This window comes from Streptomyces sp. NPDC059166, from assembly GCF_042755185.1.
Taxonomy (GTDB): domain Bacteria; phylum Actinomycetota; class Actinomycetes; order Streptomycetales; family Streptomycetaceae; genus Streptomyces.
Genome location: NZ_JBHZCI010000009.1, coordinates 114,542 through 172,212 on the forward strand (window position 1 = coordinate 114,542; position 57,671 = coordinate 172,212).

46 protein-coding genes and 1 riboswitch (1 of these 47 cut by a window edge) are annotated in these 57,671 nt (G+C 71.8%); of the genes, 31 read left to right on the forward strand and 15 right to left on the reverse strand.

Annotated elements, in window-relative coordinates:
* Positions 1 to 226 precede the first annotated feature (226 nt).
* Entirely contained in the window at positions 227 to 2,890 is a 2,664-nt protein-coding gene (gene glgP, locus ACFXOA_RS09490) for an alpha-glucan family phosphorylase (RefSeq protein WP_385024350.1), read from the forward strand.
* A gap of 190 nt (positions 2,891 to 3,080) precedes the next feature.
* The gene (locus ACFXOA_RS09495; RefSeq protein ID WP_385024477.1) at positions 3,081 to 4,877 is read left to right on the forward strand and encodes a SpoIIE family protein phosphatase; all 1,797 of its coding nucleotides are present in this window, start codon (positions 3,081 to 3,083) and stop codon (positions 4,875 to 4,877) included.
* Between the two features lie 123 nt (positions 4,878 to 5,000).
* Here ACFXOA_RS09495 and ACFXOA_RS09500 read toward each other — a convergent pair whose 3' ends face one another.
* The 3 genes from ACFXOA_RS09500 to ACFXOA_RS09510 form a co-directional block, all read right to left on the reverse strand.
* Positions 5,001 to 7,046: a M4 family metallopeptidase gene (locus ACFXOA_RS09500; RefSeq protein WP_385024352.1), complete on the reverse strand. Its 2,046-nt coding sequence runs from the start codon at positions 7,044 to 7,046 to the stop codon at positions 5,001 to 5,003.
* Between the two features lie 516 nt (positions 7,047 to 7,562).
* Positions 7,563 to 9,434, reverse strand: a complete 1,872-nt coding sequence (locus tag ACFXOA_RS09505; RefSeq protein ID WP_385024354.1) for an ABC transporter ATP-binding protein — start codon at positions 9,432 to 9,434, stop codon at positions 7,563 to 7,565.
* Entirely contained in the window at positions 9,431 to 11,233 is a 1,803-nt protein-coding gene (locus ACFXOA_RS09510; protein WP_385024356.1) for an ABC transporter ATP-binding protein, read from the reverse strand. Before ACFXOA_RS09510 ends, ACFXOA_RS09505 begins: the two co-directional genes overlap by 4 nt.
* Positions 11,234 to 11,386: 153 nt before the next feature.
* Here ACFXOA_RS09510 and ACFXOA_RS09515 point away from each other — a divergent pair, with 153 nt between their 5' ends.
* The 4 genes from ACFXOA_RS09515 to ACFXOA_RS09530 are packed head-to-tail and all read left to right on the forward strand — an operon-like array spanning position 11,387 to position 15,065.
* The gene (locus ACFXOA_RS09515; RefSeq protein ID WP_385024358.1) at positions 11,387 to 12,298 is read left to right on the forward strand and encodes an ABC transporter ATP-binding protein; all 912 of its coding nucleotides are present in this window, start codon (positions 11,387 to 11,389) and stop codon (positions 12,296 to 12,298) included.
* A gap of 1 nt (position 12,299) precedes the next feature.
* A complete protein-coding gene (locus ACFXOA_RS09520; RefSeq protein ID WP_385024360.1) occupies positions 12,300 to 13,082 on the forward strand; it encodes an ABC transporter permease in 783 nt (260 codons plus the stop codon).
* A 55-nt stretch (positions 13,083 to 13,137) separates the two neighbouring features.
* Positions 13,138 to 14,388 carry a sensor histidine kinase gene (locus ACFXOA_RS09525; RefSeq protein ID WP_385024362.1) on the forward strand — a complete coding sequence of 417 codons (1,251 nt, stop codon included), beginning with the start codon at positions 13,138 to 13,140 and terminating at the stop codon, positions 14,386 to 14,388.
* A 23-nt stretch (positions 14,389 to 14,411) separates the two neighbouring features.
* Positions 14,412 to 15,065 (forward strand): response regulator, encoded by a 654-nt coding sequence (locus ACFXOA_RS09530; protein ID WP_385024364.1) that lies wholly within the window; start codon positions 14,412 to 14,414, stop codon positions 15,063 to 15,065.
* Between the two features lie 10 nt (positions 15,066 to 15,075).
* Here the strand turns inward: ACFXOA_RS09530 and glgX are convergent, their stop codons facing one another.
* On the reverse strand, positions 15,076 to 17,310 hold the full coding sequence (glgX, locus tag ACFXOA_RS09535) for a glycogen debranching protein GlgX (RefSeq protein ID WP_385024366.1): 2,235 nt from the start codon (positions 17,308 to 17,310) through the stop codon (positions 15,076 to 15,078).
* A 155-nt stretch (positions 17,311 to 17,465) separates the two neighbouring features.
* Here glgX and ACFXOA_RS09540 point away from each other — a divergent pair, with 155 nt between their 5' ends.
* The 5 genes from ACFXOA_RS09540 (at position 17,466) to ACFXOA_RS09560 (ending at position 22,449) form a co-directional block, all read left to right on the forward strand.
* Positions 17,466 to 18,686: an Ig-like domain-containing protein gene (locus tag ACFXOA_RS09540; RefSeq protein WP_385024368.1), complete on the forward strand. Its 1,221-nt coding sequence runs from the start codon at positions 17,466 to 17,468 to the stop codon at positions 18,684 to 18,686.
* Positions 18,687 to 18,890: 204 nt separating this feature from the next.
* Positions 18,891 to 20,141: an Ig-like domain-containing protein gene (locus tag ACFXOA_RS09545; protein WP_385024370.1), complete on the forward strand. Its 1,251-nt coding sequence runs from the start codon at positions 18,891 to 18,893 to the stop codon at positions 20,139 to 20,141.
* Between the two features lie 81 nt (positions 20,142 to 20,222).
* Complete coding sequence (locus ACFXOA_RS09550) at positions 20,223 to 20,990, forward strand: enoyl-CoA hydratase/isomerase family protein (protein WP_385024372.1); 768 nt, start codon at positions 20,223 to 20,225, stop codon at positions 20,988 to 20,990.
* Positions 20,991 to 21,241: 251 nt separating this feature from the next.
* Positions 21,242 to 21,757: an ATP-binding protein gene (locus tag ACFXOA_RS09555; protein WP_385024374.1), complete on the forward strand. Its 516-nt coding sequence runs from the start codon at positions 21,242 to 21,244 to the stop codon at positions 21,755 to 21,757.
* Positions 21,758 to 22,233: 476 nt separating this feature from the next.
* Positions 22,234 to 22,449 (forward strand): EF-hand domain-containing protein, encoded by a 216-nt coding sequence (locus tag ACFXOA_RS09560; RefSeq protein ID WP_362542048.1) that lies wholly within the window; start codon positions 22,234 to 22,236, stop codon positions 22,447 to 22,449.
* Between the two features lie 48 nt (positions 22,450 to 22,497).
* Here the strand turns inward: ACFXOA_RS09560 and ACFXOA_RS09565 are convergent, their stop codons facing one another.
* From ACFXOA_RS09565 to ACFXOA_RS09575, 3 genes are all read right to left on the reverse strand, one after another.
* Positions 22,498 to 24,819 carry an N-acetylmuramoyl-L-alanine amidase gene (locus tag ACFXOA_RS09565; RefSeq protein WP_385024377.1) on the reverse strand — a complete coding sequence of 774 codons (2,322 nt, stop codon included), beginning with the start codon at positions 24,817 to 24,819 and terminating at the stop codon, positions 22,498 to 22,500.
* 204 nt (positions 24,820 to 25,023) lie between these two features.
* Positions 25,024 to 26,073: a serine hydrolase domain-containing protein gene (locus ACFXOA_RS09570; protein ID WP_385024379.1), complete on the reverse strand. Its 1,050-nt coding sequence runs from the start codon at positions 26,071 to 26,073 to the stop codon at positions 25,024 to 25,026.
* Positions 26,070 to 26,939, reverse strand: a complete 870-nt coding sequence (locus tag ACFXOA_RS09575) for an IclR family transcriptional regulator (RefSeq protein ID WP_385024381.1) — start codon at positions 26,937 to 26,939, stop codon at positions 26,070 to 26,072. The genes ACFXOA_RS09570 and ACFXOA_RS09575 overlap by 4 nt, the downstream gene beginning before the upstream one ends.
* 54 nt (positions 26,940 to 26,993) lie before the next feature.
* On the opposite strand from ACFXOA_RS09575, the gene ACFXOA_RS09580 reads away from it, so the two are divergent.
* The 5 genes from ACFXOA_RS09580 to ACFXOA_RS09600 are packed head-to-tail and all read left to right on the forward strand — an operon-like array spanning position 26,994 to position 32,155.
* Positions 26,994 to 28,568, forward strand: a complete 1,575-nt coding sequence (locus ACFXOA_RS09580) for an ABC transporter substrate-binding protein (protein ID WP_385024383.1) — start codon at positions 26,994 to 26,996, stop codon at positions 28,566 to 28,568.
* Entirely contained in the window at positions 28,565 to 29,560 is a 996-nt protein-coding gene (locus tag ACFXOA_RS09585; RefSeq protein WP_385024385.1) for an ABC transporter permease, read from the forward strand. Before ACFXOA_RS09580 ends, ACFXOA_RS09585 begins: the two co-directional genes overlap by 4 nt.
* Entirely contained in the window at positions 29,557 to 30,471 is a 915-nt protein-coding gene (locus ACFXOA_RS09590) for an ABC transporter permease (RefSeq protein WP_385024387.1), read from the forward strand. Before ACFXOA_RS09585 ends, ACFXOA_RS09590 begins: the two co-directional genes overlap by 4 nt.
* Entirely contained in the window at positions 30,468 to 31,286 is an 819-nt protein-coding gene (locus ACFXOA_RS09595; protein WP_385024389.1) for an ATP-binding cassette domain-containing protein, read from the forward strand. Before ACFXOA_RS09590 ends, ACFXOA_RS09595 begins: the two co-directional genes overlap by 4 nt.
* Complete coding sequence (locus ACFXOA_RS09600; protein WP_385024391.1) at positions 31,283 to 32,155, forward strand: ATP-binding cassette domain-containing protein; 873 nt, start codon at positions 31,283 to 31,285, stop codon at positions 32,153 to 32,155. The genes ACFXOA_RS09595 and ACFXOA_RS09600 overlap by 4 nt, the downstream gene beginning before the upstream one ends.
* A gap of 8 nt (positions 32,156 to 32,163) precedes the next feature.
* Here the strand turns inward: ACFXOA_RS09600 and ACFXOA_RS09605 are convergent, their stop codons facing one another.
* On the reverse strand, positions 32,164 to 33,120 hold the full coding sequence (locus tag ACFXOA_RS09605) for an ROK family protein (RefSeq protein WP_385024393.1): 957 nt from the start codon (positions 33,118 to 33,120) through the stop codon (positions 32,164 to 32,166).
* 41 nt (positions 33,121 to 33,161) lie between these two features.
* On the opposite strand from ACFXOA_RS09605, the gene ACFXOA_RS09610 reads away from it, so the two are divergent.
* From ACFXOA_RS09610 to ACFXOA_RS09625, 4 genes are all read left to right on the forward strand, one after another.
* Positions 33,162 to 33,941: a creatininase family protein gene (locus ACFXOA_RS09610; RefSeq protein ID WP_385024395.1), complete on the forward strand. Its 780-nt coding sequence runs from the start codon at positions 33,162 to 33,164 to the stop codon at positions 33,939 to 33,941.
* A gap of 50 nt (positions 33,942 to 33,991) precedes the next feature.
* Positions 33,992 to 35,119, forward strand: a complete 1,128-nt coding sequence (locus ACFXOA_RS09615; protein ID WP_385024397.1) for a mandelate racemase/muconate lactonizing enzyme family protein — start codon at positions 33,992 to 33,994, stop codon at positions 35,117 to 35,119.
* Entirely contained in the window at positions 35,116 to 35,535 is a 420-nt protein-coding gene (locus ACFXOA_RS09620) for a RidA family protein (protein ID WP_385024399.1), read from the forward strand. Before ACFXOA_RS09615 ends, ACFXOA_RS09620 begins: the two co-directional genes overlap by 4 nt.
* A 121-nt stretch (positions 35,536 to 35,656) precedes the next feature.
* Positions 35,657 to 35,794 (forward strand): hypothetical protein, encoded by a 138-nt coding sequence (locus tag ACFXOA_RS09625; RefSeq protein ID WP_385024401.1) that lies wholly within the window; start codon positions 35,657 to 35,659, stop codon positions 35,792 to 35,794.
* Positions 35,795 to 36,013: 219 nt separating this feature from the next.
* Here the strand turns inward: ACFXOA_RS09625 and ACFXOA_RS09630 are convergent, their stop codons facing one another.
* On the reverse strand, positions 36,014 to 38,152 hold the full coding sequence (locus ACFXOA_RS09630) for an acyltransferase family protein (protein ID WP_385024403.1): 2,139 nt from the start codon (positions 38,150 to 38,152) through the stop codon (positions 36,014 to 36,016).
* A 442-nt stretch (positions 38,153 to 38,594) separates the two neighbouring features.
* Here ACFXOA_RS09630 and ACFXOA_RS09635 point away from each other — a divergent pair, with 442 nt between their 5' ends.
* Positions 38,595 to 39,011 (forward strand): hypothetical protein, encoded by a 417-nt coding sequence (locus tag ACFXOA_RS09635; RefSeq protein WP_385024405.1) that lies wholly within the window; start codon positions 38,595 to 38,597, stop codon positions 39,009 to 39,011.
* 162 nt (positions 39,012 to 39,173) lie between these two features.
* Here the strand turns inward: ACFXOA_RS09635 and ACFXOA_RS09640 are convergent, their stop codons facing one another.
* The 5 genes from ACFXOA_RS09640 to gcvT all read right to left on the reverse strand — a co-directional run bounded on the left by ACFXOA_RS09640 (position 39,174) and on the right by gcvT (position 45,672).
* Positions 39,174 to 40,697 carry a catalase gene (locus ACFXOA_RS09640; protein WP_385024407.1) on the reverse strand — a complete coding sequence of 508 codons (1,524 nt, stop codon included), beginning with the start codon at positions 40,695 to 40,697 and terminating at the stop codon, positions 39,174 to 39,176.
* 532 nt (positions 40,698 to 41,229) lie between these two features.
* Complete coding sequence (locus ACFXOA_RS09645) at positions 41,230 to 42,615, reverse strand: L-serine ammonia-lyase (RefSeq protein ID WP_385024409.1); 1,386 nt, start codon at positions 42,613 to 42,615, stop codon at positions 41,230 to 41,232.
* A 171-nt stretch (positions 42,616 to 42,786) separates the two neighbouring features.
* Positions 42,787 to 44,046, reverse strand: coding sequence for a serine hydroxymethyltransferase (gene glyA / locus ACFXOA_RS09650; protein WP_385024411.1), 1,260 nt, complete (start codon positions 44,044 to 44,046; stop codon positions 42,787 to 42,789).
* Between the two features lie 18 nt (positions 44,047 to 44,064).
* The gene (gcvH, locus tag ACFXOA_RS09655; protein ID WP_362541992.1) at positions 44,065 to 44,442 is read right to left on the reverse strand and encodes a glycine cleavage system protein GcvH; all 378 of its coding nucleotides are present in this window, start codon (positions 44,440 to 44,442) and stop codon (positions 44,065 to 44,067) included.
* A 102-nt stretch (positions 44,443 to 44,544) separates the two neighbouring features.
* On the reverse strand, positions 44,545 to 45,672 hold the full coding sequence (gene gcvT, locus ACFXOA_RS09660) for a glycine cleavage system aminomethyltransferase GcvT (protein ID WP_385024413.1): 1,128 nt from the start codon (positions 45,670 to 45,672) through the stop codon (positions 44,545 to 44,547).
* 165 nt (positions 45,673 to 45,837) lie between these two features.
* Positions 45,838 to 45,935: riboswitch (glycine riboswitch) on the reverse strand.
* Positions 45,936 to 46,120: 185 nt separating this feature from the next.
* On the opposite strand from gcvT, the gene ACFXOA_RS09665 reads away from it, so the two are divergent.
* The 10 genes from ACFXOA_RS09665 (at position 46,121) to ACFXOA_RS09710 (ending at position 57,123) form a co-directional block, all read left to right on the forward strand.
* On the forward strand, positions 46,121 to 46,807 hold the full coding sequence (locus tag ACFXOA_RS09665; protein WP_385024415.1) for an AAA family ATPase: 687 nt from the start codon (positions 46,121 to 46,123) through the stop codon (positions 46,805 to 46,807).
* Between the two features lie 268 nt (positions 46,808 to 47,075).
* The gene (locus ACFXOA_RS09670; protein WP_385024417.1) at positions 47,076 to 47,852 is read left to right on the forward strand and encodes an enhanced serine sensitivity protein SseB; all 777 of its coding nucleotides are present in this window, start codon (positions 47,076 to 47,078) and stop codon (positions 47,850 to 47,852) included.
* A 169-nt stretch (positions 47,853 to 48,021) separates the two neighbouring features.
* Positions 48,022 to 48,840: an enhanced serine sensitivity protein SseB C-terminal domain-containing protein gene (locus ACFXOA_RS09675; protein WP_385024419.1), complete on the forward strand. Its 819-nt coding sequence runs from the start codon at positions 48,022 to 48,024 to the stop codon at positions 48,838 to 48,840.
* Positions 48,841 to 49,198: 358 nt separating this feature from the next.
* A complete protein-coding gene (locus ACFXOA_RS09680) occupies positions 49,199 to 50,191 on the forward strand; it encodes an ABC transporter permease (RefSeq protein WP_385024421.1) in 993 nt (330 codons plus the stop codon).
* 44 nt (positions 50,192 to 50,235) lie between these two features.
* Positions 50,236 to 51,996, forward strand: a complete 1,761-nt coding sequence (locus ACFXOA_RS09685) for an ABC transporter substrate-binding protein (protein ID WP_385024423.1) — start codon at positions 50,236 to 50,238, stop codon at positions 51,994 to 51,996.
* A gap of 90 nt (positions 51,997 to 52,086) precedes the next feature.
* On the forward strand, positions 52,087 to 53,076 hold the full coding sequence (locus tag ACFXOA_RS09690) for an ABC transporter permease (protein WP_385024425.1): 990 nt from the start codon (positions 52,087 to 52,089) through the stop codon (positions 53,074 to 53,076).
* The gene (locus ACFXOA_RS09695; RefSeq protein WP_385024427.1) at positions 53,073 to 54,161 is read left to right on the forward strand and encodes an ABC transporter ATP-binding protein; all 1,089 of its coding nucleotides are present in this window, start codon (positions 53,073 to 53,075) and stop codon (positions 54,159 to 54,161) included. The genes ACFXOA_RS09690 and ACFXOA_RS09695 overlap by 4 nt, the downstream gene beginning before the upstream one ends.
* Before the next feature lie 23 nt (positions 54,162 to 54,184).
* Positions 54,185 to 55,516, forward strand: a complete 1,332-nt coding sequence (locus ACFXOA_RS09700) for an ABC transporter ATP-binding protein (RefSeq protein WP_385024429.1) — start codon at positions 54,185 to 54,187, stop codon at positions 55,514 to 55,516.
* Between the two features lie 18 nt (positions 55,517 to 55,534).
* Positions 55,535 to 56,206, forward strand: coding sequence for a trimeric intracellular cation channel family protein (locus tag ACFXOA_RS09705; protein ID WP_385024431.1), 672 nt, complete (start codon positions 55,535 to 55,537; stop codon positions 56,204 to 56,206).
* Between the two features lie 50 nt (positions 56,207 to 56,256).
* Positions 56,257 to 57,123 carry a thioesterase family protein gene (locus ACFXOA_RS09710; protein ID WP_385024433.1) on the forward strand — a complete coding sequence of 289 codons (867 nt, stop codon included), beginning with the start codon at positions 56,257 to 56,259 and terminating at the stop codon, positions 57,121 to 57,123.
* 38 nt (positions 57,124 to 57,161) lie between these two features.
* Here ACFXOA_RS09710 and ACFXOA_RS09715 read toward each other — a convergent pair whose 3' ends face one another.
* Positions 57,162 to 57,671: the 3' portion of an alpha/beta fold hydrolase gene (locus ACFXOA_RS09715; RefSeq protein ID WP_385024435.1), read on the reverse strand. The gene runs 321 nt beyond the window's last position; 510 of the gene's 831 nt are visible here — the last part of the coding sequence; its start codon lies beyond the right edge, outside the window — the gene reads right to left on this strand; the stop codon is at positions 57,162 to 57,164.

Consider the following 57,671-nt stretch of genomic DNA (forward strand, 5'->3'; position numbering starts at 1 on the left):
CGTGTCGTCTCTGTTAACAGGGTGATCCAGGGGCCGTGGGGGAAGGGCGCGAACCGGTGCCGGACAGGGGGAGGAGGCGGGCGGACCGGGGCATCGGGCGGTGACTGAGCCGGGCGTGCGCCGTGGCTGCGCCACGCCGGGTCCCGCTACCGTCGAGGGTGACGGAGAGGGCGCCCACCGTCGTGCGTCCCCTCGGATCCGTACGTCCCCTGTAAAGGTGGGATACGTGAAGGCCATTCGTCGGTTCACCGTGCGTCCCGTCCTCCCCGAACCCCTGCGACCGCTCAGCGACCTCGCCCGCAACCTGCGCTGGTCCTGGCACACCGAGACCCAGCAGCTCTTCCAGGCAGTCGACCCGGAGGGCTGGCGGCCCGCGGACGCAGACCCCGTGCGGCTGCTCGGCGCCGTCCCCGCTGCACGCCTCACCGAGCTGGCCGGCGACCAGCACTTCCTGAACCGCCTCGACGAGGTGTCGGCGGACCTCCGGGAGTACCTCACCGGGCCGAGGTGGTACCAGGACCAGCTCGCCCAGGGCGCGGAGCTACCCGCCGCCATCGCCTACTTCTCGCCCGAATTCGGTGTCACGGCCGCCCTGCCCCAGTACTCGGGCGGGCTCGGCATCCTGGCCGGAGACCATCTGAAGGCCGCCAGCGACCTCGGCGTACCGCTCGTCGGGGTCGGTCTGCTCTACCGCCACGGCTACTTCCGCCAGAGCCTGTCCCGTGACGGCTGGCAGCAGGAGCACTACCCGGTCCTCGACCCCAACGAGCTGCCGCTCACCCTCCTGCGGGAGGCCGACGGCACCCCAAGCCGGGTGGTGCTCGCCCTGCCCGGCGGCCGTTCGCTGTACGCCTCGGTCTGGCAGGCCCAGGTCGGCCGCGTCCCGCTGCTCCTCCTCGACTCCGACGTCGAGGAGAACGCGCCCGGAGAGCGCGACGTCACCGACCGGCTGTACGGCGGCGGCAGCGACCACCGGCTGCTCCAGGAGATGCTGCTCGGCATCGGCGGGGTGCGCGCCGTGCGCACGTACTGCCGGCTCACCGGGCACGCCGCCCCCGAGGTGTTCCACACCAACGAGGGCCACGCCGGCTTCCTCGGCCTGGAGCGGATCAGGGAACTCGCCGACACCGGCATGGACTTCGACGCGGCGCTGGAGACCGCGAGGGCCGGGGCGGTGTTCACCACGCACACCCCGGTGCCCGCCGGGATAGACCGTTTCGACCGCCAGCTGGTGGCCCGTCACTTCGGTGACGACGGTGAACTGCCCGGTGTCCCGGTGGAGAAGATCCTGCCTCTCGGCACGGAGACCTACGAGGGCGGTGAGCCCGGACTCTTCAACATGGCGGTGATGGGCCTGCGGCTCGCCCAGCGCGCCAACGGCGTCTCCACCCTGCACGGCGCCGTCAGCCGGGAGATGTTCTCCGGCCTGTGGCCGGGATTCGACCCCTCCGAGGTGCCGATCACCTCCGTCACCAACGGGGTGCACGCCCCGACCTGGGTGGCGCCCGAGGTCTTCCGTCTGGGCGCCGACACCTTCGGTGCCGAACGCGCGGAGAACGCCCTCGCCGGAGCAGGGGCGGACGGCACCGGCACGGCCGCGTCCCCGGGGCGCTGGGACGCCGTGGGCGCGGTCTCCGACCGGGACATCTGGGAACTCCGCCGTGACCTGCGCGGACAGCTCGTCACCGAGGTACGCAAGCGGCTCTACGCCTCGTGGAGGCGCCGTGGCGCCGGCACCGCCGAACTGGGCTGGATCGACGACGTCCTCGACCCGGACGTCCTGACCATCGGCTTCGCCCGCCGGGTGCCCTCGTACAAGCGGCTGACCCTGATGCTGCACGACCGCGACCGGCTGCGGGAACTGCTCCTCCACCCGACCCGGCCCATCCAGATCGTCGTCGCCGGCAAGGCCCACCCCGCCGACGACGGCGGCAAGCGGCTCGTCCAGGAGCTGGTGCGGTTCGCCGACGACCCGAGGGTGCGCCACCGCATCGTCTTCCTCCCCGACTACGGCATGGGCATGGCGCAGAAGCTCTACCCGGGCTGCGACGTCTGGCTCAACAACCCGCTCCGGCCCCTGGAGGCCTGCGGCACCAGCGGGATGAAGGCGGCGCTCAACGGCTGCCTCAACCTCTCGGTGCGCGACGGCTGGTGGGACGAGTGGTTCGAGCCCGACTTCGGCTGGGCGATCCCCACCGCCGACGGCTCCGCCACCGACGAGGCCCGGCGGGACGAACTGGAGGCCAACGCCCTCTACTCGCTGATCGAGGACCGCGTCGCCCCCCGTTTCTACGACCGAGGCGCCGAGGACCTGCCCGAGCGCTGGATCGAGATGGTCCGCCGCACCCTGGTGACCCTCGGCCCCAAGGTGCTCGCCGGACGCATGGTGCGCGAGTACGTCGAACGCCTCTACGCGCCGGCCGCGCTGTCGCGCAGGGCCTTGCAGCCCGCGGCCGCCCGCGACCTCGCCTCCTGGAAGGCCAGGGTCCGGGCCGCCTGGCCGCAGGTGGCGGTCGACCATGTGGAGGCCACCGCCGACACCGTCGTCGGCGGCTCCGCCGAGCTCGGCTCCACCCTGGCGCTCCGCGTCCGCATCGCCCTCGGCGGTCTGGACCCGGACGACGTGGAGGTGCAGGTCGTCGCCGGGCGGGTCGACTCCGGGGACGCGATCGCCGAGGCGCAGACCTTCCCGCTGAAGCCGGCCGGAGGCCACGACCTGGAGGACCGCTGGCTGTACGAGGGCCCGCTCGCCCTCGACCGCACGGGCCCCTACGGCTACACGGTCCGCGTCCTGCCCTCGCATCCGCTGCTCGCCTCGGGCGCGGAGCTCGGTCTGGTCGCCGTCCCGGGCGACACCACGGGTGACGGCGGCGGGGTCCTGCTCCGCTGACCCGATGGCGAACCCCGAGCCGGGCCCGGTGCGTACGCACCGGGCCCGGTGTACGTCCACCCGTCGCGGAGCGAACCGGCAGAGGTCTTTCCGGCCCGGTCTCGCTACCATGACAGCCCTGCCGGTGCGGCCTTCGGGCCACCGACGTCACAGCGAGGCGTCCCCCGGGGCGCGAGTGGAGGTCAGCACGGTGAACGGCGGCGGTGGCCGAGCGAGACGCCTGACCCGTCGGCTCGCCGCGAAGAGCGGGACCTCGCGGCAGCCGCCCGTCCGCCGGGCCGAACCGGGCGCCCCGCCACCGGGGGACCGTTTCACCACCGCCGCCCGGATGCGCTGGCTCAACGCCGCCGGCACCCGCATCGGCACGACCCTCGACCTGGAGCGCACGGCCGAGGAACTGGCCGCCTACAGCGTGCCGGTACTGGCCGACGCCGCCGCCGTCGATCTGCTGGAGTCCGTGCTGCGCGGCGAGGAGGGCGAGCGGGTCACCGGAGCCGCGGTGCCCGTCACCCGTGCCATGGCCGTCCGCTCCATCGCGGTGCTGGAGGAGCTGGAACCCTCACCGGTGGGCCAGGTGGTGGACCGGCGCGAGCGCCGCGAGACCCTTCTGACCACCGAGTGCCTGCGCAACGGCCGGCCCGTCCTCGTCAGCCGCATGACGCCGCAGGACTACAGGCGCGTCGCGCCCACGGACAGCGCGGAGGCCGCCATGCGGCGGCAGGGCGTCCACAGCTACCTCGCGGTGCCCCTCATAGCCCGGGGCGTACTGCTGGGCTCCGCCGACTTCGTACGCGCCGGGGACCGCAGGCCCTTCAACCGGGCCGACCTGGAGCTCGCGGTGCAACTCGCCTCCATGGCGGCGGTGTTCATGGACAACGCCCGGCTCTACGGACGAGAGCGCGAGCATGTCGTCTCGCTCCAGCGCTCACTGCTCCCGCGGGTCACGCCACGCACCCCCGGCCTGACCGTGCACGCCCACTACGCCCCCGCCGTCGACGCGCACGGAGTGGGCGGTGACTGGTACGACGTGGTGGCGCTGCCCAGCGGGCGCACGGCGCTCGTCGTCGGCGACGTCACCGGGCACGGCCTGCCCGCCGCGGCCACGATGGGCCGGCTGCGCACGGTCGCCCGCACGCTGATGATGCTCGACATCGCCCCGGACCGGCTGCTCGCCCGGCTCGACCTGGCCACCCGTGACCTGGAGGACGACCAGGTCGCCACCTGCCTGTGCGCCGTCTACGACCCGGCGGACTCCAGCTACACCGTCGCCAGTGCCGGTCATCCGCCGCCGCTGCTGGTGGACGCGGACGGGACCGCCCGCTACCTGGAGGTGCCGGCCGGTGCCCCGCTGGGCGCGGGGGTCATCCCGTACGACCCGCTGCGGGTGCGGGGGCCGGTCGGCGGGCGCCTGGTGTTCTACACGGACGGGCTGGTCAAGACCCGCACCGATGACGTGGACGTCCAACTGGAGTGGCTGCGGGCCTCGGTGGCCCGGATGGCCCCCGAACGGCTCGACGCCGGCGGACCGCTCACCTCGCCGAGGCGGGACGACGGCAGGTTCGACGAGGCGGTGCTGCTGGTCGCCGGAGGGCATGAGCTGCCGCCCGGTGTGATGCTGCGGGAGTGGGACCTGCCCTCGGAGGGCAACTCCGCCTCCGTCGCGCGCAGGGTGGTCACCGAGCAGCTGGGCCGCTGGGACCTGGCCGAGCTCGCCGACGTGACGGAACTGGTGGTCAGCGAGCTGGTGGGCAACGCCCTGCGCTACGGAGGCGGTCCCGGCCGGCTCCGGCTGCTGCTGTGCGACGGCCGGCTCCAGGTGGAGCTGGCCGACACCGGGCCCGACCTGCCGCAGATCCAGCACGCCGACGTCAGTGACGAGGGCGGCCGGGGGCTCCAGCTGATCAACCTGCTCTGTCGCAGCTGGGGTTCGTGCCGGACGGCCACGGGGAAGATCGTCTGGGCCGAGCAGGACGTCCCGCGCACGTGACATGAGGGGCAGGACGCCCCGCGCAGGTGACATGAGGGGAGGGCCCCGGGGAGACGTGCTCCCCGGGGCCCTCCCGGTGGTGGTGCGACGGTCCGCCTGCGGAGCCGTGCCGGGGGCGTCGGCTCAGAAGGTGAGCTTGACGCTGTTGAAGGTGCCGGTGTCGCCGGAGTAGGCGTCCTGGATCCTCAGGTTCCAGGTGCCGTTGGCCACCTCGGAGGAGGCGTTGACCGTGTAGGTCGCCACCACGTTGTCGGCCGAGTCCGTCGACGAGGAGTTCTTCAGCCGGTACGCGGAACCGTCCGGGGCGACCAGGTCGAGGACCAGGTCACCGCGGTAGGTGTGGGTGATGTTGACCGCGACGGAGAGCGCGCTGGGCGCGTTGCCGGTGACACCGCTGACCACGACGGGGATGTTGGTGGTGCTGCGGTCGGCGATCGCCTTGGCGGTCGTGTTCTGGAAGACCTTGCCGACCGGGTCGGTGCCGCCGCCGCCCGGACGCGAGCCGACGGCGATCCCGGCCCACGCGTTGGCGACCGCGGTGTACTCGGCGCTGGTGGCGCCGTAGAGCTCACTGGCCACCGCGAGGGTGCCGGTGCGGGCGGCCGCGTAGTTGGTGGTGGAGGTGAACTTCGTGGTGAGCGCCTTGAACCAGATCTGCAGCGCCTTGTCCCGGCCGATGCCGGTCACCGGAAGGCCGTCCGAGGTCGGGGAGTTGTACGAGACGCCGTTGACGGTCTTGGCGCCGCTGCCCTCGGAGAGCAGGTAGAAGAAGTGGTTCGCCGGGCCCGACGAGTAGTGGACGTCGACCGAGCCGAGGCCCGAGTACCAGGAGTCCTTGGAGGCGCCGTCCTTGCTCGGCTTGTCCATGTAACGCAGCGGCGTGCCGTCGCCGTTGATGTCGATCTTCTCGCCGACGAGGTAGTCACCCGGGTCCGTGGCGGTGTTGGAGTAGAACTCCACGCCGGCCGCGAAGATGTCCGAGGTGGCCTCGTTGAGGCCGCCGGACTCGCCGCTGTAGTTCAGGCCGGCGGTGTTGGAGGTGACGCCGTGCGTCATCTCGTGGGCCGCCACGTCCAGCGAGGTCAGGGGGGCGGCGTTGCCGCTGCCGTCGCCGTAGGTCATGCAGAAGCAGCTGTCCGACCAGAAGGCGTTGACGTAGCTGTTGCCGTAGTGGACGCGGGAGTACGCGCCGACGCCGTTGCCCTTGATGCCGGTGCGGCCCATGACGTTCTTGTAGAAGTCCCAGGTCTCCGCGGCCCCGTAGTGGGCGTCGGCGGCGGCCGTCTCGGCGTTCGACGGATTGCCGTTGCCCCACACGTCGTCGGTCCCGGAGAACAGGGTGCCGGTGCCGGACGTACCCCGGTTGAGGTTGTACGTCTTGTGGCTGCCGCGCTCCGTGTCCGTCAGGTTGTACGAGGTGCCGGAGCCCGAAGTCCCCAGCGTGACCTGTCCGCTGTACTGGGTGTTTCCGGTACCGGTCTCGATCGCCTGCCACTCGAAGAGCTTGGCCCCCGAGGAGGCGTCCGTGATGACGTGCAGCTCGTTCGGGGTGCCGTCGTGCTGGAGGCCGCCGACCACGGTCTCGTAGGCCAGTTGCGGTGTGCCGCTCGCCGCCCAGACCACCTTGCGCGGGGCCCTGCTGGCCTCCGTGCTCTTCGAGCCGTCCGCGCGGGCGGTGGTCAGCGCCTGCTTCTCGGCGGTGGCCGGCGCGATGTCGGCCGCGGTGCCGACCGCCTTCAGCTGCGCGCCGGTCGCCTTCGACGCCCTGGTCACGTCCTGTGTCGTCCCGGCCTTCGACTCGGCCACGACCAGGTCGCCGCCGAGGACGGGGAGTCCGCCGAGGGTGCGCTCGTAGCGCGTGTGCGTGGTGCCGTCGACGTCCTTGACGACGTCCCGGACCACGAGCTTCTCCGTGGAGCCGAGGCCCAGCTCCTTGGCGGTCGCCGCCTTGGTGGCGTTGGCGTCCGCGATCAGTTCGGCGCGCTGGGCGGGGGAGAGCTTCGCGGGAAGCGCGCCGGGGTCGGCGCCCTTCACGGCGGCGGCGGGAGCCGCGGTGGCGGCGTCGGAGGCGGCCGTGGCGGCACCGCCCTGCATTCCGACGGCGAGGAGAGCGGCTGCGGCTATCAGAGCGCCGGTCGCGGTGGCGCGACGGCTGGGCGTGGGTCTCACGCGGACTCCTTCTGCGAGGGGGGTGACAGCCCGCCGGGTGAGCGGGCGGGGCCGAGCAGCGGTGCGTGGAACGGGGGAAGAGTGCCAGCCGGAAGCGGCGCGTGTCAGGACCGCGTCAACACATTGGCCGGAAGTCGTCCGTTGCCGGAAATTCCGTGTTCGTTAAGCGGACGTTTCGCAGTGTGTCGTTCCGGTGGCCGCCGGAGGGTCCCGAAGGCGCCGCGACCCTTGCGCCGCAGGGTGGGAAGGGGTTTCGCCCGTCTCCGCCGGAGGCGGGGCGCGCACGGTCCGGCGGGCGGGGACCGAGGGCTGAGACGTGCCGGAGCTATGGCCGGTTCCGTGATCCCGCCGGGAGGCCCGCCGGTGCGCCACGGGCCCTCCTCCCGGCCCCGTGCGCCGCTCGGCCGTCCCTCGGCCCTCGCGCGCGGCCCCGCCGGCCCACCCGGCCGTGGGGCCGGACCGGCCCGCGCGGCGCCGCCGCGACCGGCTGACGCCGCGCGGGCCCGCCCCGCCCGGTCAGGCCAGGCTCTCCCGCCACGCCTTGTGCAGCCCGGCGAACCGGCCCTCCCCGGCGATGAGTTCGCCCGGCGCGCCGTCCTCCACGATCCGGCCGTGCTCCATCACCAGGACCCGGTCCGCGATCTCCACCGTGGACAGCCGGTGGGCGATCACCACCGCCGTACGGCCGTGCAGCACCGTGTCCATGGCGCGCTGGACGGCCCGCTCCCCGGGCACGTCCAGCGAGCTGGTGGCCTCGTCGAGGATCAGCACGGCGGGGTCCGCCAGCAGGGCGCGTGCGAACGCGACGAGCTGGCGCTGACCGGCGGAGATCCTGCCTCCCCGCTTACGTACGTCCGTGTCGTACCCGTCGGGCAGGGAGCTGATGAAGTCGTGCGCGCCGATCGCCTCGGCGGCGCGCTCGATCTCCTCCGCGGTGGCCTCCGGGCGGCCGATCGCGATGTTCTCGGCGATCGTCCCGGAGAACAGGAACGCCTCCTGGGTCACCATCACGACACCCCGGCGCAGCTCGGCCGTCGCCAGATCGCGCAGGTCGGTGCCGTCCAGCAGGACCCGGCCCTCCGTGGGGTCGTAGAAGCGCGCCAGCAGCTTGGCCAGCGTCGACTTGCCCGCACCGGTCGAACCGACGACGGCCACGGTCTGGCCCGCCGGGACCGACAGGTCGAAGGAGGGCAGCACCTCGCCACCCGTCCGGTAGGCGAACCGAACGCCCTCGAAGGTGACCTTCCGGCCCGGGTGTTCACCGGCCGGCGCGGGCAGTGCCTTCGGCTCGTCCGGCTCGGGCACGGTCGGGGTCTGCGCGAGCAGGCCGGCGATCTTCTCCAGCGAGGCGGAGGCCGACTGGTAGGAGTTGAGGAACATCGCCAGCCGGTCGATCGGGTCGTACAGCCGCCGCAGGTAGAGCACCGCCGCCGCCAGCACCCCCAGCGCCAGGGTCCCGGACGCCACCCGGTAGGCACCCCACAGCACCATCGCGGCCACCGCGGTGTTCGCCACGAGCCGGGACCCCACCACATAGCGCGCCATCTCCAGCAGCGCGTCGCCGTTGGTCCGCTCGTGCCGGTGGTTGCTGACCTGGAAGTCGGCGTCGTTGGCGCGTTCCCTGCGGAACGCCTGCACGGGCCGGATCCCGTTCATCGTCTCGGCGAACTTCACGATGACCGAGGCCATCGCGGTGGAACGCTCCGCGTACGCGGCGGTCGCCCTGCGCCGGTACGTGCGCACCAGCAGGTACAGCGGGGCGAACGAGGCCACCGCGATGGCGCCGATCCCGAGGTCCAGCCAGAGCAGCATCAGCGAGATCGAGACGAAGGAGAGGATCACCCCGACGAGCTCCTGAAGCCCCTCGCTCAGCAGCTCGCGCAGCGACTCGACGTCCGTGGTCGACCGGGAGATCAGCCGGCCCGACGTGTACCGCTCGTGGAAGTCGACGCTCAGTGCCTGCGCGTGGCGGAAGATCCGCCCGCGCAGATCGAGCAGCACGTCCTGGTTGACCCGTGCGGCCGCCCGGAGGAAGGCGTACTGGAGGGCCCCCGCGGCAGCCGCGCAGAGCGCGTAGCCCGCCCCCACGGCGGCCAGCGGACCGTAGTCGTGGTCGCGGAACGCGGGCACACCGCTGTCGATGGCGTACGCGACCAGCAACGGGCCGGCCTGGACGGCCGCCTGCTGGACGATCAGCAGCAGGGCGGACAACGCGACCCGGGCGCGCATCGGGGCGAGCAGCGAGAACAGCAGCGTCCGGGTGGCGCCCGGCGGGGTGGGAAGGGCGTCCGCGGCGAACGGGTCGGCGCCGCCCGGCGGCAGGCCGCCCTCCTTCCCGGCGGGGCCGTCGCCCGCGAGCGCGGGCTGGTCGGTGGTGGTACTGGTCATCGGACGCCGCCCTCCTCGGGGACCAGGGCGCCGGCCTCGGCCGTGCCCGACATCAGCCATGCGTACTCGGTGCTGGTGCGCAGGAGTTCCTGGTGGGTGCCCACGGCGCTGATCCGGCCACCGGACAGCAGGGCCACCCGGTCCGCCAGCATCACCGTGGACGGCCGGTGGGCGACGACCAGGGCCGTGGTCTGCGCCAGCACGCGCCGCAGCGCCGCCTCCACCATCGCCTCCGTGTGGACGTCCAGGGCGGAGAGCGGGTCGTCGAGCACGAGGAAACGCGGTGCCCCGACGACGGCGCGGGCGAGCGCGAGCCGCTGCCGCTGGCCGCCGGACAGACTCAGCCCCTGCTCCCCGACCTGGGTGCCGGCACCCTGCGGGAGGTCGTGCACGAAGTCGGCCTGGGCCACGGACAGCGCCCGGTGCAGCTCCTGGCCGCCCGCCCCCTCCGCGCCCATCAGGACGTTCTCGCCGACCGTAGCCGAGAAGAGCGTCGGCTCCTCGAAGGCGACCGACACCAGCTCGCGCAGCCGGGCACGCGCCATCGTGGAGGTGTCCTCACCGTCCAGCAGGATGCGTCCGGCGGTGACGTCGTGGAGCCGGGGGACGAGCGCCGTCAGCGTCGTCTTGCCCGACCCGGTGGCCCCCACCAGGGCCATCGTCTCGCCCGGACGGATCCGCAGGTCGATCCGGGCGAGCACGGGAGGCGAGCCCGGGGCGGCGTCCGGGTAGCGGAACTCCACCCCTTCGAAGACGATGCCCTCCCCGGGTCCCGTCCTCCCCGGGCCGGGGGTGCCGGGTTCCGGTTCCTCGGCGACGTCCATGACCTCGAAGTAGCGGTCGGCGGCCGTCGCCGACTCCTGGCTCATCGCCAGCAGGAAGCCGATCGACTCGACCGGCCAGCGCAGTGCCAGGGCCGTCGACAGGAAGGCGACCAGGGTCCCCGCCGACAGCCCGCCGTTCGCCACCTCGATCGTGCCGAGTACCAGCGCGGCCCCGATCGCCAGCTCGGGCACGGAGGTGATGAGGCCCCAGATGCCCGCGAGCAGGCGGGCCTTGCCCAGCTCCGTGGTGCGCAGCCGCTGCGCGAGCGACCTGAAGGCCAGCGCCTGGCTGCGGTTGCGGCCGAAGCCCTTCACGATGCGGATGCCGAGCACGCTCTCCTCGACGACCGTGGTCAGATCGCCGACCTGGTCCTGCGCCCTGCGCGCCACCAGCGCGTACTTCGACTCGAAGAGCGAGCACATGATCATCAGCGGTACCGCGGGCACCAGGAGAACCAGCCCCAGGGTCCACTCCTGGACGAACAGGATGACGAAACCGACCAGGATCGTCGTGCCGTTGACCAGCAGGAACGTCAGCGGGAACGCCAGGAACATGCGCATCAGCATCAGGTCGGTCGTCCCGCGCGAGAGCAGCTGGCCCGAGGGCCAGCGGTCGTGGAAGGCCACCGGCAGCCGCTGGAGATGACGGAAGAGATCCGCCCGCATGGCGGCCTCGACGCTCGCCAGCGGCCGGGCCACCAGCCACCGCCGGAGGCCGAACAGCCCCGCCTCGGCGATCCCCAGCAGCAGCAGCCACAGCGCCCCCAGCCACACCCCGCCCGGATCGCGCTCGGCGACCGGGCCGTCCACCATCCACTTCAGGACCAGCGGGATCACCAGGGCGAGGCAGGAGGCGAGTATCGCCACGAGCGCCGCGGCGATCCAGCGCGCACGCACGGGTCTGACGTAGGGCCACAGACGCAGAAGGGAGCGCACGGCGGACCGTTCCGTGGGCTCTGCAGGCTTTTCGGGCATCAGGAGTGAGCCTAAGGTTCACCACTGACATCGCTCATGTGGTTTTCCGGCCACGCGCGACCGGTCGGAGTGCGCCGTCAACCGATCGGCTGATGCCGGTCCGGGCGGGACGGCGGATACCGGCGCCGCCCGGCCGCCGGGATCCTTGCGGCCATGGCGATCATCGAAGTGAACGGGGTCCGCAAGGCCTACGGGGGACGTGCCGTCGTCGACGGGGTGAGCTTCACCGTCGACGAGGGGGAGATCTTCGGGATCCTCGGCCCGAACGGGGCGGGCAAGACCACCACCGTGGAGTGCGTCGAAGGGCTGCGGGTGCCCGACTCGGGAACCGTCCGGGTCGCCGGGCTCGATCCCGCCACCGAGCGCCGGGCGGTCACCCAGGTGCTGGGCGCCCAGCTCCAGGAGAGCGAGCTCCAGCCCAAGCTGACCGCCGGGGAGGCGCTGGAGCTCTACAGCGCCTTCTACCCTCGCCCCGCCGACCCGCTCGCGCTCGCCGAACGGCTCGGGCTCGCCCCACACCTCGGCCGGCGCTTCGCCGGGCTGTCCGGTGGCCAGAAGCAGCGGCTGTTCATCGCCCTCGCGCTCATCGGCAATCCGAAGGTGGTCGTACTGGACGAGCTCACCACCGGCCTCGACCCGCGCGCCCGCCGGGAAACCTGGCGCCTCATCGAGGAGATCCGTGACAGCGGGGTGACCGTCCTGCTGGTCACGCACTTCATGGAGGAGGCCCAGCGGCTCTGCGACCGGGTCGCGGTGATCGACCGGGGCCGCGTCACCGCCCTCGACACCCCGGCGGGGCTGATCGGCCGTTCCGCCGGCTCCACGGTCATCGCCTTCACCCCGTCGAGCCCACTCCCGGACAGCGGTGAACTCGACCGGCTGCCGGGGGTCGTGTCCGTCTCGGTGGCGGAGGACGACGGAAGGATCACCGTCCACGGCGACGACGACACCGCCGTGGCCGTGATCTCGCTGCTCGCCGGACTCCGCATCACCGCCCACCGGCTGCGAGTCCTGGAGACCACCCTGGACGACGCCTTCCTCGACCTCACGGAGCAGGACGCCTGAGATGACCACCACAGCCATCGCCCCGGACGGATCCGCCACGGCGAGCGGCCCGCACACCGCGGTCCTGCGGGCGGAGGCCCGTCTGTTCCTCCGGGAACCGGGCAGCCTCTTCTGGATCGTGGCCTTTCCCGCGGTCCTCCTGACGATCCTCGGCCTGATCCCCTCGTTCCGGGAGGACGACCCCGCGCTCGGCGGACGCAGCGTCATCGATCTGTACGTGCCCGTCGCCGTACTGCTCGCCATGATCATGGCCGGGCTCCAGGCCATGCCGCCCGTCCTCACCGGCTACCGCGAACGCGGCATCCTGCGCCGCATGTCGGCCACACCGGTACGCCCCTCGGCCCTGCTCGCCGCGCAGATCGTGCTGCACGGAGCGGCGTCCCTCGCATCCGCCGTCCTCGTCGTCGCCGTGGGCCGGATCGCCTTCGGCGTCCGTCTGCCCGGACAGACGGCCGGCTACCTGCTGGCGCTGCTCCTCACCGTGGTCTGCGTGCTGGCGCTGGGGGCCACCCTCTGCGCCCTGTCCAGGACCGCCAAGGTCGCGACCGCCGTCGGCTCCGTGGCGTACCTGCTGATGATGTTCACCGCGGGCGTCTGGGTGCCCGTCCAGGCCATGCCGGAACTGCTCCGCCGGATCGTCGAGTTCACCCCGCTCGGCGCCGCGTCCCAGGCACTCGCCCAAGCGGCGGCCGGAAGTTGGCCGGAGTGGTCGCACCTGGCGGTCCTGGTGGTCTGGACGGCCGCGCTGGGAGCGGGAGCGACCCGGCTCTTCCGCTGGGAGTGACGGGGGCACCGCGCGGGGGAGACTGGTGCCGGGACCGGACGGGGGGAGCGGCGCGATGAGCGGTACGACGGTCGAGCAGCGCTGGGAGGGCTTCTACAGGTACGGGCCGCACACCCTGCTCGGTGTCTCCGTCCTGATGGCGGTGCTCTCCGCGGACGCCGTGGGGATGACCGGGACCGAGAGGCGCGCCGCGGCGGTCCTCGTCGCGGCGGCCTGCGCCCTGCACCTGTGGTGGGACCGCGCCAAGGGCGGGGCGCCCCCGCAGGGACCCGCGGCGCAGGCCTGCTACGCGCTGCGGACCCTGCTCGCCTTCGCGCTGTGCTGGGCCAACCCGTTCTTCTCCATCTACGCGATCATGGGGTACTTCGACAGCGGTCACCTGCTTCCGAAACGCCTCGTCCGAGCCGGTCTCCTGTGCACGGCCGTCACGATGGCCGGCGCGCAGTCCGGTGGCGGACTGCCACCCGACTCACCGGTCACCTGGGCCGCCTTCGGCGCGCTGTTCGTCCTGCACTCCTCCCTCTCCCTCGTCTTCGGCAACATCAGCGAACGTGAGGCCGAACGCACCGAACGGCAGAGGGAGACCATCTCCGAGCTGGAACGGGCCAACACCCGCCTGGAGGAGGCACTGGCCGAGAACGCCGTCCTGCACGCCCAGCTCCTGATCCAGGCCAGGGAGGCGGGGGTCGCCGATGAGCGGCGCCGTCTCGCCGCTGAGATCCACGACACCCTCGCACAGGGCCTGACCGGCATCATCGCCCAGCTGCAGGCCGCGGTCTCGGCCGCCGACGCGGTCCAGTCCCGTGAGCACCTCGACCAGGCCGCCGGCCTCGCCCGGCACAGCCTCGGGGAGGCCCGCCGCTCCGTCCACGACCTGGTGCCCGCGGCGCTGGTCGAGGACGGCCTGCCCGAGGCGCTGGACAAGGCGGTCACCGAATGGGCGAGGCGCACCGGTGTACGCGCGGAGTTCATCGTCACCGGTACCGTCGAGCCGCTCCACGACGAGGTCGGGGCGACCCTGCTCCGCATCGCCGGTGAGGCCCTCGCCAACGCCGCCCGGCACGCGGACGCCGAGCGGGCGGGTGTCACGCTCTCCTACATGGGCGACGAGATCACCCTGGACATCCGTGACGACGGACGCGGGTTCGACCCGGCCGCCCAGCCCACGCGGACCGGCGGGGGCGGCTTCGGGCTCGTCGGGATGCGCGCCAGGGCCGAGCGGATCGCGGGCACGGTCGAGGTGGAGTCCGAACCGGGCACCGGCACGGCCGTCTCCGCCCGGGTGCCGCTGGTACGGCGCACCTGACGGGGCGTAACCTCTCCTCCGACATGTCCGAGACCAGCAGAGCCCCGCGCGTCATCACGCTGCTCGTCGTCGACGACCACCCCGTGGTGCGGAACGGACTGCGCGGTATGTTCGCCGCCGACCCGGGTTTCGAGGTGCTCGGCGAGGCCGCGGACGGGGTGGCCGCCGTCGAACTCACGACCAGGCTGGACCCCGACGTCGTGCTGATGGACCTGCGGATGCCCGGCGGGGGAGGCGTGGACGCCATCGCGGAGCTGTCCCGGCTCGGTGTCCGGTCCAGGGTGCTCGTCCTCACCACGTACGACACCGACTCCGACACCCTGCCCGCCATCGAGGCGGGCGCCACCGGCTACCTCCTCAAGGACGCGCCCCCCGACGAGCTGTTCACCGCCGTACGCGCCGCGGCCGACGGCCGCACCGTGCTGTCACCGGCCGTCGCCTCACGGCTCGTCTCGCGTGTGCGCGCCCCGGCCCCGGGCCACGAGTCGCTGTCCACGCGCGAGCGCGAGGTGCTGGGACTCGTCGCCCGTGGGACGTCCAACCGGGAGATCGCCGCCGAGCTGTTCATCAGCGAGGCCACCGTGAAGACCCACCTCACCCATGTCTTCGCCAAACTGGGGGCGAAGGACCGGGCGGCCGCTGTCGCCCTTGCCTACGAGCGCGGCATCCTGGGCTGAGCCCGCCGGTTCACTCCGTCACCCGCAGCAGCAGCACCGACCTCCCCTCCACCGTGAGTTCCGCGCCGCCCCGGTGCACCGTGCCGGGCGCCTCCGACTGCTCCTCCAGCGAGGTGTCCAGCACCAGCTCGTAGGACTGGGCCCAGGGCGGACCGGGGAGCCGGAAGGAGCAGGGCCGGTGGTCCGCGTGCAGGACCGCCAGGAAGCTGTCGTCGGTGACCGGACCGCCCCGGGCGTCCCGTCCCGGGATGTCACGCCCGGAGAGGTAGAGGCCGAGGGTGGCGGCGGGCGCGTACCAGTCGGCCTCCGTCATCTCCTCGCCGTGCGGGGTGAACCAGGCCAGGTCCCGCAGCCCGTCCGGGGCCTGCGGCGTCCCGGCGAAGAACGCGCGCCGCCTGAGCACCGGGTGACGGTGCCGCAGGGCGAGCACCCGGGAGGTCAGCTCCGTCAGCTGCCGCCACCGGGGATCGTCCAGGAGCGACCAGTCCAGCCAGCTGACCTCGTTGTCCTGGCAGTAGGCGTTGTTGTTGCCGCCCTGGGTGCGGCCCATCTCGTCGCCGGCCACCAGCATCGGCACCCCGGTCGAGAGCAGCAGCGTGGTCAGCAGGTTGCGCAGCTGCCGCCCGCGCAGCGCGCCGACCCCGGGGTCGTCGGTCTCTCCCTCGGCGCCGCAGTTCCACGCCCGGTTGTCGTTGGTGCCGTCGCGGTTGCCCTCCCCGTTGGCCTCGTTGTGCTTCTGCTCGTAACTGACCAGGTCGCGGAGGGTGAAACCGTCGTGGGCGGTGACGAAGTTGACCGAGGCGTACGGGCGCCTGCCGCCCCAGGCGTAGAGGTCGCTCGACCCGGTCAGCCGGTAGCCGATGTCGCGCACGTCGGGCAACGCGCCGCGCCAGAAATCGCGTACCGCGTCCCGGTAGCGGTCGTTCCACTCCGTCCACAGCGGAGGGAACGCGCCCACCTGGTAGCCGCCGTTGCCGACGTCCCACGGTTCGGCGATCAGCTTGACCCGGCGCAGCACCGGGTCCTGGGCGATCACCGCGAGGAACGGGGAGAGCATGTCCACGTCGTGCATGGAGCGGGCGAGCGCGGCCGCCAGGTCGAAGCGGAAGCCGTCCACGCCCATCTCGGTGACCCAGTACCGGAGCGAGTCGGTGATCAGCCGCAGGACCTGCGGCTGCACCACGTGCAGGGTGTTGCCGCAGCCCGTGTAGTCCGCGTAGCGCCGGGCGTCCCCCTGGAGCCGGTAGTAGCCGCGGTTGTCGATGCCGCGCAGCGACAGCATCGGGCCGAGCTCACCCGCCTCCGCCGTGTGGTTGTAGACGACGTCGAGGATGACCTCGATCCCGGCGTCGTGCAGGGCGCGCACCATCTGCTTGAACTCGCCGACCTGCGCGCCGCCCGAGCCGTTCGCCGCGTAGTCCGCGTGCGGGGCGAAGTAGCCGATGGAGTTGTACCCCCAGTAGTTGTGCAGGCCGCGGCGCAGCAGATGGTCCTCGTGGGCGAACTGGTGGACCGGGAGCAGTTCCACGGCCGTCACCCCGAGCCGCCGCAGGTGACCGATCGCGGCGGGGTGGGCGAGGCCGGCGTAGGTGCCGCGCAGCTCCGGGGGGATGTCCGGGTGCAGCTTGGTGAAGCCCCGCACGTGCAGCTCGTAGATGACCGAGTCCGCCCACGGCGTCTTCGGCCTGCGGTCCTCCGCCCAGTCGTCGTCGTCGTGGACCACGACGGCCTTGGGCACGTGCGGAGCCGAGTCGCGGTCGTCGCGCACGGTGTCGGCCACGTGCTGCTCCGGCCAGTCCCTGACATGGCCGTACACCTCGGGCGGCAGGGTGAAGGAGCCGTCCACCGCGCGGGCGTACGGGTCGAGGAGCAGCTTCGCCGCGTTCCACCGGGCACCCGTCCAGGGGTCCCAGCGCCCGTGCACCCGGTAGCCGTAGCGCTGCCCCGGCTGTACGCCGGGGACGAAGCCGTGCCAGATCTCGTGGGTCAGCTCGGTCAGGGGGAGCCGTGTCTCGGTGCCCCGCTCGTCGAAGAGGCAGAGTTCGACGGCCTCCGCCCCACCCGCCCAGAGGGCGAAATTGGTGCCCGCCACGCCGTCCGGTCCGACGCGGAAGCGGGCTCCGAGCGGCATGGGTGCACCCGGCCATACGGGTGGTCTGTCCGGTCCGGTCCTGAGGGCCGGTGCGGCGGGCACCGTCCGTCCCGTCGTACGCGGCGTTTCCTCCTGCTCGGCTGTGCTCGACACCTCTCAGCCTCCTGCGGCTCGTGGGAGCGGCCACCCGTAGTAGGAGTACGCGGCGTCCCGGCCGCGGCCTTCCTGGCGGTGTCCTCCCCTCTGTTCTGCCCACCAGGGGCCCCGCACTCACGTTTCCCCGGCGCGGCGGCGTCGTTGGGGGAGGCGTGAACCACGAAGCGAAGAGAGCACGGGCGGCTTGGATCGCCGTGCTGACATGGGCAGGACTGTTCACCGTCCCGGTCGTGCTGACGGGCTGCAGCGGGGGGATGCCGTTCATCGGGGACGACCGCGCGCCCGGAGACGCCATCCGGATCGCGCCCGAGGACGGCGCCACGAACGTCGGTGCGGACAGCGAGCTGAAGGTGACCGTCCCCGACGGCCGGATCGAACGGGTGAAGGTGACGCGGACCGAGGACGCGGAACGCAGGGAGGTGCCGGGCAGGATCGCGGAGGACGGCCGCTCCTGGTCACCCCGGGACAGCGGCTACCGGCTCGGGCTGGCCGGGAAGTACACCGTCGAGGCCGTCGCCGTCGACGGGGACGGCCACCGCTCGGCACGCAGCACCACCTTCACCACGCTGGTCCCCAAGGACCGCTTCATCGGCTACTTCAAGCCGGAGAACAGGTCAACCGTGGGCACCGGCATGATCGTCTCCTTCGACTTCAACCGGCCGGTCACCAGACGCGCCGAGGTGGAGAAGGCCATCAGGATCACCACGGAGCCCGAGGTGGAGGTCGCCGGCCACTGGTTCGGCCGCAACCGGCTGGACTTCCGTCCCGAGGAGTACTGGGAGCCGGGCACCGAGGTCACCGTCGACGTGGCCCTGCGCGATGTGGAGGGAGCCCCCGGGGTCTACGGCAGCCAGCGCAAGAAGGTCACCTTCACGGTGGGCCGTTCCCAGACCTCGGTGGTGGACGCGGCGGCGCACACCATGGAGGTACGCCGCGACGGAGAGATGGTCAGCACCGTGCCGGTCACGGCCGGCGCCGAGACGACGACGACGTACAACGGGAAGATGGTGGTCTCCGAGCTGCACGACGTGACCCGCATGGACGGCAGCACGGTGGGCTTCGGCGGGGAGTACGACATCAAGGACGTGCCCCACGCCATCCGGCTGACGAAGTCGGGCACGTTCCTGCACGGCAACTACTGGGAGTCCCCGGACATCTTCGGCTCCGAGAACACCAGCCACGGCTGCATCGGGCTCCGCGACGTCAAGGGGGGCAGCTCGGACACCCCGGCCGGCTGGTTCTTCGAGCGGACGCTCGTGGGCGACGTCGTCGAGGTGGTCAACTCCACCGACACCACCGTCGCGCCGGACAACGGGCTCGGCGGCTGGAACCTCGGCTGGCCGCAGTGGAAGGCGGGCTCGGCCCTGCGCTGATCCCCGCCCCGGCGGGTGGGCCCCGGAGCCGACGCCTCCGGGGCCCACCCGCTGTCCTGACGTGGGGACTTGGGACGGAACGGTGACAATCCGGAGGGAGTTCTCCCCACCCGCGGTGTGATTGTCTTGCTGTGAGCGTGCACGGATGGCGCGCGGGGGTGCGGGCCATGGCGGGGCCAGGCCGTGCGAGGGGAGACGACCACAGTGAACGGGCAGCCGATATCGGGGTCATGGGCCGGTACGGGCGGGGAGCGGCGGGGGCGCGGAGCCCACGGACTCCTCGCACTGGTAGTCGGCGGGATGCTGCTCCTGGTGACCGCGTGCGGGGGCAGCGGGGCCGCGGCGGAGAAGGACGGCAAGGGCGCGGGTGCGAAGGCGGAGGACACCAGCGCCTCGGTGGCGGTGGTGACCATCGCGCCCAAGGACGGGGCGGACGACGTCGCGACCAGCGGGGCGCTGAAGGTCACGGCCGACCAGGGCAAGCTGACCACCGTCAAGGTGGTCGACCCCGAGGGCGGCGAGGTCAAGGGCGCGATCGCGAAGGACGGGCTCAGCTGGGTCCCCGACCGCCACCTGGCGGCCTCGACCAAGTACTCGGTGCACGCGGTCGCCAAGGACGCGAAGGGCCGGCAGTCGGCGAAGGACACCACCTTCACCACGCTGGTGCCGCAGAACACCTTCATCGGTCAGTACACGCCGGAGAACGGTTCGACCGTCGGTGTGGGCATGCCGGTCTCGATCCACTTCACCCGGGGCATCACCGACCCCGAGGCGGTCGAGAAGGCCGTCACGGTGACGGCGGAGCCCGCCGTCGAGATCCGGCCCCACTGGTTCGGCAACGACCGTCTCGACTTCCGTCCCGAGGAGTACTGGGCGGCCGGCACGAAGGTCACCCTCCGCCTCGACCTCGACGGGGTCGAAGGACGGCCGGGCGTCTACGGCAAGCAGGCCAAGACCGTGAAGTTCACCATCGGCCGCAGCCAGGTCTCCACGGTCGACGCGAGCAGCCACCGGATGAAGGTCGTCCGTGACGGCAAGCAGATCAGGGACATCCCGATCTCGGCGGGTGCCCCGGCCACGACCACGTACAACGGCCAGATGGTCATCAGCGAGAAGCTCAAGGTGACCCGCATGAACGGGGACACCGTCGGCTTCGGCGGCGAGTACGACATCAAGGACGTGCCGCACGCGATGCGCCTGTCGACCTCGGGCACCTTCATCCACGGCAACTACTGGGGCGGCTCCGGCATCTTCGGCACGACCAACACCAGTCACGGGTGCGTCGGCCTGCGCGACGTGCGCGGTGCCTGGGACAGCAAGACCCCGGCGGCCTGGCTCTTCGACAACTCGCTGATCGGCGACGTCGTCATCGTGAAGAACTCCAAGGACAAGGTGATCCAGCCGGACAACGGCCTCAACGGCTGGAACATGGACTGGTCGGAGTGGATCGCGTAGACCCACGGCGTCCGACGGGGCCCGGTGCTGTGACCAACGGCACCGGGCCCCGGTGCGTTAGCGCCGGTTAACCTGCCACCCATGACCGTAACCCTCGAAGTAAGTGACAACGTCGGGACGATCCGCCTGGACCGCCCGCCCATGAACGCCCTGGACGTCGCGGTCCAGGACCGGTTGCGCGAACTCGCCGAGGAGGCCGGCCGGCGCGACGACGTGCGCGCGGTGATCCTCTACGGCGGCGAGAAGGTGTTCGCGGCGGGCGCGGACATCAAGGAGATGCAGGCGATGGACCACACCGCGATGGTGGTGCGCTCCCGCGCCCTGCAGGAGTCCTTCACCGCCGTGGCGCGCATCCCCAAGCCGGTGGTCGCGGCCGTCACCGGCTACGCCCTGGGCGGCGGCTGCGAACTGGCGCTCTGCGCCGACTTCAGGATCGCCGCGGACAACGCCAAGCTCGGCCAGCCGGAGATCCTCCTCGGGCTGATCCCCGGAGCCGGCGGGACCCAGCGCCTCGCACGGCTCGTCGGACCGTCCAAGGCCAAGGACCTCATCTTCACCGGACGCCAGGTGAAGGCGGAGGAGGCGCTGGCGATGGGGCTGGTGGACCGTGTGGTGCCCGCGGCCGAGGTGTACGAGCAGGCGCACGCCTGGGCCGCCAGGCTGGCCCAGGGGCCCGCGCTGGCGCTCCGGGCCGCCAAGGAGTCCGTGGACGCCGGTCTGGAGACCGACATCGACACCGGCCTGACGGTCGAACGGAACTGGTTCGCGGGTCTGTTCGCCACCGAGGACCGTGAGAGGGGCATGCGCAGCTTCGTGGAGGAGGGGCCGGGCAAGGCGAAGTTTCTCTGACCGAGGGTGAGTTGCGCACACGGGAGCGCGGGTTCATCCCTGTGGGCGGATGAGCTGGACCTTAAGAGAACCTTAAGGTCCAGCACGCTGTGTGTCCGTGCAATTACCCGGCCCCTTGGTGTCGCCGCAGGTGGGTGCGGGTATTCGGGGCCCCATTCTGCCCCTGGCATATGCCGGAGAAGCAGCCCGGAATGACTGGTTCCGGGTAAGGGATTCTGCCGGAACGGTCACGGAGCGCGTTCCGTGCGGCCATGATGGTGGGCATGGCGGGCCTGGAGGATGTGGAACAGCCGCGACCGCGCATCGGCGCGACGGCGGCACGGTTGTCGTCGGCCGTCGAGGACGAACAGGCGTTCAAGGCGCTGGAGTTGTTCGGAAATCCGACGGAGGAGGAGGTCCGGCTGCCTTCCCGGCCCGAGTCGGCTGCCACCGCCCGTCGGATCACCTCGTGCGTGATGCTGCGCCAGTGGCAGCTGCCTCCGCAGACCGCCGAATACGGAGTGCTACTGGTCTCCGAGCTCGTGGGCAACGCGGTACGGCACACCGGTGCGCGTGTCTTCGGCCTGCGGATGCTCCGCCGGCGCGGCTGGATCCGGATCGAGGTGCGGGATCCCTCGCGGGGGCTGCCCTGCCTGATGCCCGTCCGTGAGACGGACGTCAGCGGACGCGGCCTCTTCCTGGTCGACAAGCTCTCCGACCGGTGGGGCGTGGACCTCTTACCCCGGGGCAAGACCACCTGGTTCGAGATGCGCGCCACCGACCGCTGAATGCAGAAACCCCCGGTCGGCCGGGGTCGCGGCGTGGCGGGGGTTTCTGAGGGGCCACGGAATGGGGGGTGTGTCCGCGGCCGCGCGGGGGACCTGGCTCGGGTCGGAGGAGGTCGTGTTCCGACTATGGCAGACGAGCGCCCTCGGATCCAAAAGGTCCAAATCGGTCAATGAGTGCCAAAGCGCGGCATTTCAGTTATGAATCGCAGGTGTGTTGGGTCACGTGCCTGGCATTTCCCGGCATGATGAGCCCTTCGCCGCGTGATTCCTGCGCCGCTCACCGTCCACGCGAAGGCGTGTACATGGAGACGGGCGGGCGGGGGCGGGCGCATGGGGACGAGCGGGCGGTGGGCGCGCGGGGCGCCTTCCGCCGGCGGGCCGGCTGCCGGCCTCCCGCGCGTCGCCCGCCGGACCCGCCGCCCGGGCGGGCGGATAATCTGACCTCCGTCATCAACGCTTAACGAAGGGGCGGAACAGTGGCGGACATCGAGTCGGCACGCACGGCATTCGACCGGTTCGACCAGAACGGGGACGGCCGCATCACGGCTGCCGAGTACAAGAGCGCCATGGCGCAGCTCGGTGACCCCTACGTCACCGAGACGGTCGCCCAGGCCGTCATCAACGCCCACGACGGAAACGGCGACGGTGAGCTCACCTTCGACGAGTTCTGGGCCTCGCAGAACAAGGGCTGACCCCGCACCGGGCCGGCTGGTGCCGGCCCGGCGCGACGGGCGGCCGGGCTACCTCAGGTAGACCAGGCCGTCGGTGGTCAGGGTGGGCCGGCCCTTGGTGCCGACCACCACGACCTTGACCGTGTGCTTGGCCGAGGCCGTCCAGGACTTCGTCCAGATCGCCTGCCGGTAGGCGGTGGCGGTGGACCTGAGGTCCACCGTCGCGGCCTTCACGCCGTCCACGTAGACGTACGCCTGCCCGGACGTCGAGGCCCGCGACACCACCCAGGCGACCGAGCGGCCGGTGAACGTCCAGGTGAGCGAGGCGTTCCTGGCCCCGCTGGTGTACGACTTCCCGCCCAGGTAGCTGGACGAGGACTTGGTGCTCCAGGTGCCGCTCCGCTTGGCGGAGGACTCCTGGAGGATCATCGGCGTACCGGTGACGGAGGCCGCCCCGCCGTTACCCGCGAGGTCGTAGGCCGTCATCTTCCAGCTCGTCGCCACGCCCGACTTGGCGGTGTGCGACGCGCTGGTGGTCGTCGGCCCGTACGTCCTGGCCACCGGCGCGGTCAGGCGGACGTCCCGCAGCTGCACCGCGTCGGCCGCCTTCCACTTCAGCGTGAGCGGGACGGCCGTGGTGTTCACCGTGCCGGTGCGCAGCGACAGGCCGGGCCTGGTGGAGAAGGAGGGTGCGGTCCGGTCGGCGATCACCGTCGCCGCCGCCGACACCGACGCCTTCCCCGACAGGTGGGTGGCCCGCACCTGCACGGAGTGGGTGCCGGGGGCCAGGGACGCCTTGGCCGACGAGGCCCCGCCGGCCGTGGTGGCGACGGACTTCCCGTCCACCAGCAGTTCGTACTTGGCGACGAACACGGAGGGCGTGGTCGCGGACCAGCCGACGGTGATGTCCGCCTTGGTGTGGTACCTGGTGCCCGAGAGCGTGGCACCGGTCACCGACCTGACGGTCAGTCCCGCCACGGGGCCGGCCGCGTAGCCGCGGATCGTGGGCAACTGCTGGTACAGGCCGGTGCCGGGGCACTGGGTGTTGAAGCCGTCACGGTGTCCGGAGACCGTGCTGAACGGGTAGGCGGTACCCGCGGTGAACTTCCTGCCCGCGTAGTTGCCGCCGTCCGCTCCGGCGACGAGTGAGGTCGTCGCCGAGGGGCTGACGCCGTACTGGCCGAGCTTCCACGCGGCGATCCTGGCCACCGCGGTCGTCGCCGGGGTCGCGGCCGCGGTGCCGGTGTACGTGCCGATGACGGCTATGCCCGCGGTCTCCCGGTTGAAGCCGTAGGTGTGCGCGCCCATCACGGCGCGGTCCACCCCGCCCTTGCGGCCCTCGAAGACGGTGCCGCACTTGTCGACGACGAAGTTGTAGCCGAGGTCCTTCCAGCCGTTCGACTGCACGTGGAAGGCGTGCAGCCCTCGTACGATCGCGGCGGAGTCGGCGCAGGAGTACGAGTTCGTCTGCGCGGTGTGGTGCACGAACACGGCCTTCACCGTGTCCATGTAGTCGGGTGACTCGTCGTTGAGGGATTCGTCGGCGTGCCATCCCGCCCGGGTGACGATCGGCGGCTTCGGTGCGGTGGAGGGCAGCGGGGGCGGAAGGGTCGCGGTCGGGCCGGTGGTGGGCGTCGGGGACCCGGAGGGTGCCGGGGGAGCCGTGGTGCCGCTGGGCTCCGCACCGGCTGACGGGTCGTCCGTGGGATCGGTGCCGGGTTCCCCGGCGGGCGGTGCGGTCGTCTCCTCGGTGTCCGGTTCCGTGGGTGCTCCGGACGGCGCGGAGGCGGACGGTCCGTCGGTGGGGTCGTCCACGGGATCGTCCGCGGGGCCGTCGGACGGTTCCTCGGTGCGATCGACGGCGTAGGCGGCCGGCTCGCCGGCGGAGCCCGAGGGCGTGCCGGGGTCCACGGTCTCGAGCCGCAGCCCGGCGGGGAGCGCGGAGGACGACCCCCGCGCGGCCGAGACACGGACCTCGACGCCGTCGGACGGCCCGACCCACCGGGGTTCGGTGGTCCCGCGGACCCCGGGCCGGCCTGCCTCCGTACGTCCGTCGACCTCCGCGTCGACGGGCAGCCAGGCCGACCACCCGCCGGTCCGGACGGACCGGGTGCGTGCCTCGACGGTGCCGTCGACCCTGGCCGAGGGGTCGGTCCAGGTGACACCGAGCATGCTGAACGGTTCGGTGCTCTCCCGCCGCAGGGTCGCGGCCGAGCCGTCGCCCGACACCTTCAGGGCGTCGTGCCGCACCTCGGTCCGTGCCGGACCGGACGTGGCGCCGATGCCGTCGGGCACGTCCGATGTTCCGGTCACCCCCTCGAACACCAGAACGCCCGTCACGGCCGCCGCCGCGACGGCGGCCGTGACCCATATTCTTCGCTTCACTCGCACCTGGGGTCCCCGAGGATGATGACTGCCCTGCCGGCAGTGCTGAGGATGTGACCGGCCTTCGGCGGGTCCTCCGCATGATCCTCGCGGATCCTTCACATCCTGTCCCGGGATTCAGGACTCGACCTGGTCACGATCGTCCGGTCGGTGCGGTCCGGGTGAAGGTCTTGGACCGCACCGACTCGTACGACGGCATCCCCCCGGGGCTCAGCCCACCGCCGAGTGGAACTCCCTGCGGAGGGCGGTGATGCCGTCGCCCTCCCGGGACGGGTGGACGCGGTTGGTCAGGAGCACGGCGTACCGGTTCGTGGCGGGGTCGATCCACAGACTGGTGCCCGTGAAGCCGGTGTGGCCGTACGAGTCCGGACCGAAGGCCGGGCCGACGGGGGAGCCGGACGGGTCCTGGCCCTGCCAGGCCAGGGCCCGGCGGAGGTTGAGGCCGTCCGTGTGCGGCGCGGTCATCAGGGCGTACGTCTCCGGGCGCAGCAGCTCGCGGGCTCCGCCGGCCAGGCAGACGGCGAGCCGCTCGGTGTCGGCGAGCGTCGCGAAGAGCCCCGCGTGGCCGGCGACACCGCCGAGGACGACGGCGTTCTCGTCGTGCACCTCTCCGATGACGGTCCTGCCCCGCCAGGGGCACCGTTCGGTCGCCACCGCGCGGTGCCGGTCCGCGGGCGCCGTGCCGAAGCGCAGGTCCGTCAGGCCGAGGGGTGTGCACACCAATTCGGACACCAGGGCGTCGAGGCCCCGGCCGGCCGCCTGTTCGGCGATGAGGCCGAGGAGGATGAAGCCCTGGGAGGAGTACTCGACCCGGGTGCCCGGCGCCGAGCTCAGCGGGAGCGGGCCGAGCGCGGTCAGCAGGGATTCCCGGGTGGGGTGGTCGCGGTACATCGGGACCCGCCCCGGCATGCCCGAGGTGTGGGACAGCAGGGCGGCGACGGTCAGTCCGGCCTTGTCGGTGTGCCGGTAGCGGGGGAGGAGTTCACCGACGGTGCCCTCCAGGGACAGCGCGCCGCGCTCGGCCAGTGCCATGACGACCAGTCCCACCACGGGCTTGGTGACCGATGCCAGATCCCACAGGTCCGTGCCGTCCAGCCCGGGGCCGCCCCAGCTCCTGGTGCCCAGCAGGCCCCGGTCCGCCGGGCCGTCGGCGGACCCCACCGACCAGGCCGCGCCCGAGTAGAGGCGCCGCTCCCTGCCCCTGGCGAGGACCGCGGCGCGTCCGTCCGGGCCCGCCGCCGTCTCCGGTGCGCCGCTCACAGCTCCGGCCCTCCGTCCGCGGCGGGCAGCACGTCCCGGGCCAGCATCAGCCGGGTCCGGCCGGCGGAGCCGAGCCCGGCGGAGACCGAGCGGGCGGCCGCCCGCACCATCGGGCCGTACAGCTCGACGCCCGCCCGGTCCAGGGTGAACACCAGGCCGGTCAGGGTGACAGCCCCGACCGGCCTGCCCTCCTCGTCCCGCACCGCCGCGGCGAGCGCCCTGCGGTCCTCCTGCTCGTACTGGTCGTCCAGCGCGTAGCCGTGCTCCGAGGCGGCGGCGATCGCATCCCGCAACTCGGCCGCCGGGACCGGCAGATGAAGCCCTCCGGCGTCCGCCGCGTCGAAGGCCCGCCCGGTCTCCGCGGGAGGCAGTGCGGCGAGCATCGCGAGTCCCGGAGCGGAGAGCAGCAGCGGGGCGCGGGAGCCCGGGCGCATCTCCAGCGCGTACTCGCGGGCCGGTTCGGACACCTCCAGGCAGATCGCGGCGTCGCCGTCGCGCACGGCGTAGTGCGCCGGCAGGCCCGTGCGGGAGCGCAGTTCGGCCAGCACCGGCCGGATCGTACGCAGCCCGGGACCGCTGTCGAGCGCCGCCGCGGACAGGCCGAGCAGGCGCGGGCCGGCCTGGTAGCTCCCGCCCGCGGCCGGTTCGACGTACCCGGAGGCGGCGAGGCTCCGCAGCAGGCGGTGCACGGTCGGTTTGGCGAGTCCCGTACGGCGGGCCAGATCGGCCAGGCGGTGCGGCGCTCCCGTCTCGACCAGCGCGGACAGCACCTCCATCGCCTTGTCCACCGGGCCCATGACGGACTGTTCGGCAGCGCGGCCCGCAGGCGGCTGCTCCTCGGAACGGCTATTGACCGGTTTCCCCATGTCGCTTAGCTTACCCCCACTGCATTCCATCTGCCGGAACGGATGTGTTGTTCAATGGAACGAATACGTGGAGGGCGGATCGGGGACCGCAGTCGCCCCTCCCGCCGCACGGTCCTGCGGTACGGCGGGGCGATGCTCCCGGCGATCGCCGCACCGGCACTGCTCACCGGCTGCGGAACCGACCCCGCGGCCGGTGCCGGCAACGTCCTGCGGGTCTCCCAGACGGGCGATCCCAAGACGATGGACCCGCAGAAGCAGGGCGACATGATCTCGATGAACGCCCTGATCAACATCTTCGACACCCTCACCGCGCGGGGACGTGACAACACCCTGGTCCCCCGGCTCGCCCTGTCCTGGAAGGCCGTCTCCCCGAAGGTGTGGCGCTTCCGGCTGCGGCCCGGGGTCACCTTCCACAACGGCGAACCCTGCGACGCCGCCGCCGTGCGCTTCAGCATCGAGCGGCTCCTCGACCCGGCGACCAAGTCGCCCATCGTGGAACTGCGTTACGTCGAGGGCGTCACCGTCGTCGACCGGCTCACCGTGGACCTCCACACCACCGTCCACGACCCGATCCTGCCCGACAAGGTGTCCCTCTTCGGGGGCGTCGTCGTCCCGCCGCGCCACCTCGCCGAGGTCGGCGACCAGGGCTTCGCCGCCCACCCGGTGGGGACCGGGCCCTTCGCGTTCGGCAGCTGGAAGCGCGACCACGAACTGCGTCTGCGCGCCCACGACCACCACTGGGAGGGCCGGCCCTCCGTCGACGAACTCGTCTTCAGCCCCGCCCCGAACCCCTCCTCCGCCCTCGCCGCGCTCCAGAGCGGCCAGGTGGACCTCGTCGCCGGGCTCACCCCCGACGCGGCCCAGCAGCTCGACGGCTACACCGGGGTCCGCCTCGACCACCACACCGGGATCCGCACCGCGTACCTCTCCCTCGACACCCTGACGGAAGGCCCGCTCCAGGACCGCAGGGTGCGACAGGCGCTCAACCACGCCGTCGACGTACCGATGCTCATCAAGGCGGTCCTCGGCGGCAAGGCCACCGAGGTCCCGGCGATGATCCCGCGGGGCGCCTTCGGGTTCGACGAGACCGTCGCCCCCTTCACCCGCTCCGTCGCCAAGGCGCGCGCCCTGCTCGCCGAGGCCGGGCACCCCGACGGGATCCGGACCACGCTCACCGCGTCCAACGTGGACGCCAACGTCGCCGAGGCGATCGCCGGGCTCCTGGACCGCGCCGGAATCCACGCGAAGGTCGACCTGCTGGACCCCGGCACCTACGCCCAGCGCCTCACCTCCGACAACCACGGAGCGCTCGGCCCGATGTACCTGGCCGCGTCCACCGTCTGGACCCTGGACGGCGAGAGCATGATCCAGTCCAACGTGCGCAGCGACCGGCGCCAGAGCCGCTGGCACAGCGCCGAGGCCGACCGGCTCGTCGACCTCGAGGAACTCTCCGTCGAGCCCGCGACCCGGCAGAAGGCGTTCTCCGCGCTGCAGCGGCTCATCAAGACGGAGGCGCCCTTCGTCCCCCTCTACCAGATCGACAACATCTACGCCCGCAACACCAGGCCCCGCTGGACCCCAGGCTTCGCCGGCGTCCTGGACATGGCGAGCGCGGAGGTCACCCGATGAGCACCCTTCCCGCTCCCGCCCCGGGCGAAGTCGCGGCCCGGGCCGCCGTACCCCGGCACGCGGCGCTCCGCATCCTCCGCACGGTGGCCTCCCGCATCGGCACCGCGCTGCTCGTCCTGCTGTGCACCGCGACCGTCGCGTTCTTCCTGGTGCGGCTCTCCGGAGACCCCGTCAAGGTCCTGCTCCCACCGGACGCCACGGCCGGGCAGGAGAGCGCACTGCGCCACAGCCTCGGCCTCGACCGCCCGCTGCTCACCCAGTACCTCGACTACCTGTGGGGCATCCCCCGCCTCGACTTCGGCGACTCCCTCTTCTACAACCAGCCGGTACGCGCCGTCCTCGCCGACCGCATCCCCGCCACACTCCTGCTGGCCGCCGCCGCGCTCGTCGTCACCCTCGTCGTCGCCCTGCCCGCCGGAACCCTCGCCGCGATGCGCCGTGGCAGGGCCACCGACCGGACCGTCATGACCGGGGTGCTGCTCGGCCAGTCCACCCCGCCGTTCTGGATCGGCATCCTGTTCATCCTGGTCTTCGCCGTCGGCCTGCACGCCCTGCCCGCGTCGGGCTACGGGACCTTCGCCAACCTCGTCCTGCCCGCCGTGACCCTCGCCGTCTACTCCGTCGCCGTCGTGGCCCGGCTGCTGCGCTCCTCCCTCATCGACGTACTGAGCTCCGACCACATCCGCACCGCGCGGGCCAAGGGGTTCGGCCCCTTCAAGGTCGTCCTCAGGCACGGGCTGCGCAACGCCTCCCTGCCCGTCGTCACCGTCGTCGGCCTGGAGGTCGGAAGCCTCCTCGGCGGCGCCATCCTCACCGAACAGGTCTTCTCCTGGCCGGGGGTCGGACAGCTCACCATCGAGGCCATCTCCAACCGCGACTTCCCCCTCGTCCAGGCCACCGTGCTGCTGTTCGCCGCCACCTTCGTCGTGGTGAACCTGCTCGTCGACCTCTCCTACAGCCTCCTCGACCCGAGGGTGAGGACCTCCCGATGACCACCGTGACCCCGGCACCCGCCGAAACCCCCGCTCCCGCCTCACCGGCCCCCGCGCACCGGACCGCCGCACTGCGCACGCTGCTGCGGAACCGGCTCGCCGTGGCGGCCCTCGCCTTCCTCGCACTCGTCGTGGTCTGCGCCCTGTTCGCCCCGCTGATCGCGCCCGCCGACCCCAACGCCCAGAACCTGCTGGAGCGGCTCCAGCCCCCGGCCTGGCAGCACGGCGGCAGCACCGCCCATCTCCTGGGTACCGACCAGCTCGGCCGTGACCTGCTCTCCCGGGTCATCCACGGCACCCGGGTCTCACTGCTCGTCGGCGCCGGGGCGGCCCTGCTCGCGGGGGTCATCGGAACCCTCATCGGCCTCGCCTCCGGCTACTTCGGAGGCGCCGTCGACCGCGTGCTCATGCGCATCGCCGACGTCCAGCTCGCCTTCCCCGCCATCCTGCTCGCCCTCGCGATCGTGGGCTTCCTCGGCTCCGGACTCTGGTACGTCATCCTCGTCCTCGGGGTGACCGGCTGGGTGTCGTACGCCCGCGTGGTGCGTTCCGAGGTGCTGTCCCTGCGCACCCGGGACTTCATCACCGAGGCGCGGGCCATCGGCGTCGGCGACGCCGCGATCATGCGCCGCCACCTGCTCCCCAACGTGATGGCGCCGCTCGCCACCATCGGCACCCTCCACGTCGCCGCCGCCGTCGTCGCCGAGGCATCCCTCAGCTACCTCGGCCTCGGCGTCCCCAAGGAGACCGTGACCTGGGGCTCGATGCTCGCCGACGGGCAGCTCTACCTCGGCACCGCCTGGTGGGTCGCCGTCTTCCCCGGCGTCGCACTCATGCTCACCTCCCTCGCCGTCAACATCACCGGCGACGCCCTGCGCGACGTCGCGGACCCGAAGGCCTACCGCCGATGACCTCCAACACCTCTGCGGCGCCGGTCCTCGAGATCCAGGACCTGCGCGTCGACTTCCGCCTCTCCACCACCACCGTCCACGCGGTACGCGGTGTCAGCTTCTCCGTCGCCCCGGGGGAGACCCTCGCCGTCGTCGGCGAATCGGGCAGCGGCAAGTCCGCGACCGCGCTGTCAGCGCTCCGCCTCAACCCGGAGCCGCCCTGCGTCTACGCCGGCGGCCGGATCCTCCTCGACGGGAAGGACCTCCTCACCCGGAGCGAACGCGAACTCGGACGCATCAGGGGCGCCGAACTGTCCATGATCTTCCAGGATCCGATGACCAGCCTCGACCCGCTGCAGCGCATCGGCAGCCAGATAGCCGAGGTGCTGCGGCACCACGGGGACCACACCCGGGCCGAAGCCAGGGCGGCCGCCCTCGCCGCCCTCGACGAGGTGGGCATCCCTGACCCCGAACTCCGCTACCGGCAGTACCCCCACGAGCTCTCCGGCGGCCTCCGGCAGCGCGTCATGATCGCCGCCGCGCTCGTCGCCCGGCCCCGCGTCCTCATCGCCGACGAACCCACCACGGCACTGGACGTCACCGTGCAGCGCCAGATCCTCGACCTGCTCGTCGACCTCCAGCAGCGGCACGGCATGGCGGTCGTCCTCATCACCCACGACCTCGGCGTCGTCGCCGAGACCGCCGACCGCGTGGTCGTGATGCACCACGGCGAGGCGGTCGAGAGCGGCGACGTCCACGACGTCTTCGCCCGCCCCCAGGACCCGTACACCCGTCAGCTGCTCGACGCGACACCCCGACTGGAGACCGCCGGATGACCGCCACCACCGCGCCTCTGCTCGAACTCGAAGCGCTGCGGAAGGAGTTCGACGGCAAGGCCGCCGTCGACGACGTCAGCCTCAGCGTCCGCGAGGGGGAGACCCTCGCCCTCGTGGGCGAGTCGGGCTGCGGCAAGACGACGCTGACCCGGCTGCTGCTGCGCCTGCTGGAACCCACCTCCGGCAGCGTGCGCTTCGACGGTACGGACCTCTCCGGCCTCGACAAGGGCGCGATGCGCGCGGTCCGCCGCCAGATGCAGGTCGTCCTGCAGGACCCCTACTCGAGCATGAACCCGCGGCTCAGGATCGCCGACATCGTCGCCGAGCCCCTCGTCACCCACGACCCGCGGGCGCGGGGCAGGCGCGGGCGCGCCTACGCCCGGCAGCGCGCCGGTGAACTGCTCGTCGCCGTCGGGCTCGACGACACGATCCTGGACCGCTACCCGCACGAGTTCTCCGGCGGCCAGCGCCAGCGCATCTCCATCGCCCGCGCCATCGGGCTCGAACCCCGGCTCGTCGTCCTCGACGAACCGACCAGCGCGCTCGACGTGTCCGTCCAGGCCCGCGTCCTCGACCTGCTCACCGACCTCCAGCAGCGCCTCGGCCTCACCTACGTCTTCGTCAGCCACAACCTCGCCGTCGTCCAGCAGGTCGCCGACCGGGTGGCCGTCATGCGCGGCGGCCGGATCGTCGAGACGGGCACCGCGCACCAGGTCTTCACCGCCCCCGCGCACCCCTACACCCGGCAGCTCCTCGACGCCGTACCCGTCCCCGACCCGACGAAGGCCCGCAGGGCCCGGCGCTCCGCCCCCGGCAGGACTGCCGGAGCGGTGGCCGGCCCGGCCACCGCTCACGACGGCACCGCATGACGCCCCGCCTACCTGCCGGACAGCACGAGCCCCGCACCCCCGAGGAGGGCGACATCGTCCACGGCGGCCTCGCTCACCACCACCCGGGGAAGCTCCCCGCCGCCCAGCGCACCCGCGCGCAGCCCCGCCTCGACCAGGGCGCGGAACGGCTCCCCGCCCTCACGGGCCTCCCCGTGCAGGACGAACAGGCCGCACGCGAACAGCTGCTGCACCGTCGCGAGACCCAGCACCAGATTCTCCGCGTACTCCGCGACCAGCCGTCGGGCCGCCCCCTCGCCGGACGCCACCAGCGCACCGAGCGAGGCGTCCCCGGCGAGGCCCAGCGCCCCCGCCCGCCCGCGCAGCCAGCGGGTGGTGGCCACCGCCTTCCAGCAGCCCCTGCGCCCGCAGGTGCACGGCTCACCACTGGCCGAGACGGTCATGTGCGCCCCACTGCGTCCGCCCTCGGGGGCCAGCACCTCGCCGTCGTACAGGATGCCCACCCCGAGGACCTCGCCCGTCGACACCGAGGCGAAGGAACGCCGGCCACGGCCCGGCCCGAACCAGCGGTCACCGAGCACCTGCACCCTGGCGCGGTGCTCGACGCGCACCGGCGCCCCGGTCAGCTCCTCCAGCCGCGCGGTCACCCCGTACCCCCGCAGCGCCGGCGCCTCGTCGACCTCGATCACCCGGCCGCCGGCCGGATCCACCACTCCCGCCGCCGCGACACCGATCCCGGACGGCCGGCGCTCCTCGAACACCGCCGCCACCCGGGCGAGAGCCTCGTCGACCCCGGAGGGCGACGGGGACGCCGCGTCGAAGACCGCCTCGGCCCGGGCGAGCACCGTCCCCGCGCGGTCGAGCAGCGCCGCGCGGACCCGGCCGGGCAGCAGCTCCACGGCCCCCAGCGTGCGGGGAACGGCCCGCACCTCCGGACCCGGCACAGGGTCCGGCACCAACCGCAAGGGAGAACGTTCATGAGCCATACGCCGACTCTGCCACGCCCGAGTTCCGGGGAGACAGCCGCATGAGCGACCGGAACCTGACCGAAACCACCTGGCGGGACGTCAGGGAGTCGGCGCCCGGGTCCATCGCGCTCCTCCCGATCGGCTCCCAGGAGCAGCACGCCGAGCACCTGCCGATGGGCACCGACACCCTCCTGGCCGACGCGGTGGTGGACCGGGCACTCGCCCTGCTGGACGAGGAGGCCGCCGACGGCGCGCCGTCCCTCGTCCGGCTGCCGACGCTGCCGTACGGGCACAGCCCGCACCACCTGTTCGCGGCGGCGCTGACCCTGTCCGCCGACACCCTGGGTGCCGTACTCGGCGACGTGCTCGACTCCCTCGCCGCCTGCGGATACCGCCGCGTCCTCGTGGTCAACGGCCACGGCGGCAACGACGAGATCATGAAGCTCGCCGTCAAGCGCTTCGCCCTGCGTGCCGAGGTCACGGCCGCCGCCTGCTCGTACTGGACGGTGACCAGCGGGGAGGAGGACGGCGGACGCCCCGACGTGACCCCCGGGCACGCGGGCTGGTTCGAGACCTCCCTGATGCTCGCCGCGCACCCCGGCCTGGTGCGCACCCCGGTACCCGCGAGGCAGCCCGTGGACCCGCCGCCGCTGTTCGACCGCCCGCCCTACCCGGGCCTCACCGTCGAACGGCACGGCGAGTGGGAACGCGTGGGCGGCTCCACCGACGACGCCTCCACCGCCGACGCCGCACACGGACGCCGGCTCCTCGACGACCGCGCCCGCGGCCTCGCCCGCGCCGTGCTGGCCTTCGACGCCGCCACCCGCCGACAGCCCTGACCCACGCCCTCCGGCACCCACCGCAACTCCGCACCGAACGAGGAACCCGCATGAAGATCACCGACGTAGACGTCCACGTCGTGAACCTGCCCCTGGTCAACCCCTTCACCAGCTCCTTCGAGACCAAGACCGGGGAGACCCGCACCGTCGTCCGCATCCGGACGGACACCGGTGCGGAGGGCTGGGGCGAGACCATGTGGGGCCGGCCCGTCGCCGCCATCGTGAAGAACATCGCGGAGGACCTCATCGGGATGAGCCCCTTCGCCCTGGAGGCCTTCCACCGCAAGCAGCACATGGTCCCCTTCTTCTACGGCTACCTGGGATACGCCGCCATCGCCGCCCTCGACGTCGCCTGCTGGGACGCCATGGGCAAGGCCACCGGCCAGTCCGTCACCGACCTCCTCGGCGGCCCCGTCCGCGACGAGGTCCCGCTCACCGCCCTCATCACCCGGGCCGACGCCCCCGGCGCCCGGCCCGCCGACCTGCCCGCCCAGCTCGCCGAACACACCCTGCGGGTCGTGACCGAGGGAGGCTTCCAGGCCGTCAAGCTCAAGGGCACCAAGGACGTCCAGGGCGACGTCGCGATCCTGCGCGCCCTGCGCTCCGCACTGCCCGAGGTCAGCCTGCGCGTCGACCCCAACGCCGCCTGGTCCGTCCCCGACTCCGTCCGGGCCGGCATCGCCCTGGAGGAGCTGGACCTCGAATACCTGGAGGACCCCTGCGTCGGCATCGAGGGCATGAGCCAGGTCCGCGCCAAGGTCCGCATCCCGCTCTGCACCAACATGTGCGTCGTACGCTTCGAGGACTTCGCGCCCGCCGTGCGCCTGGGCGCCGTGGACGTCATCCACGGGGACGTCTACAAGTGGGGCGGCATAGCGCCCACCAAGGCCCTCGCCGCGCACTGCGAGACCTTCGGGCTCGGGATGAACCTGCACAGCGGCGGGGAACTCGGCATCGCCACCGCCGCGCACCTGGCCGTCGTCGCCAGCACGCCCGTGCTGTCCCGCGCCATCGACTCCATGTACTACCTGCACGCCGACGACATCATCGAGCCGCTCACCTTCGAACACGGCAGCCTGCGCGTCCCGTCCGGCCCCGGGCTCGGCGTCACCGTCGACGAGGACAAGCTCCGCCACTACGCCGAGGTCAACGCCCGCGAAGGAGACCTGACCCGATGAGCACCACCACCCCCGACGCCCGGCGCGCCGTCCGTACCGACCGGGCACCCGCCCCCGCCGGCGCCTACAGCCAGGGGATCACCGCAGGCCCCTACCTCTTCACCTCGGGCTTCGGCCCCCAGGACCCGGAGACCGGCGCCGTCGCGGACACCGTCGAGGAGCAGACGGCCCAGGTCCTGCGGAACGTCGGCGCCGTACTGCAGGCCGAAGGGCTCGGCCTCGGCGACGTCGTCAAGGTCACGGCCCACCTCCAGCACCTGCGCCGGGACTTCGCCGCCTACGACGCCGTGTACCGCGACTTCTTCCCCGCTCCGCACCCCGTCCGCACCACCGTCGGGTCCGACCTGATGGACATTCTGGTGGAGATCGACGTGGTGGCGCTGAGGACCGGGGAAACGGCCAAGTCCTCGGGATGACGGGGGTGTTCCCACCTGGTCCGAGACCGGTAACAGTGATCGGCGACGCGTGGCCGGCCGACCGCACGGCTGGCTACGCTCGCCGGCGTAATCGCAGCTCCACCACCGGAAGGACAGCTCAGTGAGAAGAGCATTGACCGCGCTCGTCATATCCGCGACGGCCGTGGCGGGGTTCATGGCGACCGCCGGACCCGCGTCGGCGGCGTCGGAGACCCGTTGGGGGTGCAAGGCGAAGTTCTACGCGATGGACGTCGACTAGGGAGGCGGTACGGCTTACTCGTCCTGCCCGAGCCTCCCCTCCAACCGCGTCCACGCGGTCCAGCTCTACTGCGCGGGCAAGTACGCGGGCATCGGCCCGTGGGTCAAGCGCGGCAAGCTCTCCACCAACCACTGCCCGGGAGGCGTCAAGGCCACGGCGGCCTACGTGATCTCCATCACGACGTCGTAACGCGGCACCGCCGGGCGCACCCCGGTCCGCTCACCGGACCGGGGTACGCCCGGCGGTCCGCGCCCCGGGCGCGACCCGTAGCGCGGTGAGCCGCTCGTCGAGGAGCGGGGCCAAGGCCGCCGCGTACGCCTCCGCGACATGGCTGTCGTCCCGGTAGACCAGGGTGTTCCCCACCGCCACGGGGCAGCCGCCGGCGTCGGTGCACAGCCACGGCGCGGGGTCGATCACCGCCGCGCCCGACGAGCGAGCCGCGTCGCGGACCGCCTTCCTGCGCCCGGGGTCCTCGATCGCCTCGGGCAGGCTGTTCGCGCAACGCCGCAGGTCCATCGGATGGGAGGCCGCGCAGTCGACCGCGTCCGCGCGCGGCCAGGGGGTGTCCAGCAGCACTGCGACTCCGGCCCCCGACCTCCGGATCGCACCGAACGTCTCCCCGAACCCTTCGGCCCACTGCCGGACGGGGTCTGCCGCCGGCCGCGTGGCGTCGCCCGCCTCGGAGGACGAGACGACCACCAGCGCGGGGTGGACCGCGCCGATCCTCGCGAGCACCCGGTGACGCCAGATGTCGCAGGACGTGTACGGCGCGCCGGAGTGCACGGTGGTGACCTCGGCCGGCTTGCAGGATGCCTTCGTCAGCGACACCAGCTTCCAGTGGTGCACGGACGCGAGGCGGTCGAGCGCGGGGAACCACTGGGCTGCGTGGGAGTCCCCGAAGAGCACGACGACCTGGTCGGATGCGGGGTCCCCGTAGACGCACGGCGGTGTGCTGACGCTCTCGTAGCCGACGTGGCAGCCGTCTGCGTAGACCTTCGCCTCGGACGCCTTGACCGAGGTCAGGCCCGGGGTGAGATTTCCGGGCAGGCTGTCACCGGAGGACTCCAGGAGTTCTCGCAGCCGGGCCGCGGGATCAGGGGCGTCCGCCAGCTCCCGGGCCGGCACCGGCGCTGCCCGGCCCGAGCCGACCGCCGGCGGGAAGAGGGACGCCGTCAGGGCGGTCACCGCCGCGAGGGCCGACAGGCAGGCCCCGAGGGCCAGCGCACGGCCGTGCCGTCCGCGGAGGGCGGGGTGGAAGCGCACTGGGTTCTCCACCAGCCGGGCCGTGGCCCAGGCCGGCAGCAGGGCGAGCACCGCGAGCAGCAGCGCCGTGCGCACGCCCGTCGGCCCGTCCAGCACGCCCGGGCCGATGACCAGCAGCGGCCAGTGCCACAGATACCAGCTGTAGGAGAGCCCGCCGAGCAGTACGGCGGGCCGCAGGCCGAGCAGCCGCCCGGCCCCGTACGGCCCGGGTACGCAGCCCCCGGCGAGTACCAGCACGGTCCCGAGCACGGGCAGCAGGGCGTAGTACCCGGGGAAGGCCGTGCCGTCGTCGAAGAGGACGGCGGACAGCAGGACGGACGCCAGGCCGGCCCAGCTCAGCACGGCCGCGGCCGGCACCGGCAGCCGGCCCAGCCGGGCGGCGGACAACGCGAGCAGCGCCCCGGCCCCGAGCTCCCAGAAGCGGGTGTGCGAACCGAAGTACGCCCATGACGCCGGGCCGTCCATCGCCCAGACGCTCATCCCGAGCGACACCCCGCACAGCAGGCCGAGCACCACCGCCGTGGTGCGCCGCCGGCGCGACAGCCGCCAGGTGGCCAGCAGCAGAAGGGGCCACACGAGATAGAACTGCTCCTCGACGGCCAGGGACCAGAAGTGCTGGAAGGGCGACGGAGGGCTTCCCTCGGCGAGGTAGTCGGTGCCGTCGACGGCGAGCCTGAGGTTCAGGACGTACAGGGCACTGCCCACCGCGTCCAGGACGTACTCCTGGAAGCGGACCTTGGACAGGAACAGCCAGGAGCCGGCCAGCGTGACCACGATGACGACCGTCGCCGCGGGCAGCAGCCGCAGCGCCCGCCGGGCGTAGAAGCCCCCGACGGACATCCGGCCGGTGGCGGACAGTTCGCGCAGCAGCTGCGAGGTGATGAGGAAGCCCGAGACGACGAAGAAGACGTCCACCCCGGCGTAGCCCCCGGCGACCGGGCCGACGCCGGCGTGCGAGAGGACCACCATGGTCACGGCCAGGGCGCGCAGCCCCTGGATGTCGGCCCTGGGCGAGTGCTTCGGCACCGGGTGGGCGGACACCGGTGGCCCGGCCGGACGGGAGGGTGGGCGCACCACCGGGGTGTACGTCTTCACACGCTGTCCTCGTGTCTGCGACGGGCAGGCGGCGCGGGCCGGCGGTCCGTCCGTCTCGTCGATGTACCAGCCACCGGAATTCACCGCGCTGACGTACGGGTGAATCGAACATGCCCGTCGAACAAACAGGGCGTCACAGCACTGCGGGCCGGGCGCGGAGCGCGCCCGGCCGGATCGTCCTCCGTGCCCGTCCAGGGGGCCGGGACCGGTGTGACGTGGGCGGTCGAGCCGCCGCACCGGTGTCCGGTCCGTAGAGGTCATGGGCGCCGCATGGGCGCAGGGCGCGGAGCCCGCCCGCCCGGGTTTCTCCTCCGCCGTGCCGGCGTGCGGGACCGGGTGGTCCCGAAGGTGTCCGCGACATGTCACGGCTCGGTCATCGCGGCGGCCCGGGGGCCGTTCCTGCCGCACCCTGGTCCCACTTGTGTCGTACCAGGGGGGAACCATGCGTATCCGCATCACCACGGCGGCCGTCGTCGCCGTAATAGCCGTCGCCGTCGTGGGCTGCAGCGGCGACAAGGATGACGACAGCGCGGCCGGCACCACCAGCAGTGCCGAGCCCATGGCGTCGGCCGCCGCGGACGGCGGCGAGGCCGCGGGCACGGGCATTCCGCCCGAGCCCACCGGCGCCGAGCGCGACGCCGTCCTCGCGGCCGTACGCGACGTCGACGGCAGGCTCACCCATGACGAGGACAAGGCCGTCGACGCGGCCCGCAACCAGTGCGCGGCCCTCGACGGCGGCGCGAAGGACCCCGACCACAGCGCCGCACAGCGGTTCTCCTACGACGGTGTCACCCTGACGGACGAGGACGGGAGCCACATCAACTTCGGGCTGCGCGGGACGTTCTGCCCCGAGTCCTGACCCCACCCGCCGGTGCCCGCGTCGCCGTCCGCCTGGACACCGCCGCCGCCCGGACGGCGTCCTGAGGACTTCCCGCGGGACGCGGGAAGCCCCCCCACCCGGCACGGGTGGGGGGGCTTCCCGGGGGCCACGTGCGGCCCCTCGGGCCGTGCGCTCGCTCCCTCAGGCCTTGCGCTGCATGTCCCGGCGTGCCGGGTTGCCCTGCTCAGCCGCCTTGGGGTCCTTCTCCCCGGCCTTCGCGCGCACACCCTCCTCGACGCGCTTGCCCAGCGTGCTATCGACGTTCGACCAGTACGTGAACGCCCGCTTCAGGATCGGTTCGCTCACGCCGTTCAGCAGGTGGCCGACGATGTTGTCCACCAGCCGGTCCCGGGCGGCGTCGTCCAGGACCTCGCGGACCATGGTGCCCGCCTGGCCCCAGTCGTCGTCCTCGGCGTGGTCGACGTAGGCGCTCCGCGTGATCTCGCCGTCGGCGTACCAGCTCGGCGGGGTGCCGTAACGCTCCGTGTCGGCTGCCGGGCCGCCCTTGGAGTTCGGGGCGTAGACCGGGTCGGTGGTCTTCCGGTACGCCATCGCCCCGTCCTTGGAGTACGAGTGGACCGGCACGACGGGGGCGTTCACGGGAAGCTGCTGGTAGTTGCCGCCGATGCGGTGCCGGTGCGCGTCCGCGTAGGAGAACAGCCGCGCCAGGAGCATGCGGTCCGGGCTCGGCCCGATGCCCGGGACGAAGTTGTTCGGCTGGAACGCCGCCTGCTCGATCTCGGCGTGGTTGTCCGTGGGGTTCCGGTCGAGCGTCATCCGCCCCACCTCGATCAGCGGGTAGTCGCCGTGCGGCCACACCTTGGTCAGGTCGAACGGGTTGAAGCGGTAGTCCTTCGCGTCCTCGTACGGCATGACCTGCACGTACAGCGTCCAGCTCGGGTACTCCCCGTCGCGGATGTGCTCGAAGAGATCACGCGTGTGGTAATCCGTGTCCGCGGCGGCCATCTGGTCGGCCTCGTGCTGGGTGAAGGTCTCGATGCCCTGGTCGGTCTTGAAGTGGTACTTCACCCAGAACCGCTCGCCCGACGCGTTGATCCACATGTACGTGTGCGAGGTGTAGCCGTTCATGTGGCGCCATGTGCGCGGGATGCCGCGGTCGCCCATCAGCCAGGTGACCTGGTGCGCCGACTCGGGCGAGAGGGTCCAGAAGTCCCACTGCATGTCGTGGTCGCGCAGGTTGTTGTCGGCCCGGCGCTTCTGCGACCGGATGAAGTGCTGGAACTTCATCGGGTCCTTCACGAAGAACACGGGGGTGTTGTTGCCCACCATGTCGTAGTTGCCTTCGCTGGTGTAGAACTTCACCGCGAAGCCCCGCGGGTCACGCCAGGTGTCCGGGCTGCCCCGCTCACCGGCGACGGTGGAGAACCGGATCACCAGGTCGGTGGTGGTGCCGGGCTGGAACAGAGCGGCCTTGGTGAACGCTGAGACGTCCGAGGTCACCTCGAAGTGCCCGAAGGCGCCGCTGCCCTTCGCGTGCGGCTGGCGCTCGGGGATGCGTTCACGGTTGAACTGGGCCATCTGCTCGATCAGATACGAGTCCTGGAGCAGGATCGGCCCACCCGCGCCCACGGTGAGCGAGTGCTCGTCACTCTCGACGGGGGCGCCGGAGTCGGAGGTGGTCGGCTGATGCGAGGTGTCGGTCATTGCGTCGTCTTCCCCTTCGTCTCTGCCGCAGGAGACACCGATGGCGGCTCCACGCCGGCGCCGTCCGGCTCCGGGTGCACCCGGAGCTCCGGCACGGGGGTGGAGCAGAACCGCGCGCCTTCCGCGGTACCGGGTGAGGCCGTGTGCGTCCCCTACGCCTGCACAGGTAACCCCCTACCCAGGTAGGCAAACCTGGAAAACAGACTATTCAAGGACAAATCGCATCGCCTGTTGAGCCCGCTCACTGTCCGCGTATCCGCCCCGGACACGCCTCACACATGGAAGCGGCCCGGCCCCGCCGCCGACGGCCGGGCCCTTCGTCGCCGGCGACGGGGTGGCCCAGGCGCCGCCAGGGCCGGGAGACGGCGGCCGTGGTTCTCGGTGCGTTTCGCAAGCGGGTGACGCCCGTCAGGGACTCCGCAGGGACTTCCATCTCTGTCCCGGTGGGATTCCAGGAAGTTTCCGCCGCGCAGGCAGGGAAGGCCCCGACCAGCGCTGAAAGACGTAGACGCGCTGGTCAGGGCCTAGAACCTCAGCACTCGATGATGTTCACCGCGAGCCCGCCGCGGGCCGTCTCCTTGTACTTCACGGACATGTCCGCGCCGGTGTCCTTCATGGTCTTGATGACCTTGTCCAGGGAGACCTTGTGGCTGCCGTCCCCGCGGAGCGCCATCTTCGCCGCGGTGACCGCCTTGACCGCGGCCATTCCGTTGCGCTCGATGCAGGGGATCTGGACGAGCCCGCCGACCGGGTCGCAGGTCAGGCCCAGGTTGTGCTCCATGCCGATCTCGGCGGCGTTCTCCACCTGCTCGGGGGAGCCGCCCAGGACCTCCGCGAGGGCGCCCGCGGCCATGGAGCAGGCGGAGCCGACCTCGCCCTGGCAGCCGACCTCTGCGCCGGAGATGGAGGCGTTCTCCTTGAAGAGCATGCCGATGGCCCCGGCGGCCAGCAGGAAGCGGACGACGCCGTCCTCCTTCTCGGCCTCGGTGCAGCCGCCGGCGGCGAAGTTCATCCAGTAGTGCAGGACGGCCGGGATGATGCCGGCCGCGCCGTTCGTCGGCGCGGTGACCACGCGGCCCCCGGCGGCGTTCTCCTCGTTGACCGCCATCGCGTAGAGGGTGATCCACTCCATCGCGTGGGTCTGGGGATCGCCCTCCGCGCGCAGCTGCCGTGCCGAGTTCGCGGCGCGACGGCGGACCTTCAGGCCGCCCGGCAGGATGCCCTCCCGGGACATGCCACGGGTGATGCAGGCCTGCATGACACGCCAGATCTCGAGCAGGCCCGCCCTGATCTCGTCCTCGGTACGCCAGGCCCGCTCGTTCTCCAGCATCAGGGAGGAGATGGAGAGGCCGGTCTCCCGGGCGAGGCGCAGCAGCTCGTCGCCGGTGCGGAAGGGGTGCTTGAGGACGGTGTCGTCCGGGACGATCGGGTTCTCGCCGTCCACGGCGTCCTCGTCGACGACGAATCCGCCGCCCACCGAGTAGTAGGTCTTCTCCAGAAGCGGCGCGCCCTCTTCGTCGTACGCGGAGACCGTCATGCCGTTGGCGTGGTACGGGAGGGCCTTGCGCCGGTGGAGGACCAGGTGCTCGTCGGCGTCGAAGGGGATCTCGTGCGTGCCCAGCAGGCTGATCCGGCCCGAGGAGCGGATCTCCTCGACGCGGGCGTCGGCGCCCTCGACGTCGACCGTGCGGGGCGACTCGCCCTCCAGCCCCAGCAGGACCGCCTTGGGCGTGCCGTGGCCGTGGCCGGTCGCGCCGAGCGAGCCGTAGAGCTCGGCCCGTATCGACGCGGTGTGGACCAGCAGGCCCTCGTTCTTGAGCCGGCGGGCGAACATGCGGGCCGCGCGCATCGGGCCGACCGTGTGGGAGCTGGACGGGCCGATACCGACCGAGAAGAGGTCGAAGACCGAGAGGGCCACGGGGAGTACTCCTAAGGCGTTGGTGGACGTCGTTGTCCGCCGGGTGGTGCGGGGAAGGGCCGGTGGGCCCGTGGGGCGCGGGGCAAAGGGATGGGGGCACCGCGCACGCCGTTCCAGTGTGCGTGGTGCCCCCACCCCGTGTGCAAACCGCGGGTGTCCGACAGCAGGTGTCTACTTGACGCCGGGGTACAGCGGGAACTTCGCGGCCAGCGCGACCACGCGGGCCTTGAGGGCGTCGGCGTCGTACACCGGCTTCAGCGCGGCCGCGATGATCTCGGCGACCTCGGCGAAGTCCGCCGCCCCGAAGCCGCGGGTGGCCAGGGCCGGGGTGCCGATCCGCAGGCCCGAGGTGACCATCGGGGGCCGCGGGTCGTTGGGGATGGCGTTCCGGTTGACCGTGATGCCCAGCTCGTGGAGCCGGTCCTCGGCCTGCTGGCCGTCCAGCTCGGAGTTGCGCAGGTCGACCAGGACCAGGTGCACGTCGGTGCCGCCGGACAGGACGGAGACGCCCGCCTCGGTGACGTCGGGCTGCACCAGGCGCTCGGCGAGGATGCGGGCGCCCTCCAGGGTGCGCTGCTGGCGCTCCTTGAACTCCTCGGTCGCCGCGACCTTGAAGGAGACGGCCTTGGCCGCGATCACGTGCTCCAGCGGGCCGCCCTGCTGGCCGGGGAAGACCGCCGAGTTGATCTTCTTGGCGAGCTCCTGCGTCGACAGGATGACACCACCGCGCGGACCGCCGAGGGTCTTGTGCGTGGTCGTGGTGACGACGTGGGCGTGCGGCACCGGGTTGGGGTGCAGCCCCGCGGCGACCAGGCCCGCGAAGTGGGCCATGTCGACCATCAGGTAGGCGCCGACCTCGTCCGCGATCCGGCGGAAGGCGGCGAAGTCCAGCTGACGCGGGTAGGCGGACCAGCCGGCCACGATGAGCTTCGGCTTCGACTCCTTGGCCAGGCGCTCGACCTCGGCCATGTCCACGACGCCGGTCTCGTCGACGTGGTACGGGACCACGTCGTACAGCTTGCCGGAGAAGTTGATCTTCATGCCGTGGGTCAGGTGACCGCCGTGGGCCAGGTTCAGGCCCATGATCGTGTCGCCCGGCTTCAGCAGCGCGAACATCGCGGCGGCGTTGGCCTGCGCACCCGAGTGCGGCTGCACGTTCGCGGCCTCGGCGCCGAAGAGCGCCTTGATGCGGTCGATCGCGATCTGCTCGACCACGTCGACGTGCTCGCAGCCGCCGTAGTAGCGGCGGCCGGGGTAGCCCTCGGCGTACTTGTTGGTGAGGACGGAGCCCTGCGCCTCCATGACCGCGACCGGAGCGAAGTTCTCCGAGGCGATCATCTCGAGGGTGGACTGCTGACGGTGGAGCTCGGCGTCGACGGCGGCGGCGACGTCCGGGTCCAGCTCGTGGAGGGAGGAGTTGAGAAGCGACATCAGGGGGTCCCTAGGGTCTCAGTTGCCGGAGAACGCGGTGTACTCGTCGGCGGACAGGAGGTCGTCCGGCTCCTGCGCGACGCGCACCTTGAACAGCCAGCCGCCCTCGAAGGGGGCGGAGTTCACCAGCGACGGATCGTCGACGACGTCCTGGTTCGCCGCGGTCACCTCGCCGGTCACCGGCGAGTACAGGTCGCTGACCGACTTGGTCGACTCCAGCTCACCGCAGGTCTCGCCCGCGGTCACCGTGTCACCGACCTCGGGGAGCTGGGCGTAGACGACGTCACCGAGCGCGTTGGCCGCGAACTCGGTGATGCCGACCGTGGCCACACCGTCCTCGAGGGCCGACAGCCACTCGTGCTCCTTGCTGTACCGCAGCTGCTGGGGGTTGCTCATGACGTGAATTCTCCTGTACGCGGGGGAGTGCTGATGGACGGTGGTCTTGTGGAGTGAGACACGAATGCGTCACGTGGGCGCGGCGCCGAGTGACACCCCGGTTCACTTACGGCGCTTGTAGAACGGCAGTGCCACGACCTCGTACGGCTCGTGCGTGCCCCGGATGTCGACGCCGACACCCTCTGTGCCCGGCTCGGCGTGCGCCGCGTCGACGTAGGCCATGGCGATCGGCTTGCCCAGGGTGGGGGACGGGGCGCCGGAGGTGACCTCGCCCACGACCTCGCCGGCCACGACGACGGAGAAGCCCGCGCGCGGCACCCGGCGGCCCTCGGCGACCAGGCCGACGAGCTTGCGGGGCGGTGCGGTCTCCGCGCGCCCCGCGGCGGCCGTGAGCGCCTCACGGCCCACGAAGTCGCCCTCCTTCTCGAACTTCACGACCCGGCCGAGCCCGGCGTCGAACGGCGTGAGTGCCGTGGTCAGCTCGTGGCCGTACAGCGGCATGCCCGCCTCCAGGCGGAGCGTGTCGCGGCAGGAGAGCCCGCAGGGGATCAGGCCGTACGGGGCGCCGGCCTCGGTCAGCGCCTTCCACAGCTGCTCCGCGTGCCCGGGCGCGACGAACAGCTCGAACCCGTCCTCGCCGGTGTAACCCGTACGGGCGATGAGCGCGGGAACGCCGGCGACCGTGCCGGGGAGGCCGGCGTAGTACTTCAGTCCGTCCAGATCGGCGTCCGTGACCGACTTCAGTACGGCGGGTGAGTCCGGGCCCTGGACGGCGAGGAGCGCGTACGCGTCGCGGTCGTCCCGTACCTCGGCGTCGAAGTCCCCGGCCCTGTCGGTCAGGGTGTCCAGGACGAGCTGGGCGTTGCCGGCGTTGGCGACCACCATGTACTCGCTGTCGCCGAGGCGGTAGACGATCAGGTCGTCGAGGATGCCGCCGTCCTCCGCGACGATCATCGTGTAGCGGGCCCGGCCCACGCCGACGGTGGCGATGTTGCCGACCAGGGCGTAGCTCAGGAAGGCGGCCGCCTGAGGTCCGGTGACGGTGATCTCACCCATGTGCGACAGGTCGAACAGCCCGGCCCCGGTGCGCACGGCGTTGTGCTCGTCGCGCTCGCTGGCGTACCGCAGCGGCATGTCCCAGCCGGCGAAGTCGGTCATGGTGGCGCCCAGCGACCGGTGAAGGGCGTCGAGGGCGGTGTGACGGGGGGCGGCGCTCGGGGCAGTGCTCATGGACTCGGCTCCAGGGCATGACGACAGGGGGCGGTTCCCTCCCCATCTGTCATCGGAACCTGAGAGGTTCGCCGAGAGCCCCTGAAAGGGTCCCGACGGGTCGCCCCGTCAGGGTCGGCTTGCACCTTGGGTGGGGCCGCAGGGCGGCCCGCTTTTCAGATCTGCCTCATCCACGCGGTACGGGGCCTGAGAGATTCAAGGGAGGAACTTGCTCCTTCGGCGCCCGGCGCACACGGTGACCGGGACTCTCCCGCGCGGATTCAAACGGCCGGTATGCAGTTTGGCGGGGTCATCATCGCACGGCTTGCGGGAGAGTGGGACGTCCGGTCCTCGGCGAGGTGGGGCGCGACACGTGGGCGAGTGAGCCGTTGTCTCGCATTACCTTTTCTTTACACTTCTTGGGCAGGTCCATGTGCAGGTCGGCGGGTGACTCGGCAGGGGGACGACGATGACATCGCAGCGCCACGCGAGTACCGCGGGGGTGGCGAGCGGCGCGATGCCCCGGCAGCCGGGCGCGCCCGCACGGGAGGCGGACGGCGGACCGGCACCGGCGGTGCGCGACCTCAGGGGTGCCGCCGGCCGGGGAGTCCGCGTCCTGGACTTCGCCGCGGGGGACGTGGTGGTGGTCTCCGGACTGCCCGGCAGCGGGAAGTCGACCCTGATCAGGCGGACGGTCCGGGACCACGCGATCGACTCCCAGGACACCCGCGACCGCTGGGCGGCCGCCCTGCCCGCCTTGCTCCCGTACGCCCTCTACCGCCCCCTGGTGCGCGTCGCGCACTACGCCGGGCTGCTGCGCGCCCTGCGCTCCGGCGGATCCGTCGTCGTGCACGACTGCGGTACGCAGACCTGGGTGCGGCGCTGGCTGGCCCGGGAGGCCCTGCGGCAGGGGAGGACCCTGCACCTCGTCCTGCTCGACGTCGCTCCGGAGGTGGCGCGACAGGGCCAGCGGGAGCGGGGGAGGGGCGTCTCGGGGTACGCCTTCGCCCGGCACCGCCGGGCGGTGGGACGGCTGCTGCGCGACACCGAGAGCGGCCTGCTGCCGCCTGGGTGCTCCTCCGCCGTCCTGCTCGACCGCGAGTCGGCCACGGCGATCGGCCGGATCTCCTTCCCCGCGCCCCGTACCGCGGCCTGAACGCACCGGAAGCGGCCGCCCTGCCCCTCCGCCGTGGCGGAACGGACGGCTCCGGGGCGGTGCGTACCGGAGGCGGCCGCCCGGTCCCGGTGGTCCCGGGCCTGTCACAGTTCGCACACGCACAGTTCGCAGACCTCCGGTCCGGAGTCCGGATGGTGGACGCCCCTGTGGATGGGGAGGGGCCGCCCCGCCCGCGGACCTGCCCTCCCGCCGTGAGCCGGTCTAAGGTTTCAGCCGCACCGCATGGCGAGAAAGGGACACAGACACCGTGGACATTCCGGCTCAGGCCCAGGGCCCGTTGCATCCGTCGTCCGGATGGCCGGCCAACGAGCTCGAGGAGGTGCTGAGCGCATCCCTCGGAGTGCCCGAGGCCGGAGGCCGGCTGGTCGAGGTGCTGGGCCGCAGCCAGGTCTGGGTGCCGCTGCCCGAAGGCGGTGGCCCGGACAGTGCCGACCTCGACCTCCCGACGGTCGACATCGACGGAGGGGCGTACGTCCCCGTCTTCAGTTCCGAGGCGCAGTTCCTCCAGTGCGTGGGCTCCCACCTCTCCTTCGCCGTGGCCCCGGCGCGGGACTTCGCCCGCGGCCTCCCCCCGCAGCTCGGCATCGCCGTCAACCCGGGCGGTGTGGTCGGAGTGCCCCTTCCTCCGGCGGCGGTCGCCGAGCTCTGCCGGTCCGGGCGTACCCCGCTGGACGGCCCCGCGAGCGGCGGCCGGGTCAGGCTGTACGAACCCGGCTGGAAGGAGGACCCCGTCGACTTCCTCGCCGAGGTGTCCGCCGAGTTCCGGGCGACCGGGGAGATAGCCACCGCCCGCAGGGCGCTCGCCAGCATCGAGGGGGACGCTCCCGTCCTCTTCGTGGCGGTCGAGGCCCTCGCGCCGGGCGCCCTCGCGCAGAGCGTTCCGCTGGACGCCCTGGGGCGCGCACTGGGCAGGGTGCCGGCCCCCTGGCCGGTCAGCCTCCTCATGCTCGACGTGACCCAGGACCCCGTCGGCGACTGGATGCGGGACAAGGTGCGCCCCTTCTACCTGTCCGGCGGTCACTGAGCCCGGATGTGCGTGCGACCACGTCGCGTCAGGAAGGTGTCAGGGGCGGCGCATAAGCTGGTTGGATGAGAGCGGCCGCCCCGTGTGCCCGGGAGCGGCGCACGGCGCCTTGAGCGCGCGGGGAACAGCGGATCTACGAGGGGCGGAACCCAGGGTGAGTGCGTCAGGCATGGGGGCGGCTGATCGGTTCTCCGCCCCCCACGGGGGTCCCGCCGCGGGGGGAACGGTCGAGCACCTGCTGCGCGAGGTGGTCCCCGGGCGCCTCGACACGTACGAGGCGCTGCTGCGTTCCCTGACGGACGGCCAGGTGTGGATGCTGCTCTGGCACGGCACGGCGGGCTCCCCGGACGCCCAGTACGGCAACATGGAGGTCGACGGCCTCGGTTACGCCCCGTGCGTGACCTCCGCCCAGGAGCTCGCGGCGAGCGGCTGGACCAGGGCTCACGAGGTCACCACCGGCCGGGACATCGCCCGCTCCCTCTTCCCCGACCGCTGGGGCATCTGGCTCAACCCGCACGCCCCCGGCGGCGGTGTGGGCATCCCGTGGCTCGACCTGCGGCGCATCGCCACCGGGCTCGACCGGATGCCCGCCGGCCCGCTGCGGCTCACCGAACCGGCCGTCGAGATCCCGCAGTTCTACGCCCTGCTGTCGCAGAACGCCCACCGCACCCCCTCCGTGCGCGCGTTGCGGCGCGCCTGGGTGCAGCCCGCGCTCGGGGTGCCGTACCTCGCCATCGGTCTCGACCTCTACGACACCGGCCGCCCCTCCGTGGACGCCGTGCGCGAGATGATGCGGCAGTCGATCGGCGTGGTCCCCGACGGACTGCCGGTCTCCACGGTCTCGTTGTCCGACGAGTACGACCCGGTGGCGATGTGGCTGAACGCCAACGCCCGGCCCTTCTACGACCGTGAGGCGCACGCCCCGGCCGCCGGCACGGCGGGTTACGGCTACCCTCCGGCCACCGGTCATTCACCGCGCCCCTACTGACCGTACGTCAGTCCGGCGAGCCGTCGGGGCGGGGCGATCGCTCCCGGGATCGGTGCTGTTGGGCCTGGTGTCCGTTATGGCTGATTAGCGACCGAGAGGTCCGCTCAGCAGGCATGGATGTCCGGATAACGGAAGCCCTCTGGCAGCATCACGTTTGAGCAAACATTCCCCGTCAGGTCTGGCGGGTGATCGCAAAGTGGTTGAAGACTCCCATCAGCAGTGCTCCATGCCCGGCGGACCCCCATTCGAAACAGGGGCCGCCCAGCCGTGCGCCGCCACTTGAAACACGTGTTGATACGAGCCGCTACAGCGGCGGTCACAGGCCGGCCACCGTCGGCCGAGAGGGGTCCCCAGCGCCATGACGGCACCGATCGAGACCACCCGGGCGGATGCGCGGCCCGAGACGGTGCTGGAAGGCGCCGGGCGCAAGGAGATCGAGGGCCGCTCCCTCGGCCGCATCGCCTGGACGCGCTTCAAGCGCGACAAGGCCGCGATGGCCGGTGGCGTCGTCGTCGTGCTGCTGATCCTCGTCGCGATCCTGTCCAAGCCGCTGCAGTCGCTCCTCGGACTCGACCCCAACGCGTTCAACCAGAGCCTGGTCGACCCCGTCCTGCTGGCCCCCAAGGGCTCGCTCGGCGGCATCAGCTGGGACCACCCCCTCGGGGTCGAGCCGCAGACCGGACGCGACATCCTGGCGCGCATCCTCGAAGGCTCCTGGGTCTCCCTCGTGGTCGCCGTGGGCTCCACCCTGCTCTCCGTCGTCATCGGCGTCGTCATGGGTGTCGTGGCCGGCTTCTACGGCGGCTGGGTGGACAGCTTCATCAGCCGGCTGATGGACACCTTCCTCGCCTTCCCGCTGCTCCTCTTCGCGATCTCCATCTCCGCCTCCCTGCAGGGCAACGCCTTCGGGCTGCAAGGGCTCACGCTGCGGATCGCGGTCCTGATCTTCGTGATCGGCTTCTTCAGCTGGCCCTACATCGGCCGCATCGTCCGTGCGCAGACCCTGTCGCTGCGTGAGCGCGAGTTCGTCGAGGCCGCCAGGTCACTGGGCGCACGCGGGCCGTTCATCCTCTTCCGCGAACTGCTGCCGAACCTGATCGCGCCGATCCTCGTGTACGCGACGTTGCTGATCCCCACGAACATCCTCTTCGAGGCATCCCTGTCCTTCCTCGGCGTCGGTATCGCGCCGCCGCAGGCGTCCTGGGGCGGCATGCTCACGCAGGCGGTCGACCTCTACGAGGTGGACCCGATGTTCATGGTCATCCCCGGTATGGCGATCTTCATCACCGTGCTGGCCTTCAATCTGCTGGGGGACGGGCTGCGCGACGCACTCGACCCTCGTGGCAAGTAATAGCGGCATCGCCGCACCGGACTAGCGAGGGGGCTTTCCTCAGCATGCAGAACAGAAAGACAGCAGCGGCGATAGCCGTCGCCGTGGCGGTTTCGCTCGGCGCATCGGCTTGCAGCGGCAGCGACTCGGGCAGTGACGGCAACGGCGGTGGGGGCAACGCCAAGGCCGACGCCGCTCTGACGAGCATCGTCAACGCGACCGACAAGAAGGGGGGAACGGTCACGATGGAGCACGCCAGTGGCCCGGACTCCCTGGACCCCGGTAACACGTACTACGGCTGGGTGCAGAACTTCTCCCGCCTGTACGGCCGTTCGCTGGTCACCTTCAAGCCGGCCGCCGGCAAGGAGAGCCTGGAGGTCGTCCCCGACCTCGCGACCGGCCTCGGCAAGGCCAGTGACGACGCCAAGACCTGGACGTACACGCTCCGCAAGGGCGTGAAGTACGAGGACGGCACCGAGGTCACCTCGAAGGACGTCAAGTACGCCGTCGAGCGCTCCAACTTCGCGCCGGAGGCCCTGTCCAACGGACCGACGTACTTCAAGGCCTACCTCGAGGGCGGCGACAAGTACAAGGGCCCGTACAAGGACAAGTCGGCCGAGGGCCTCAAGTCCATCGAGACGCCGGACGACTACACGATCGTCTTCAAGCTCAACAAGCCGTTCGCGGACATGGACTACCTCGCCGCGTTCTCGCAGACCGCTCCGGTCCCGCAGAAGGCCGACAAGGGCGCCGCCTACGTCCAGAAGATGGTCTCGTCCGGCCCGTACAAGTTCGAGTCGTACGACGAGAGCAAGGGCGCGACCCTGGTCCGCAACCCGGAGTGGGACCCGAAGACGGACCCGGTCCGCAAGGCGCTGGCCGACAAGGTCGTGCTCAAGTTCAACGTCAACGCGACGACGATCGACGACCACCTGCTCAACGACGCCATCACGGTCGGCGCCGAGGGCACCGGTCTGCAGTCCAAGACGCAGCCCAAGGTCCTGGTCAAGGCCTCCGAGAAGGCCAAGACGGACAACCCGTACGCCGGCGCCCTGCAGTACCTGGCGCTGAACGTCAACGTGAAGCCGTTCGACAACGCCGAGTGCCGCAAGGCCGTCCAGTACGCCGTCGACAAGCAGAGCATGGTCGACTCGATCGGCGGCTCGGTCAAGGGCGACCCGGCCTCCACGGTCATCCCGCCGACCGTCGCCGGTTACAAGAAGTTCGACCTGTACCCGACGAAGGACCACAAGGGCGACGTCGCCAAGGCCAAGGAGCACCTGGCCAAGTGCGGTCAGCCCAACGGCTTCAAGACCACGCTGACGGCCCGCTCCGACCGTCCTGACGAGATCACCGCCGCCACGCAGCTCCAGGGCAGCCTGAAGGCGATCGGCGTCACCGCCGAGATCAAGCAGTTCCCCGCGGACAAGTACTTCACGGACTTCGCCGGTGTCCCCGAGTGGGTCCACAAGAACAACGCGGGCATGATGATGATGGCCTGGGGCGCCGACTGGCCGACCGGCTTCGGCTTCCTCGACCAGATCGTGAACGGATCGGCCATCAAGCCGTCCGGCGGCACCAACCTGATGGAGCTGAACGACAAGGGGATCAACGACCTCCTCGTCAAGGGCATCGGCACCGTCGACACCACTGCGCGCAACGCCACGTGGGGCGAGGTCGACCAGAAGGTCATGGAGAACGCGTCGGTCGTTCCGCTCTTCTACCGCAAGAACCTGCTCTACCGCCCGGACTCCGCGGCGAACGTCACGGTCACGGACGCGTACCTCGGCATGTACGACTACGTGCTGATGACGTCCACCAAGTAACACCTGTTCATCGACAGCATCCCCTGAAAGGCAGGTGAAGGCGCCGGGCCGGCGGGCGTACCCCGTCCGCCCGCCCGGCGCCGCACGGCTGTGGCTGCGTACATCATCCGACGCGTGTTCGCCGCGGTGTTGCTGCTGCTGGTGGTCAGCGCAGTCACATTCGCGATCTTCTTCCTGGTGCCCCGACTCGGCGGACAGACCCTCGACTCGATGGCCGCCCAGTACGTCGGGAAGAGCCCCGACCCCGACGTCATCGCCGCGGTCAAGAAGAACCTGGGGCTCGACCAGCCCCTCTACCTCCAGTACTGGAACTTCGTGAAGGGCATCGTCGTCGGCGCCGACTACCAGTTCGGTCCCGACCCGGTCACCTGCAACGCCCCGTGCTTCGGCTACTCCTTCAAGACCCACACCGAGATCTGGCCGCAGCTCGTCGACCGGGTCCCGGTCACGCTCTCGCTGGCCGTCGGTGCCGCCGTCATCTGGGTCGTCTCCGGTGTCGCGATCGGTGTGGTCTCCGCGCTGAAGCGGGGCTCCTTCTTCGACCGCCTGTCCATGGGTGTCGCGCTCGCCGGTGTCTCGCTGCCGATGTTCTTCACCGGCCTCGTCGTGCTGGCGCTGTTCGGCAACGGGGAGTACGTGCCGTTCGCCGACGACCCGATCGCCTGGGCGGGCAGCCTGGTCCTGCCCTGGTGCACACTCGCCCTGCTCTACTCCGCGCTCTACGCCCGGCTCACCCGGGCGGGGATGCTGGAGACGATGGGTGAGGACTACATCAGAACCGCGCGGGCCAAGGGCCTCCAGGAACGCAAGGTGGTCGTCAAGCACGGCCTGCGTTCCGCGCTCACCCCGCTCGTCACCATCTTCGGCATGGACTTCGCGCTGCTGCTCGGCGGCGCGGTCATCACCGAGCGGGTCTTCTCCTTCCAGGGCCTGGGTGCCTTCGCCATCCAGGGCGTCACCACCGCCGACCTGCCCAAGGTGATGGGCGTGACCCTGGTCGCCGCCTTCTTCATCGTCATCTGCAACCTGCTGGTGGACCTCGTGTACGCCGCGATCGACCCCCGGGTGAGGCTCTCATGAGCGACGCAATCAAGAAGGACGCCCCGGCGGCGGACACCGTCCCCGCACCGCGGTCCGGCGACGACAAGGAATTCCTCTCCGTACGCAACCTCAGTGTCCACTTCGACACCGACGACGGCCTGGTCAAGTCCGTCGACGGTGTCAGCTTCGACCTGAAGGCCGGCAAGACCCTCGGCATCGTCGGTGAGTCCGGTTCCGGCAAGTCCGTCACCTCTCTCGGGGTCATGGGCCTGCACACCTCGGAGCGTGCCCGGATCGGCGGCGAGATCTGGCTCGACGGCGAGGAGCTGATCGGCGCCGGCCCCGAGCGCGTACGGAAGCTGCGCGGCCAGAAGATGGCCATGATCTTCCAGGACCCGCTGTCGGCCCTGCACCCCTACTACAGCGTCGGCGCACAGATCGTCGAAGCCCACCGGGTGCACAACAAGGTCGACAAGAAGGCCGCGAAGAAGCGCGCGATCGAGATGCTCGACCGCGTCGGCATCCCCGAGCCGCACCGCCGCTACGACGACTACCCGCACCAGTTCTCCGGCGGTATGCGTCAGCGTGCGATGATCGCGATGGCCCTGGTCAACAACCCGCAGCTGCTCATCGCCGACGAGCCGACGACAGCCCTCGACGTCACCGTCCAGGCGCAGATCCTCGACCTCATCCGCGACCTGCAGAAGGAGTTCGGCTCCGCGGTCGTCATGATCACCCACGACCTCGGCGTGGTCGCCGAGATCGCGGACGACCTGCTCGTGATGTACGCGGGACGCTGCATCGAGCGCGGCAGCGCCGAGAAGGTGTTCTACGAACCACAGCACCCCTACACCTGGGGCCTGCTCGGCTCGATGCCGCGCATCGACCGCGAGCAGACCGAGCGGCTGATCCCGGTCAAGGGCTCCCCGCCCAGCCTCATCAACGTCCCGTCCGGCTGCGCCTTCCACCCGCGCTGCCCGTACGCCGACGTCCCGCCGGACAACATCACCCGCACCGAGCGTCCCGAGCTGCAGCTGGTCAGCGACGGGCACTACTCCGCGTGCCACATGTCGCGTGAGCAGCGCGAACGTATCTGGACCGAAGAGATTGCGCCGAAGCTGTGACTGATCCGAACACGAGGACCCCCGTGTCTTCCGAGGCCGGGCCCGACGGGTCCGAGCCGCTCCTCAAGGTCGACGGCCTGGTCAAGCACTTCCCGATCACCAAGGGCGTGCTGAAGCGCAAGGTCGGCGCGGTCCAGGCCGTGGACGGGCTCACCTTCGACGTGCGCCCCGGTGAGACGCTCGGGGTCGTCGGCGAGTCGGGATGCGGCAAGTCGACCATGGGCCGGCTGGTCACCCGGCTGCTGGAACCGACCGGCGGCAAGGTCGAGTTCCAGGGCCGCGACATCACCCACATGTCGGCCGGGCGGCTGCGCCCGATGCGCCGCGACATCCAGATGATCTTCCAGGACCCGTACGGCTCGCTGAACCCGCGCCACACGGTCGGCGGCATCGTCGGAACCCCTTTCCGGCTCCAGGGCGTCAAGCCCGAGGGCGGCGTGAAGGCGGAGGTCCAGCGGCTCCTGGAGCTGGTGGGGCTCAACCCCGAGCACTACAACCGCTACCCGCACGAGTTCTCGGGCGGCCAGCGCCAGCGCATCGGCATCGCCCGTGCCCTCGCGCTGAAGCCGAAGCTCGTCGTCGCCGACGAGCCGGTGTCGGCGCTGGACGTGTCGATCCAGGCCCAGGTCGTGAACCTGCTGGACGACCTTCAGGACGAGCTCGGCCTCACGTACATGATCATCGCGCACGACCTGTCGGTCATCCGTCATGTCTCCGACCGGATCGCGGTGATGTACCTGGGGAAGATCGTCGAGCTGGCGGACCGCTCCTCGCTGTACGAGGCGCCCATGCACCCGTACACCAAGGCGCTCATGTCGGCGGTCCCGGTGCCGGACCCGCGCCGGCGCGGTGCCAGGAGCGAGCGCATCCTGCTCAAGGGTGACGTGCCGTCACCGATCTCGCCGCCCACCGGCTGCCGTTTCCACACCCGGTGCTGGAAGGCCACCAAGGTCTGCGCGACGACCGAGCCGCCGCTGCTCCAGTTGAAGACCGGCCACCAGGTGGCATGCCACCACCCGGAGAACGGCGAGGACCAGGCGCCGGGCGACGCCCCGCTCGTGGCGGACGTCATCACGGTGAAGAGCACCCCCGCCGCGGAGCCGTCCGCGTCGGAGCCGTCCGCTCCCGAACCCGCACCCCCGCCGGAAGCCGCTCCCGCGGAGCCGGACACCCAGGACGCCGGTCCGGAGTCCGGAGCCGCGAAGGGGCAGGAAGAGCCCGCCCCCGCCGAGCCGGACAGCCCGGACTCCGGTGCGGTGAAGGGGCCGGAGGGAGCCGCCGGACCCGCCTCGGCCGAGGCGGGCGAGCCCGCCGCCGCACCGTCCGAGGAGGCGGAGGAAGGGTCGAAGGGGTAGTAACGGCACAATTGCCGGGTGCTCAACGAACTCTTCACTCCCTCCGTCCAGCACGCGCTCGACATCGCGGGGATCTTCGTCTTCGCGATCTCGGGCGCCCTGCTCGCCGTACGCAAGAACTTCGATGTCTTCGGCATCGCGGTCCTGGCCGAGGTGACAGCCCTGGGCGGGGGGATCTTCCGTGACGTGATGATCGGCGCGATCCCTCCCGCGGCCTTCACCGATCTCGGGTACTTCCTGCCCCCGCTGATCGCCGCCGGCGTCGTCTTCTTCCTCCACCCGCACGTCGAGCGCATCCAGGTCGGTGTCAACGTCTTCGACGCGGCGGGGCTGGGGCTTTTCTGTGTCACCGGAACCGTCAAGGCGTACGAGTACGGACTCGGTCTCACCTCGTCCGCCGCGCTCGGTCTGGCCACGGCCGTCGGCGGCGGTGTGCTGCGCGACGTCCTGGCCAACGAGGTCCCCTCGCTGCTGCGCTGGGACCGCGACCTCTACGCCGTGCCCGCGATCGTGGGCGCCACCATGGTGGCCGTCTGCATCCGCCTCGACGTGCTCAACGGCTACACCAGCGGTGCGGCGGTGATCACCGGCTTCGTCCTGCGGCTGCTCGCCATGCGCTTCCACTGGAGGGCGCCGCGCGCCTACAACAGGCGCTCCGCGACGGCGGAGGAGGGCTCGGCCGTCACCTGACGGCAGAGAAAGCTACCGCTCAGTAATGCAGTCGGTGTACCGTGCATGCCATGGCACAGGCAGCAGCGCAGGAGTCGCGCATCACGCGGGCGACCATCGGTGACAGCGAGTTCGACCGCGACACCGCGGTCACGCTCCGGGAGGAAGGCGTCTACGACGCGGAACTCTCCGCGGGCTGGACCATCATCCACGCGGTCAACGGCGGCTACCTCCTCGCCATGCTCGGCCGCGCGCTCGGAGAGGCGCTGCCGCACTCCGACCCCTTCTCGGTCTCGGCCCACTACCTCACGGCCTCCGTACCCGGCCCCGCCGTGATCCGCACCCAGGTCGTGCGCACCGGGCGTACGCTCTCCACCGGCCAGGCCTCGCTCTTCCAGTACGCGGAGGACGGCAGTGAAATCGAACGCATCCGGGTGCTCGCGACCTACGGCGACCTGGACGGGCTGACGGACGAGGTCCGCACGACGGCCCTGCCGCCCGCCATGCCGCCGCTGGAAGGCTGCCTCGGGACGAGTGACGGCACGGCGGAGATCCCGGGAAGCTCCGCCATCACCGAACGGCTCGACATCAGGCTCGACCCGGCGACGGTCGGCTGGGCGATCGGGGCGCCTTCGGGCAAGGGCGAGATGCGGGGCTGGTTCGGCCTGGCGGACGGCCGAGACCCCGACCCGCTCTCGCTGCTGCTCACCGTCGACGCGCTGCCGCCGACCTCCTTCGAGCTCGGGCTCAAGGGCTGGACCCCCACCATCGAGCTGACCGCGCACATCCGGTGCCGCCCGGCCCCCGGGCCGCTGCGTGTCTCCATCACCACCCGCAACCTCGCCGGGGGGTTCCTGGAGGAGGACGCGGACGTCTGGGACAGCGCCGACCGCCTCGTCGCCCAGTCCCGCCAGCTCGCCCGCGCCCCCAGGGGCTGACCCCCTCGCACGATGAGGCCCACCGGTCCGGGCGGGCCTCATCCCCTGCGCAGGAAGCGGGTGAGCGCCGCGGTGAGCTCGGCCGGCGCGTCCTCCTGCACCAGGTGCCCGGCGCCCTCGAGCAGCCGCAGTTCGGCTCCCGGGATCAGCCCGGCCAGCTCGTGGCCGCGGGTGACCGGGATCCAGGTGTCCTCCGTGCCCCAGCAGACCAGGACGGGCAGGTCCAGCTGCCCGTAGCGGTGCTGGATCTCATCGGTGAACCGCTGGTCGTTCTGGGTGATCTGCCGGTAGAAGGCGGGCTGCCCGCTGCCGGTGCACCAGGGTGCGACGAGCCTGTCCAGCACCGCCGGGTGGAGCCCCCGGTGGCTCGCCGAGCCGATGTACTCCCTGACCAGGGCCCGGTGTAGCTCCGGCGGAAGCGCGCCGAACGCCTCGGCCCGACCGCCGAGCAGCCGGTAGGCGGGCGACCCCCAGGGCGCCAGTGCGACCGGGTCGACCAGGGCGAGGCGGCGGAAGCGGGCGCCGTGCAGGAGCCGGGCGCGCAGTGC

Bases quoted from the DNA above. Each gene is read 5' to 3' on its own strand.
- ACFXOA_RS09505 (WP_385024354.1), bottom strand. From the start codon at position 9,434: ATGACCAGTACCACCACCGACCAGCCCGCGCTCGCGGGCGACGGCCCC.
- ACFXOA_RS09510 (WP_385024356.1), bottom strand. From the start codon at position 11,233: ATGCCCGAAAAGCCTGCAGAGCCCACGGAACGGTCCGCCGTGCGCTCC.
- ACFXOA_RS09515 (WP_385024358.1), top strand. From the start codon at position 11,387: ATGGCGATCATCGAAGTGAACGGGGTCCGCAAGGCCTACGGGGGACGT.
- ACFXOA_RS09520 (WP_385024360.1), top strand. From the start codon at position 12,300: ATGACCACCACAGCCATCGCCCCGGACGGATCCGCCACGGCGAGCGGC.
- ACFXOA_RS09525 (WP_385024362.1), top strand. From the start codon at position 13,138: ATGAGCGGTACGACGGTCGAGCAGCGCTGGGAGGGCTTCTACAGGTAC.
- ACFXOA_RS09530 (WP_385024364.1), top strand. From the start codon at position 14,412: ATGTCCGAGACCAGCAGAGCCCCGCGCGTCATCACGCTGCTCGTCGTC.
- ACFXOA_RS09550 (WP_385024372.1), top strand. From the start codon at position 20,223: ATGACCGTAACCCTCGAAGTAAGTGACAACGTCGGGACGATCCGCCTG.
- ACFXOA_RS09555 (WP_385024374.1), top strand. From the start codon at position 21,242: ATGATGGTGGGCATGGCGGGCCTGGAGGATGTGGAACAGCCGCGACCG.
- ACFXOA_RS09575 (WP_385024381.1), bottom strand. From the start codon at position 26,939: ATGGGGAAACCGGTCAATAGCCGTTCCGAGGAGCAGCCGCCTGCGGGC.
- ACFXOA_RS09580 (WP_385024383.1), top strand. From the start codon at position 26,994: ATGGAACGAATACGTGGAGGGCGGATCGGGGACCGCAGTCGCCCCTCC.
- ACFXOA_RS09585 (WP_385024385.1), top strand. From the start codon at position 28,565: ATGAGCACCCTTCCCGCTCCCGCCCCGGGCGAAGTCGCGGCCCGGGCC.
- ACFXOA_RS09590 (WP_385024387.1), top strand. From the start codon at position 29,557: ATGACCACCGTGACCCCGGCACCCGCCGAAACCCCCGCTCCCGCCTCA.
- ACFXOA_RS09595 (WP_385024389.1), top strand. From the start codon at position 30,468: ATGACCTCCAACACCTCTGCGGCGCCGGTCCTCGAGATCCAGGACCTG.
- ACFXOA_RS09600 (WP_385024391.1), top strand. From the start codon at position 31,283: ATGACCGCCACCACCGCGCCTCTGCTCGAACTCGAAGCGCTGCGGAAG.
- ACFXOA_RS09605 (WP_385024393.1), bottom strand. From the start codon at position 33,120: ATGGCTCATGAACGTTCTCCCTTGCGGTTGGTGCCGGACCCTGTGCCG.
- ACFXOA_RS09610 (WP_385024395.1), top strand. From the start codon at position 33,162: ATGAGCGACCGGAACCTGACCGAAACCACCTGGCGGGACGTCAGGGAG.
- ACFXOA_RS09615 (WP_385024397.1), top strand. From the start codon at position 33,992: ATGAAGATCACCGACGTAGACGTCCACGTCGTGAACCTGCCCCTGGTC.
- ACFXOA_RS09620 (WP_385024399.1), top strand. From the start codon at position 35,116: ATGAGCACCACCACCCCCGACGCCCGGCGCGCCGTCCGTACCGACCGG.
- ACFXOA_RS09635 (WP_385024405.1), top strand. From the start codon at position 38,595: ATGCGTATCCGCATCACCACGGCGGCCGTCGTCGCCGTAATAGCCGTC.
- ACFXOA_RS09640 (WP_385024407.1), bottom strand. From the start codon at position 40,697: ATGACCGACACCTCGCATCAGCCGACCACCTCCGACTCCGGCGCCCCC.
- glyA (WP_385024411.1), bottom strand. From the start codon at position 44,046: ATGTCGCTTCTCAACTCCTCCCTCCACGAGCTGGACCCGGACGTCGCC.
- gcvH (WP_362541992.1), bottom strand. From the start codon at position 44,442: ATGAGCAACCCCCAGCAGCTGCGGTACAGCAAGGAGCACGAGTGGCTG.
- gcvT (WP_385024413.1), bottom strand. From the start codon at position 45,672: ATGAGCACTGCCCCGAGCGCCGCCCCCCGTCACACCGCCCTCGACGCC.
- ACFXOA_RS09665 (WP_385024415.1), top strand. From the start codon at position 46,121: ATGACATCGCAGCGCCACGCGAGTACCGCGGGGGTGGCGAGCGGCGCG.
- ACFXOA_RS09675 (WP_385024419.1), top strand. From the start codon at position 48,022: ATGGGGGCGGCTGATCGGTTCTCCGCCCCCCACGGGGGTCCCGCCGCG.
- ACFXOA_RS09680 (WP_385024421.1), top strand. From the start codon at position 49,199: ATGACGGCACCGATCGAGACCACCCGGGCGGATGCGCGGCCCGAGACG.
- ACFXOA_RS09685 (WP_385024423.1), top strand. From the start codon at position 50,236: ATGCAGAACAGAAAGACAGCAGCGGCGATAGCCGTCGCCGTGGCGGTT.
- ACFXOA_RS09695 (WP_385024427.1), top strand. From the start codon at position 53,073: ATGAGCGACGCAATCAAGAAGGACGCCCCGGCGGCGGACACCGTCCCC.
- ACFXOA_RS09710 (WP_385024433.1), top strand. From the start codon at position 56,257: ATGGCACAGGCAGCAGCGCAGGAGTCGCGCATCACGCGGGCGACCATC.